General features: G+C 26.9%; 55 protein-coding genes and 1 pseudogene (1 of these 56 running past the window's edge). 22 read left to right on the plus strand and 34 right to left on the minus strand.

Annotation, left to right across the window (positions count from 1 at the left end; genetic code table 11):
* The 7 genes and pseudogenes from H5J23_RS14075 to H5J23_RS00430 all read left to right on the plus strand — a co-directional run.
* A pseudogene (locus H5J23_RS14075) lies at positions 1-292 on the plus strand (sugar ABC transporter permease); the annotation flags it as partial.
* A gap of 1 nt (position 293) precedes the next feature.
* Positions 294-1040, plus strand: coding sequence for an ABC transporter permease (locus tag H5J23_RS00405; protein ID WP_185890306.1), 747 nt, complete (start codon positions 294-296; stop codon positions 1038-1040).
* Entirely contained in the window at positions 1041-2024 is a 984-nt protein-coding gene (locus tag H5J23_RS00410; RefSeq protein ID WP_185890308.1) for an ABC transporter ATP-binding protein, read from the plus strand.
* Entirely contained in the window at positions 2025-2609 is a 585-nt protein-coding gene (locus H5J23_RS00415; RefSeq protein WP_185890310.1) for a CDP-alcohol phosphatidyltransferase family protein, read from the plus strand.
* A 528-nt stretch (positions 2610-3137) separates the two neighbouring features.
* Positions 3138-4280, plus strand: coding sequence for a thioredoxin-disulfide reductase (gene trxB, locus H5J23_RS00420; protein WP_185890312.1), 1143 nt, complete (start codon positions 3138-3140; stop codon positions 4278-4280).
* Positions 4281-4313: 33 nt separating this feature from the next.
* Positions 4314-6116: an aryl-sulfate sulfotransferase gene (locus H5J23_RS00425; RefSeq protein WP_185890314.1), complete on the plus strand. Its 1803-nt coding sequence runs from the start codon at positions 4314-4316 to the stop codon at positions 6114-6116.
* Between the two features lie 14 nt (positions 6117-6130).
* The gene (locus tag H5J23_RS00430; RefSeq protein WP_185890316.1) at positions 6131-7564 is read left to right on the plus strand and encodes an SLC13 family permease; all 1434 of its coding nucleotides are present in this window, start codon (positions 6131-6133) and stop codon (positions 7562-7564) included.
* Positions 7565-7988: 424 nt separating this feature from the next.
* On the opposite strand, the gene H5J23_RS00435 is transcribed toward H5J23_RS00430, so the two are convergent.
* From H5J23_RS00435 to H5J23_RS00445, 3 genes are all read right to left on the minus strand, one after another.
* Positions 7989-8180, minus strand: coding sequence for a hypothetical protein (locus H5J23_RS00435; protein ID WP_185890318.1), 192 nt, complete (start codon positions 8178-8180; stop codon positions 7989-7991).
* Between the two features lie 129 nt (positions 8181-8309).
* Positions 8310-9371 (minus strand): alanine racemase, encoded by a 1062-nt coding sequence (locus H5J23_RS00440; protein ID WP_185890320.1) that lies wholly within the window; start codon positions 9369-9371, stop codon positions 8310-8312.
* A 2-nt stretch (positions 9372-9373) separates the two neighbouring features.
* Entirely contained in the window at positions 9374-10111 is a 738-nt protein-coding gene (locus H5J23_RS00445) for a transporter substrate-binding domain-containing protein (protein ID WP_185890322.1), read from the minus strand.
* Positions 10112-10474: 363 nt separating this feature from the next.
* On the opposite strand from H5J23_RS00445, the gene H5J23_RS00450 reads away from it, so the two are divergent.
* Entirely contained in the window at positions 10475-11824 is a 1350-nt protein-coding gene (locus H5J23_RS00450; RefSeq protein ID WP_185890324.1) for an amidohydrolase family protein, read from the plus strand.
* Positions 11825-12019: 195 nt separating this feature from the next.
* Here the strand turns inward: H5J23_RS00450 and H5J23_RS00455 are convergent, their stop codons facing one another.
* From H5J23_RS00455 to H5J23_RS00485, 7 genes are all read right to left on the minus strand, one after another.
* Positions 12020-12232, minus strand: a complete 213-nt coding sequence (locus H5J23_RS00455; protein ID WP_185890326.1) for a hypothetical protein — start codon at positions 12230-12232, stop codon at positions 12020-12022.
* Positions 12233-12391: 159 nt separating this feature from the next.
* Positions 12392-14338: a diguanylate cyclase gene (locus H5J23_RS00460; protein WP_185890328.1), complete on the minus strand. Its 1947-nt coding sequence runs from the start codon at positions 14336-14338 to the stop codon at positions 12392-12394.
* A 185-nt stretch (positions 14339-14523) separates the two neighbouring features.
* The gene (locus H5J23_RS00465; protein WP_185890330.1) at positions 14524-16131 is read right to left on the minus strand and encodes an amidohydrolase family protein; all 1608 of its coding nucleotides are present in this window, start codon (positions 16129-16131) and stop codon (positions 14524-14526) included.
* Positions 16109-16867: a serine hydrolase gene (locus tag H5J23_RS00470; protein ID WP_185890332.1), complete on the minus strand. Its 759-nt coding sequence runs from the start codon at positions 16865-16867 to the stop codon at positions 16109-16111. Before H5J23_RS00470 ends, H5J23_RS00465 begins: the two co-directional genes overlap by 23 nt.
* Positions 16868-16877: 10 nt before the next feature.
* A complete protein-coding gene (locus H5J23_RS00475; protein ID WP_185890334.1) occupies positions 16878-18047 on the minus strand; it encodes a M20 family metallopeptidase in 1170 nt (389 codons plus the stop codon).
* Positions 18048-18060: 13 nt separating this feature from the next.
* Entirely contained in the window at positions 18061-19371 is a 1311-nt protein-coding gene (gene lysA / locus H5J23_RS00480; protein WP_185890335.1) for a diaminopimelate decarboxylase, read from the minus strand.
* A 108-nt stretch (positions 19372-19479) separates the two neighbouring features.
* Complete coding sequence (locus H5J23_RS00485; RefSeq protein WP_185890337.1) at positions 19480-19785, minus strand: DUF3870 domain-containing protein; 306 nt, start codon at positions 19783-19785, stop codon at positions 19480-19482.
* 280 nt (positions 19786-20065) lie between these two features.
* Between H5J23_RS00485 and murI the strand changes: the two genes are divergently transcribed.
* The 3 genes from murI to rsgA all read left to right on the plus strand — a co-directional run bounded on the left by murI (position 20066) and on the right by rsgA (position 23626).
* A complete protein-coding gene (murI, locus tag H5J23_RS00490; protein WP_185890339.1) occupies positions 20066-20842 on the plus strand; it encodes a glutamate racemase in 777 nt (258 codons plus the stop codon).
* Positions 20843-20857: 15 nt separating this feature from the next.
* Positions 20858-22333, plus strand: a complete 1476-nt coding sequence (locus tag H5J23_RS00495) for a YfcC family protein (protein ID WP_185890341.1) — start codon at positions 20858-20860, stop codon at positions 22331-22333.
* Between the two features lie 225 nt (positions 22334-22558).
* Positions 22559-23626: a ribosome small subunit-dependent GTPase A gene (gene rsgA / locus H5J23_RS00500; RefSeq protein ID WP_185890343.1), complete on the plus strand. Its 1068-nt coding sequence runs from the start codon at positions 22559-22561 to the stop codon at positions 23624-23626.
* Positions 23627-24171: 545 nt separating this feature from the next.
* Here the strand turns inward: rsgA and H5J23_RS00505 are convergent.
* From H5J23_RS00505 to H5J23_RS00520, 4 genes are all read right to left on the minus strand, one after another.
* Positions 24172-24840, minus strand: a complete 669-nt coding sequence (locus H5J23_RS00505) for a GNAT family N-acetyltransferase (protein ID WP_185890345.1) — start codon at positions 24838-24840, stop codon at positions 24172-24174.
* A gap of 691 nt (positions 24841-25531) precedes the next feature.
* Positions 25532-26515: an aldo/keto reductase gene (locus H5J23_RS00510; RefSeq protein WP_185890347.1), complete on the minus strand. Its 984-nt coding sequence runs from the start codon at positions 26513-26515 to the stop codon at positions 25532-25534.
* Positions 26516-26525: 10 nt separating this feature from the next.
* Complete coding sequence (locus H5J23_RS00515; protein WP_185890348.1) at positions 26526-27857, minus strand: 6-phospho-alpha-glucosidase; 1332 nt, start codon at positions 27855-27857, stop codon at positions 26526-26528.
* Positions 27858-27875: 18 nt separating this feature from the next.
* Positions 27876-29471: a PTS transporter subunit EIIC gene (locus tag H5J23_RS00520; RefSeq protein ID WP_185890350.1), complete on the minus strand. Its 1596-nt coding sequence runs from the start codon at positions 29469-29471 to the stop codon at positions 27876-27878.
* A gap of 153 nt (positions 29472-29624) precedes the next feature.
* Here H5J23_RS00520 and H5J23_RS00525 point away from each other — a divergent pair, with 153 nt between their 5' ends.
* A complete protein-coding gene (locus tag H5J23_RS00525) occupies positions 29625-30326 on the plus strand; it encodes a GntR family transcriptional regulator (protein ID WP_023052478.1) in 702 nt (233 codons plus the stop codon).
* 31 nt (positions 30327-30357) lie between these two features.
* Here the strand turns inward: H5J23_RS00525 and H5J23_RS00530 are convergent, their stop codons facing one another.
* On the minus strand, positions 30358-30876 hold the full coding sequence (locus H5J23_RS00530) for a nitroreductase family protein (protein ID WP_185890352.1): 519 nt from the start codon (positions 30874-30876) through the stop codon (positions 30358-30360).
* A gap of 18 nt (positions 30877-30894) precedes the next feature.
* Positions 30895-32004, minus strand: coding sequence for an NADH:flavin oxidoreductase (locus H5J23_RS00535; protein ID WP_185890354.1), 1110 nt, complete (start codon positions 32002-32004; stop codon positions 30895-30897).
* Between the two features lie 233 nt (positions 32005-32237).
* Between H5J23_RS00535 and H5J23_RS00540 the strand changes: the two genes are divergently transcribed.
* The gene (locus H5J23_RS00540; protein WP_185890356.1) at positions 32238-32576 is read left to right on the plus strand and encodes a helix-turn-helix domain-containing protein; all 339 of its coding nucleotides are present in this window, start codon (positions 32238-32240) and stop codon (positions 32574-32576) included.
* A gap of 74 nt (positions 32577-32650) precedes the next feature.
* Here H5J23_RS00540 and H5J23_RS00545 read toward each other — a convergent pair whose 3' ends face one another.
* From H5J23_RS00545 to H5J23_RS00590, 10 genes are read right to left on the minus strand one after another with little or no spacing between them, the layout of a single operon-like run.
* Positions 32651-33976: an efflux RND transporter periplasmic adaptor subunit gene (locus H5J23_RS00545; RefSeq protein ID WP_185890357.1), complete on the minus strand. Its 1326-nt coding sequence runs from the start codon at positions 33974-33976 to the stop codon at positions 32651-32653.
* A 17-nt stretch (positions 33977-33993) separates the two neighbouring features.
* Positions 33994-35223 (minus strand): TolC family protein, encoded by a 1230-nt coding sequence (locus H5J23_RS00550; RefSeq protein WP_185890359.1) that lies wholly within the window; start codon positions 35221-35223, stop codon positions 33994-33996.
* 2 nt (positions 35224-35225) lie between these two features.
* A complete protein-coding gene (locus H5J23_RS00555) occupies positions 35226-35960 on the minus strand; it encodes a CpsD/CapB family tyrosine-protein kinase (protein WP_185890361.1) in 735 nt (244 codons plus the stop codon).
* A gap of 6 nt (positions 35961-35966) precedes the next feature.
* On the minus strand, positions 35967-37052 hold the full coding sequence (locus H5J23_RS00560) for a mannose-1-phosphate guanylyltransferase (protein WP_185890363.1): 1086 nt from the start codon (positions 37050-37052) through the stop codon (positions 35967-35969).
* Between the two features lie 13 nt (positions 37053-37065).
* The gene (locus H5J23_RS00565; protein WP_185890365.1) at positions 37066-37935 is read right to left on the minus strand and encodes a glycosyltransferase family 2 protein; all 870 of its coding nucleotides are present in this window, start codon (positions 37933-37935) and stop codon (positions 37066-37068) included.
* On the minus strand, positions 37913-39130 hold the full coding sequence (locus H5J23_RS00570) for a hypothetical protein (RefSeq protein ID WP_185890367.1): 1218 nt from the start codon (positions 39128-39130) through the stop codon (positions 37913-37915). The genes H5J23_RS00565 and H5J23_RS00570 overlap by 23 nt, the downstream gene beginning before the upstream one ends.
* A 23-nt stretch (positions 39131-39153) precedes the next feature.
* Complete coding sequence (locus H5J23_RS00575; RefSeq protein ID WP_185890369.1) at positions 39154-40182, minus strand: glycosyltransferase family 1 protein; 1029 nt, start codon at positions 40180-40182, stop codon at positions 39154-39156.
* The gene (locus H5J23_RS00580; protein WP_185890371.1) at positions 40179-40976 is read right to left on the minus strand and encodes a glycosyltransferase family 2 protein; all 798 of its coding nucleotides are present in this window, start codon (positions 40974-40976) and stop codon (positions 40179-40181) included. The genes H5J23_RS00575 and H5J23_RS00580 overlap by 4 nt, the downstream gene beginning before the upstream one ends.
* A gap of 2 nt (positions 40977-40978) precedes the next feature.
* Positions 40979-42226, minus strand: coding sequence for a sugar transferase (locus tag H5J23_RS00585; protein ID WP_185890373.1), 1248 nt, complete (start codon positions 42224-42226; stop codon positions 40979-40981).
* Between the two features lie 16 nt (positions 42227-42242).
* Positions 42243-42932, minus strand: coding sequence for a YveK family protein (locus H5J23_RS00590; protein WP_185890375.1), 690 nt, complete (start codon positions 42930-42932; stop codon positions 42243-42245).
* Between the two features lie 185 nt (positions 42933-43117).
* On the opposite strand from H5J23_RS00590, the gene H5J23_RS00595 reads away from it, so the two are divergent.
* The 8 genes from H5J23_RS00595 to H5J23_RS00630 all read left to right on the plus strand — a co-directional run bounded on the left by H5J23_RS00595 (position 43118) and on the right by H5J23_RS00630 (position 51224).
* The gene (locus tag H5J23_RS00595; protein WP_185890377.1) at positions 43118-44185 is read left to right on the plus strand and encodes a glycosyltransferase family 4 protein; all 1068 of its coding nucleotides are present in this window, start codon (positions 43118-43120) and stop codon (positions 44183-44185) included.
* 15 nt (positions 44186-44200) lie between these two features.
* The gene (locus H5J23_RS00600; protein ID WP_185890379.1) at positions 44201-45853 is read left to right on the plus strand and encodes a glycosyl hydrolase family 28-related protein; all 1653 of its coding nucleotides are present in this window, start codon (positions 44201-44203) and stop codon (positions 45851-45853) included.
* A gap of 86 nt (positions 45854-45939) precedes the next feature.
* Positions 45940-47073 (plus strand): DegT/DnrJ/EryC1/StrS aminotransferase family protein, encoded by a 1134-nt coding sequence (locus H5J23_RS00605; protein WP_185890381.1) that lies wholly within the window; start codon positions 45940-45942, stop codon positions 47071-47073.
* Positions 47070-47780 carry a WbqC family protein gene (locus tag H5J23_RS00610; RefSeq protein ID WP_185890382.1) on the plus strand — a complete coding sequence of 237 codons (711 nt, stop codon included), beginning with the start codon at positions 47070-47072 and terminating at the stop codon, positions 47778-47780. The genes H5J23_RS00605 and H5J23_RS00610 overlap by 4 nt, the downstream gene beginning before the upstream one ends.
* A 21-nt stretch (positions 47781-47801) precedes the next feature.
* Complete coding sequence (locus tag H5J23_RS00615) at positions 47802-48521, plus strand: WbqC family protein (RefSeq protein ID WP_185890384.1); 720 nt, start codon at positions 47802-47804, stop codon at positions 48519-48521.
* A gap of 13 nt (positions 48522-48534) precedes the next feature.
* Positions 48535-49479 (plus strand): glycosyltransferase, encoded by a 945-nt coding sequence (locus tag H5J23_RS00620; RefSeq protein ID WP_185890385.1) that lies wholly within the window; start codon positions 48535-48537, stop codon positions 49477-49479.
* Complete coding sequence (locus tag H5J23_RS00625; RefSeq protein WP_185890386.1) at positions 49458-50909, plus strand: flippase; 1452 nt, start codon at positions 49458-49460, stop codon at positions 50907-50909. The genes H5J23_RS00620 and H5J23_RS00625 overlap by 22 nt, the downstream gene beginning before the upstream one ends.
* Positions 50910-51023: 114 nt before the next feature.
* Positions 51024-51224, plus strand: coding sequence for a hypothetical protein (locus H5J23_RS00630; protein ID WP_185890387.1), 201 nt, complete (start codon positions 51024-51026; stop codon positions 51222-51224).
* 48 nt (positions 51225-51272) lie between these two features.
* On the opposite strand, the gene H5J23_RS00635 is transcribed toward H5J23_RS00630, so the two are convergent.
* The 7 genes from H5J23_RS00635 to H5J23_RS00660 form a co-directional block, all read right to left on the minus strand.
* The gene (locus H5J23_RS00635) at positions 51273-51875 is read right to left on the minus strand and encodes a Fic family protein (RefSeq protein ID WP_221892769.1); all 603 of its coding nucleotides are present in this window, start codon (positions 51873-51875) and stop codon (positions 51273-51275) included.
* Between the two features lie 11 nt (positions 51876-51886).
* Positions 51887-52024: a hypothetical protein gene (locus tag H5J23_RS14080; RefSeq protein ID WP_221892770.1), complete on the minus strand. Its 138-nt coding sequence runs from the start codon at positions 52022-52024 to the stop codon at positions 51887-51889.
* A 37-nt stretch (positions 52025-52061) separates the two neighbouring features.
* The gene (locus H5J23_RS00640) at positions 52062-53039 is read right to left on the minus strand and encodes a S66 peptidase family protein (protein ID WP_185890388.1); all 978 of its coding nucleotides are present in this window, start codon (positions 53037-53039) and stop codon (positions 52062-52064) included.
* Between the two features lie 18 nt (positions 53040-53057).
* Positions 53058-53528 carry an N-acetyltransferase gene (locus H5J23_RS00645; protein WP_185890389.1) on the minus strand — a complete coding sequence of 157 codons (471 nt, stop codon included), beginning with the start codon at positions 53526-53528 and terminating at the stop codon, positions 53058-53060.
* Positions 53529-53590: 62 nt separating this feature from the next.
* A complete protein-coding gene (locus H5J23_RS00650) occupies positions 53591-54388 on the minus strand; it encodes a class I SAM-dependent methyltransferase (RefSeq protein ID WP_185890390.1) in 798 nt (265 codons plus the stop codon).
* Positions 54389-54572: 184 nt separating this feature from the next.
* Positions 54573-55238 carry a response regulator gene (locus H5J23_RS00655; RefSeq protein WP_185890391.1) on the minus strand — a complete coding sequence of 222 codons (666 nt, stop codon included), beginning with the start codon at positions 55236-55238 and terminating at the stop codon, positions 54573-54575.
* On the minus strand, positions 55231-56802 hold the full coding sequence (locus H5J23_RS00660) for a sensor histidine kinase (RefSeq protein ID WP_185890392.1): 1572 nt from the start codon (positions 56800-56802) through the stop codon (positions 55231-55233). Before H5J23_RS00660 ends, H5J23_RS00655 begins: the two co-directional genes overlap by 8 nt.
* Positions 56803-56975: 173 nt before the next feature.
* Between H5J23_RS00660 and H5J23_RS00665 the strand changes: the two genes are divergently transcribed.
* Positions 56976-57563, plus strand: a complete 588-nt coding sequence (locus H5J23_RS00665; RefSeq protein WP_185890393.1) for a nitroreductase family protein — start codon at positions 56976-56978, stop codon at positions 57561-57563.
* 44 nt (positions 57564-57607) lie between these two features.
* On the opposite strand, the gene H5J23_RS00670 is transcribed toward H5J23_RS00665, so the two are convergent.
* Positions 57608-57671, minus strand: the end of a protein-coding gene (locus H5J23_RS00670; protein WP_185890395.1) for an FAD-dependent oxidoreductase. The gene runs 1295 nt beyond the window's last position; 64 of the gene's 1359 nt are visible here — the last part of the coding sequence; its start codon lies off the right edge, out of view — the gene reads right to left on this strand; its stop codon occupies positions 57608-57610.

Raw genomic sequence — 57671 nt, forward strand, 5'->3', positions numbered from 1 at the left:
TGCTTTTTTTAAAAAAATAGTTTTTCCACTGGTTTTTCCAACTTTAAGTATTAGCTTTTTTATAGTTTTAACATATCTTTTTGCAGCCTTTGAAACACCATATATTTTAGGGGTTACTCATCCTAGGGTACTTTCTGTACTAGTGTTTGATACATATACAAAAGGCAATTTAGATTTGAGAGGAAAAATAATGGTTATGAACATTTTAATCTCAAGTATAAGTTTATTATTTGGTGGAATAATGTGTTTAGCTTTGAAATTTTTTACGAAATTCCAGGAAAGGGAGTGGTAAAATGAAAAAATTATTTTTATGGATTATATATTTTTTATTATCCTTAATATTTTTATTGCCTTTTATTGGAATATTTTTAAATAGTATGAATTTTAAGATGTGGGAATATGTGTTAAAATCAGGGAAAACTTATGATAGCTTAATGACTACACTTTTAGTTGTTATTATAACAATGTTTATAAATTTTATAATTGGAACTCCTATAGCTTCTTTTATGGCTAGGGAAAATTTTAGAGGAAAGATGTTTATAGAGTTTTTAATCATCCTTCCACTAATTATTCCAACAATGGTTAGTACAATGGGAATTCAATTTGCATTTATAAAATTGAATTTAATAGAAACAGCATTGGGAGTTGCCATTGTTCATAGCGTGACAACAATGCCTTATTATATTCAAAGTATGAGAGCAGGATATGTGACATTAAATAAAGATTACATAAACTTAGGAAAAGTTTTAGGAGCCAATGCCATGGAGCGTTTTTTAAAAATAACTTTGCCTATAATTTATCCATCATTTTTAGTTGGAATGTCTTTAGTTATTATCGTTTCATTAGCTCAATATCTAGTAACTTTTATAATTGGAGGAGGTCAAATTATGACACTTCCAATTTTAATGATGCCGTATTTAGTTGATGGAGGCATTACTAATGGAACGGTTTATAGTATTATATACGTTGCTTTCACATACTTTTTAGTTTTTTTAGTAGACCGAATAGTAAAAAATATTTATAGAAAGAGAGAGTACTAAATGATAGAAATAAAGAGAGTGTCTAAATCCTTCTCTGGATTCTCACTAAAAAATATAGATATCTCTATAGAAGATGGTGAATTTATTGGAATATTAGGACAATCTGGATCAGGGAAATCTACTCTTTTAAATTTGGTGGCGGGCTTAGATAAAGATTTTAGTGGTGAAATATTGATAAATGGAAAAAGTCCAAGCAGAATGATAAAAGATGGAGAGGTAGCTATGGTTTTTCAAAAAGATTTACTTCTCCCACATCTAAGTGTTTGGGAAAATATAGCTTTTGGATTAAAAATTAAAAAGGTCTCAAAAGATGAGATTGAAAAAAGAGTTAAAGATGCTATATTAGAAATGGATTTAGTGGGAAAAGAAAAAAGATTTCCCAGTGAGTTAAGTGGTGGAGAAAAACAAAGGGTTTCGATAGCCAGAGCCATAGTGACAAGACCTAAACTTTTATTGATGGATGAACCTTTTTCAGCTTTAGATTTTAATTTAAGAGATAGAATGCAAAAGATGGTTAAAAAACTTCATGAAAAATTAAAAGTAACAATTATATTTGTAACTCATGATAGAGAGGAAGCCTTTTATTTGTCTAATAAAATTGGAATTATGTTTAGAGGAGAACTTTTAGACTATGGAACTCCAAAAGATTTATATAATAATCCTAAAAATGTTTACACAGCAAAGTTATTAGCTGTGGAAAACATCTTTTCAAAAGAGATATTTGAAAAGGTTTTTAAGTGTGAAGTAGAGCAGTGTAAATTTATTGCTCTTAGAGGGAAAAGTATTAGAGTTATAGAAAATTCAAATTTAAAGGGAATAGTTCATGAGATAAACTTTAAAATGGGTGGATATTCAGTGGTTGTATCCTTGGAGAATGAAAAAATAACTTTAGTGGAAGAGAAAGAGTTTTTATATAAAGTAGGAGATGAAGTATCTCTTATTTACAATGACAATGAGAAAATTTTAATAGGAGAGCAAAAATAGATGTTAGATACACATTGTAGAAAATACATCCAACCGTTGATAGGTGTTGGAGCAGAAATAGCTATGAAATTTGGCTTAAGTGCAAATGCAGTTACAATAATAGCTATGTTGTTGGGAATTTTTAGTGGAGTTTTAGTAGCTTTTGGATTTAATATTCTAGCGGTTTTAGTTTTATGGTTTTCTGGATATTTAGATGCTGTAGATGGAACAATAGCTAGAAAAACAAAATCATCATCACCTTTTGGAACTGTAATGGATATTACTTTTGATAGAATGGTTGAAGGTGCAGTTATCTTAGGAATTGCGTATAAATATACAGAGTTTAGTTTTATATCTCTTATCTTAGCAGTAAGTATTATTATATCAATGACAATATTTTTAACGACAGGACCACTAGCTGAAAATAAAGGGGAAAAGACATTTTATTATCAAGCTGGATTAGCTGAAAGAACTGAAGGGTTTTTAATGTTGAGTCTAATGATACTTTTAAAAGAAAATGCAGGAGTTGTAATAAATATATTTACAGCGATGGTACTGTTTACAGCTTTCCAAAGATTTATAGAAGCTAAAAAAATATTGAAATAGGAATATCGATTTACTTAAGAAAAGTCTAAAAAATAGGCTTTTCTTTTTTTATTTTTAGATAAATTATTTTTAGAGTGAAAAAAGTAAAAGAATATAATAGGATTAAAAAATAAACAAATTATACAAGTATATTAGTATTAATACACTTGAGTGAGCTTTTAATTTAATGGTTTCTTTTAATAAATAATAAAAAATGGATAGAAATAGAGCGAAAAAAACTTTGAAATTAACCCTAATAAAAAATTGACAAAAGTATTGTTTTTAATTAAAATTCTGAATATAAACAAACCTTTTCAAATAAAATTCATATTAAAAGTTTTAAAAATAAACATTTTAAATTCAATTCAACAATAAAATTTCCAAATAAATATAGACTATGATCTACCTTGAACGGTGTTTAGTTATGATGTATAAACTTTTTTAAGTTTATAAAAATATATTTATTAATAATAGTATAAATATTTTTTATACTATATATTTATATTTTTATTTGAAAAGTATCATTATATTTAAATATCGGAGGAGAGCATGGAAAAAATCTACGACTTAATAATCGTTGGAGCAGGACCAGCAGGATTAGCAGCAGGGGTTTATGGAGCTAGGGCAAAAATGGAAACTCTAATTTTAGAAAAAGGATCTATAGGTGGAATGGCTGCAAAAACTACTGAGATAGTCAACTATCCTGGGATACCAAAAACATCTGGAGAAAAACTAGGCGAAGTTATGTCTAAACACGCAGAAAAATTAGGTGCTACAATTGTAAGAGATAGTATAAGAACAGTTGAATTAAATGGTGAGATAAAAATTTTAAAAAGTAGAAGAAAAGAATATAAAGCTAGAAGTGTAATTTTTGCAACAGGAACAAGACCTAGAGTTTTAGGAATTCCTGGGGAAATAGATTTTAAAGGTAGAGGTGTGGCCTATTGTGCTACTTGTGATGCTGAATTTTTCTCAAATCAAGAGGTTGTTGTTGTTGGAAGTGGAGATCAAGCTATTGAAGAGGGAATGTTTATATCCAAATATGCTTCAAAAGTAAAAGTTATAGTTCTTCATGATGAAGGAGTATTAGATTGTAATAGATTAAGTGCAGAGGAAGCTTTTAAAAATCCTAAAATAGAGTTTATTTGGAATTCAACTTTAGATGAGATTATAGGAGATGAGTCTGTAGAGAGAGTAAAAGTTAAGAATTTAAAAACAAGTGAAATAACAGATATCCCTTGCAAAGGTGTGTTTTTCTTTGTTGGAATGATTCCGAATACTGAATTTTTAAAAGAAACAGATTTAAAACTTGATAAGAGAGGCCACATTGAGTGTGATACTCTATTAAATTCATCAATTTCTGGTGTTTTTGTAGCTGGAGATGTAAGAGAAAAATATTTAAAGCAGGTTATAACAGCAGCAGCAGATGGAGCTGTAGCGGCAGTAGCAGCAGAAAAATATTTAGAAGAGATGAATGTTTATGTAAACAGAATCAAGGATAAAAATGTAGCTATTGGTTTTTGGAATTCATTAGATAGTGATGGATTAAAATATCTCTCTGAAAAAGAAAAAGAGTTAAGAGAGGATAACATAGAAGATTTTATCTATATTGATATTAGAAAAAATAGATATTTAGCAAAATTCTTTGATAAAGAAAATATAGATAGTCCAGAGCTAATAATCAACAAATAAAATAAAAACACATAAAAATAGGGAGGTTACAAAATGGGTCATCCAACGATTTATCCAACAGGAGCAACGATTTATAATCCAGAAAAAGCATGGAGTGGATATACACTTTTTCCTTTAAAAGGACAAGGGGTAATGCTAATAGATATGAATGGAGGAGAGATTAGACTTTGGGAAAATTTAAAAGGTTTTCCTGCAAAGATGTTTCCAGGAGGATATGTTTTAGGTAGTAAAAGAGAGAGAAGTTCAAAGTTTGGAATGCAAGATTATGAGGATGTTGTACAACTAGACTGGGATGGAAATGAAGTTTGGAGATTTGATAGATATGAATATATCGAAGATGAAGGGACGGAGCCAAGATGGATGGCAAGACAACATCATGATTATCAAAGAGAGGGAAATCCAGTTGGATACTATGCACCTGGTATGGAACCAAAGGTACATAGTGGAAAAACTTTAATACTTGGACACAAAACAGTGAGAAATTTAAAAATATCAGATAAATTATTATTAGACGATGTTATTTATGAAGTTGACGAGGATGGAAAAATAATTTGGGAATGGGTTTGTAATGAACATTTTGATGAGTTTGGATTTTCAGAAGAAGCTAAAAATGTTTTATTTAGAAATCCAAATTTAAGAAGTGTTGAGCCAGAAAAAGTTGGAGATTGGATGCATATAAACTCAATGTCAGCTTTAGGTCCTAACAAGTGGTACGATGCTGGTGACGAAAGATTCCATCCAGATAATATAATTTGGGATGGAAGAGAAACAAACATTATCGCTATAATAAGTAAAGAAACTGGAGAGGTTGTATGGAAAATTGGTCCATATTATAATACTCCAGAGTTTAAGCATTTAGGATGTATCATTGGACAACACCATGCACATATGATTCCAAGAGGATTACCTGGAGAAGGAAATGTTCTTGTATTTGATAATGGTGGATGGGCAGGATATGGTGCCCCAAATCCTGAATCTAAATATGGAGAGAAAAATGCAAGAAGAGATTACTCTAGAATATTAGAAATAGACCCAGTTACATTAGAAATTGTATGGCAATATACACCAAAAGAAGCTGGATTTGTAATGCCATTAGATGCTTCAAGATTCTATAGTCCGTTTATAAGTGGAGCTCAAAGATTAGCAAATGGAAATACTTTAATAACTGAGGGATCAAATGGAAGATTGATTGAAGTAACTCCAAGCTATGAAATTGTATGGGAATATATAAATCCATATTGGGATAAAGAGATTATGAATATGAATATGATTTTTAGAGCTTATAGAGTTCCTTATGAGTGGGTACCTCAACTAGAAAAACCAGAGGAAACTCCAATTAAAAAGGTAGATGTTTCTACATTTAGAGTTCCTGGATCAAAACCTTTAGGTGGAGCAACAAGAGTTGCTGTTGATGGAGTTTCACCATGGGAAAAATCAAATGCTTTAAATGCATGTGTAGCTGCTGGAGACGAAACAGAAGAAAAACCTAAATTATTTAAAATAAACTCTACGTTATTCGCACATTTAGATGAAAAAAATCTTAAAGATGAAATTTCTAAAGTTGAAAATATAGGAATGATATTTGTTGGAGCAGAAAGATGTAAAAACTGTATGGCTCTTCAACCTATATTAGAAGAGTTAGTTCCAATTTATAAAGAGGAAGCTAATATGGTCGCATTCCATTTAGATGCTGATAAAAATAAAGAGTTTATGAGCAAGCATAGTTTAAAGTCAATTCCAGTTTTATTATTAGTAAAAGATAATGAGATTGTTGACAGACTTTCAGGATTTAATCCAATTGATGAAGTTGAAGAGTTTATAGAGAGAAATCTATAGGAGGATTAAAGAAAATGAGAGAAATGGAGAGTGAAAGAGCCTTAAAAGGCTCTTTCTATACAATAAATAGCGATTTTTATAAATGGATTGGAACGTTTACAGCATTAATTATGATTTGGGTTACAGCTCAAAGTTATAGTTTAGATTATAAAACATCAATGTTTTTTGTGATTACTATATTCGCTGTTTTACTTTGGTGTTTTTCATTAATTCCAGACGCTATAACAGGTTTGTTACTTCCAACTTTATACGTTGTTTTTAAAGTGGCCTCACCGAATACGGCTTTTAAACCTTGGACTTCAACAATTCCTTGGCTAGTTTTAGCAGCTATGTTAATGTCAACAATGCTTAATGAAACTGGTGTGGCTAGAAGAATAGCTATTTGGAGTATTGCAAAATTTGGAAAAACATTTGTAACTATCCTTTTAGGGATAACCTTAGCAGGAATAATTATAACTCCATTTATTCCATCGGTTATTGCTAAAATAGTAATTTTTAATATTATAACAATGGGGCTGATTGAAACTTTAGGTTATAAACCTAAAAGTTTAGAAGCAACACTATTAACAATGGCTGGATTTTTCGTTATCTCAACTTTTAGACTTGGATTTGCAACAGGAGATTCAGGAATTATAATAGGATTAAATTATGCTCAACAAGTTACTGGTCAAACTTTAACTTGGATGCAATATTTAATTCATAATTTACCATATATATTTTTTTATACTTTTGGCTCTTTAGGAGTATTGGTTTTATTTGCAAAGAACACTAAACCTTTAACTTCAGAAAAAAGGACGTTGTTAGAAAAAAAATATTTAGATTTAGGTAAAATAAAAGATAAAGAGAAAAAAGCTTTTATAGTTATGGGAGTTGCACTTCTATTTATGTCTACAGAAAGTATTCATAAAATCAACTCAGCTTGGATTTTAGTAGTTCTTTCTTCATTATTTTTTATACCTAAACTAGGATTATTAAATAATGAGAGTTTAAAAAAAGTAAATTTATTATCACTTCTGTTTATTATAGGGGCCATGAGCATCGGAAGCGTTGCATCAGAGACTCAGGCTATAAATATAATAAAAGATTTTCTACAACCATTTTTCAAAGGATCAAACTTTTCTATAATAACAGTATCATATATTTCTGGTATTTTATTAAACTTTTTACTTACACCATTAGCAGCTATGTCTTCTTTCACAATACCTTTAATTCAACTAGGACTTGAAAATAATATAAATCCTTATGTAATGACATATATTTTTCAAGTTTCTTTAGATCAGTATCTATTACCATATGAATTTGCAGGATTATTATTAGTTTATACTTCAGGATATGTATCTTTAAGTACTTTAGTAAAGATTCTTATAGTGCGTATGTTTTTAGGATTAGTTATTTTATTAGGAATAGCTTATCCATGGTGGAATATTTTGGGAATAATGTCAAGTTAATATTAACCTATAATAAAAAATAATGAAATTAAATATTTGTTTTAGAAAAATACCATTCCCATTATTATTTTGGGTGGTATTTTTTTATTATATATATTTCTCGCATTTAGCTAAATTTAATATCGCTTTTAAAAGGTGAAATTTTAATATATTGATTATTTCTAGTAAAATCAATAAAACAAATCTCGTATTATGTGAAGAATACGAGATTTATAAAAATTAATTATAAATTGATCTCTATAAAAATCGACCTTTATTTTAAACTTATATTTGTACTATTTATATATTTTAATTGTTTTAAACATAAAATTATAAATTGCATTAAATAAAAATTAGTTGTGATAATTTTTTTAAAAAAAGAGAATAAATAATGCTTAATCACACATTTATTCTCTTTTACTTATTCTCTTTTACTTATTCTTTTTTAGTCAATATACTCTATATTTAATCCACTTATTCTTTCTCTAAAACCATAAAAATCAATACCTAATTCTCCATTTTTTATCTTTTTTAAAGGTTCCATCTCTTTATATTCTCTCTTTTTTGCAGATTCAAGAGCTTTTTCTACTTCTTCTTGTTTTACAGTAATTGCAGGACCACTTACACAACTGTCCATCTGAATAGGTTTTATTCTATCATTTAAAAGTCCCTTTGATTTTCTTTCAATATTTTTTTATTTTATATTCCAACTCTAAATCAGCCTCCTATGTATGAAGAAATTTTATTCCCCTGCTAACAGAGAATTTTATTTTAAAACTCTTTCAATTCTATCATTTATTAGAGGTAAAACTTCACATATATGCATCTCTGTATTATTTCTGATTAAATTAATATCTGGATATAAAATAACTTCATCACCTTCACTAATAGAATCATCACCAGCTATAAAAGTATTATCCATTGTCATAGATAATATTTTATAGGTCTTTTTATTTATTATACACATACTATTTTCATTACATTTTAAAAAGCCATCTCCATATCCTATTTTTATTTTTACAATATTTTTATAATCGTGATTACTTAAATCCTCTTTTGAAGTATATGCTAAGTATTTAGACTCTTCAATATCCCTTACTCCTGCTACTTTTCCTTTTAATTGAAAAACTTGTTTCAGTCCTTCATGGAAAAATCCCTCTTCTTGCAATCCATAAATAAATATACCACTTCTCATATGAGTCATAAAATCTTGAGCTCCATAAAATAAAATTCCAACACTATTTTGAATGTGTATCATTTGAAATTTTTCTTTTCCTAAAAATAATACAATTTCACTAAATTTATCTATTAGTTCCTTTCCTTCATTGAAATCAGTAGCATAAAGATGAGAATAAATTCCACTAAATTCTAGATTTTTATTAACTATATAAGATTTTAATTTTAAAATGTCTAACAGTTCTATTCCATTTCTTCCAAATCCAAAATCTATTTTTAGCTGAATTTGTTTTGAAGAAATACCATTATCTACTAAATTTTTAAGCTCTCTAAAGCTGTTAGCAGTTACAATTATAGAATCATGATTTTTTATATACGAAAAATAACTTTCATCTATAGTTTCAAAAACTAAAATTTTACATTTCTTCAGCTCCTTATTTTTTAAAAGTTTTAAAGCTTCATTTAATCGAGCAACACTAAACTCTTTATAACCATTTTTGTATAAAGCTGTAGCAATAAGCTCTATTCCGTGACCATAAGCATTTGCTTTAATAACAGGAAGAACACTTTTTTTATATTTTTCTTTAAGATAATTAATATTATTTATAAGATTTTTTTCTGAAATTTCTATATAAAATGACGTTATTTCCATAGTTATATACCATACTTTTCTTTTAAACTTTGAATAGTTCCATCATCTAACATCTTTTTTAACTCTGCATCAATTTTATTTTTTAGTTCTTCATCATTTTTATTAAAAGCCATTGCTTTACTTTCTCCAGAAGCAACTCCGATACTTTCTATCTCAGGATTATTCTCTATATATTTTTGAGCAACACTTTCATCTAATAACATAGCATCTATTTTATTGGCTTTTAATGCTAATAAGGCTGATGTGTGTCCAGTAAAAGGAATCACTTGTGCACCTGGAACTTGTCTTGCAATTCCCTCTTCAGTTGTACCTAATTCTACGCCAAATTTTTTATTTTGTAGTTCATTTGAATTTTTTAAGTTATTATTTTTTAAAACTATATAACAAATATTTGGAGCTATATATGGTGTTGAAAAGTTAATAAAGTTTTTTCTTTCTTCAGTTACAGTCATTCCAGCTATAATCATATCCACCTTTTTTGCTTGTAAAGCTGATATAAGTCCATCAAAATTCATATTAGACCATTTATAATTAAATCCTACTCTTTTAGAAAGCTCCTCAATAATGTCAGCATCAAACCCAACAACCTTATTATTTTCTAAATATTCATAAGGTGGATATTCAGCGTTTGTTCCAATCACGTAAATCTTTTCATTAGCTACTGTTGTTTTCTCATCTTTTGTACACCCCCAAAATACTACAAATAATAAAGCTATCATTGATATAATAATCTTTTTCATCTCTTCCCTCCATAAAAAATTTTATAAAAAAAATACCTGCCTTAAAAGACAGGTATTAACCACAAAAAATATAACTAAAAACTATTTAATCAATAAAAAATTAATTAAATTTTAATTATAAAATAAAGTAATTGAGCCTACTCTCTCTAAGGATTACAAATTTATTAAATTGTTTTGTATTCCTTAAATTCCTTAGCATTCTCTTCCTCCTTTTATAATTTTGTCAGATTATAACATCTAAAGTTTTAGAAGTCAATAAAATCTGTTATACAAATAATATATTCCAATAACATATTTTATATATTGTACAAAGATGTTTTTTTTATATATACTTGTTGAAATAAATTTAAAAGGAGAGCAACTATGAAAATAGCGATAAATAATGGACACTTAATTGATCCTAAAAATAATATATCTGAAAAATTAAATATCAGTATTGAAAATGGTAAAATAGTTGAGCTTTCTAAAAATATTTTAACTGGAGATAAAGTAATTGATGCAAACAATTTATATGTAACTCCTGGATTTATTGACATGCATATGCACGAAGATAAAATACTAGATGGAAAGATTAAAATAAATATTTTTGAAAAACTTTTAAAAATGGGTGTCACTTCTGCTATAGGAGGAAATTGTGGAATTGGTATTGAAAATATTAGTGAATATTTAAATTTAGTTGATCTTGGATTTCCTATAAACTACGGAACACTTTTACCTCATGAAATTTTAAGAAAACACATTAATATTCATGATAGATACGCGAATCTAGAGAATAAAAATATAGAAAAAATGTATCACTTTGGAAAAAATCTTATAAAAGAAAATGGTCTTTTAGGGATAAGCTTTGGTATTGAATATATTCCAGGAATAGATTTTAATGAATTAATAACATTATCTAGACTTGGAAAAAATAGAGTTGTTTCTGCTCACTTGAGAGAGGATGGAGAAAATGTCTTAAAGTCTTTGAAAGAACTTTTAGAAATTGGAAAATTTTCAGATACCCATTTACAAATTTCTCACATAGGAAGTATGGCTGGATATGGACAGATGAATAACTTTTTAAATGAAATTGAAAATAAAAAAGAACACGGTACTAAAATAATGTGTGATTGTTATCCATATAAGGCTTTTAGTACACTAATAGGTTCAGCTGTTTTTGATAACAATTATATTGAAAATCATAATTTTAGTTATGAACAACTGCAAATTGTCAGTGGTCCATTAAAAGGTAATTTATGCACAAAAGAGATTTTTGAACAATTAAGAAAAACTGCTCCTGAGACTCTTGTTGTTGGACATATGATGATTGAAAAAGATATTGATACCGCTATTTTAAATAAAAATACTGTTATTGTCAGTGATGGAATTTTAACTGAGTCAGGTGAAGGACACCCTAGAGCAGCTGGAACTTTTCCAAAGTTTTTAAAAGAGTATGTAAAAGAGAAAAAATTACTATCTATAGAAGAAGCTATTGAAAAAATAACATTTTCTCCAGCTAAAATACTTGAAATAAATAAAGGTTCTCTAGAAATTGGAGCTGACGCCGATATTACAATTTTTTCTTTAGACGAAATTGAAGATCAAGCAACTTTTGAAAATACAACGTTACCTCCAAAAGGGATAAAATATGTTATTATCAATGGTAAACTTTCTTTAATTGATAACGAAGTTGTAAATTTTAACTCGGGAAAATCTATACGAAAATTCCTATAACGAAATGTAAAAAGAGGAAAATTAATTTTCCTCTTTTTTAATATCATTAAAATTACCTTATCTTTTCCTACTAAATTAACTAATGATAATTTGGTAGAAGTAAATAAATTAGAATCATTTTTTAATATTAGATACATTCTTTCAATTATGAAATTATAACTTGCTCCATAGGCATTGCAAAGTCCTTCTAAAATACTATCCATCTAATTTAAAATATCTGTTGTTAGAATTTTCATCAAAAGTTCTAATTGTTCTTTTAATAGTTAATTTATCAGAAATTACATTTCGTGCTTCTCCAGCTTTAATACTACAACAAAATAAAATTGCTGGTTGCATCGCTGAAATATTTCTACTTATAATATTTTGAAAATTTATAATTCCTTGACATCCTATTATAACAAAATTCACTGTTTTTTCTGGAGTAAAAGCATGACTTCCAATCCTATTAATCTCTATATCAAATCTTGTTGGATGAGTTATTATACCATTTTTAAATAATATTTTTCCTAATATCTTCTCCTAAAATTCATTTAAAATCATCGCAGCTTCAAGCTGATTTAGTTATTTTTACCTCTCACAATAAAATGAATTCCCTGATATTTTTTTCGCTCTATACATTCCCGTATCAGCTTTTTTAAATCCTTCTAATATACCTGTTTCAAATGTTTTAAAGAAATACCCCACACTCATAGAGATGGAATACTTCTTTAGAGTATAGCTTCTTTCTAACGTATCTTTTAATTCATTAAGTTGACTATCAAAATTTTCACTAGAAACAAATATATAATACTCATCCCCTGAAATTCTAAAGGTATTTTTCTCCCCAAAGATATTTTTTAATAACAACCCACACTCTTTTATTATTTCATCACCTACACTGTGACCAAAAGTATCATTGGCATTTTTAAAATTATCTAAATCAACTACTATACAAACTCCAGATTTTGACTCAAACTCTTCACAGGCATTATTAAAATTATACCTATTTCCTAAAGTTGATAGAATATCAAAAAATGCTATTTTTTCAAGATCTTTTGCTTTTTTTCTTTTTTCAACAAAAAATACTCCTAATACAAAAACTAAAAATATTAAAAATAAAAGAACTCCTCGATAAAGTAGACCCCTCAAATATTCAGCTTCTTTGACCTTTAAAGCAGAAAATCTTTTATCACTTTCTATACTTTTCTCTTTTAATAAATCTTTATCAACTAAATATATATAAGCTTTATCGAATATATTCTTAAAAATTATATCCTCTTTATTAAATGCTAAATTTATGGGAAAAGAATAAAAAATTTCAGAATTATATCCTGATATTCCACTTAAATATGGATTTACATGAAGAATAGATTTTACATCTTCTCTCTTCAAAGCATCTATTAATTCTACCTTATTTTTATATCTAATTATATTTTCTTTGGGATAATACTCTTTGGATATATAGTCTTCTATCGATTCTTCTATAACACCTATTTTTGAATCTACATTTTCTTTGCAATCTGATTTATATATCTTATAAGTATGTATATCTGTTAATTTATTACTAAATATATATTTATTTTCTCTTCCAGGAAACTTAGCAACCCCTAGGCTTTTTATTTCTCCATTCTCAAACCTTGATACTATCTTATCCCACCCTTCATATGGCTCATTTATAATATTAAGTTTTAAATCTAAATCCTTTGCAATCTCATTCCAAACTAAAGGTAATACTCCACCATAAGATTTACTTTCTGGAATATAATGACTTACAGTTGAGTTTTCTTCATAAGCTATATTTATTTCTTTTAAATTTTCTAGATATTTTTTTTCTGCTGTTGTTAAACTATAAAAAAATTTCTCTTTTCTAAGAGTTTGTTCAACTTTCTCTTTATGATTATTAAATATACAAAAGTACTTCTTTTCTAATGCTTTATTTATTTTATTCAGTAAATCTGGATTTTCTCCATTATAACCAAAAACTGTAAAAGGTACTTTCCCAATCATAAAAGTATAATTTAAATCATGAGTAAATGATGAACTATCTATGATTATTTGATTACTATATTTTTTTAAATCATCTACTACTTCAACGTTGGCAATAATATTGTTATCCCTCAATTTCTTTTGTATAGATTTTTTTATACCAGTATTTCTAAGTATATATAGGGTTTTACCAGATAATGCTTCCATATTTCTAATATTTTCTTTATTAGAAGCTATGTGTAAAATTTGAGAATACACATTATCACTATAGCTAATTTTAATTCCTGGAAAATCATTTTTTCTAATGGGAAATATAAGATTTATATCTCCAGTTAAAAACTTTTTTGTTATATCATTTCTACTTCCTTTTACTACATTAAACTCTACACTCTCTTCTGCTAACATTTCTAAAATTAAATCATTGAAACTTTTTTTATTTACTTTTTTTTCCATAAACTCATCCGTGATTAATCCTATATTTAAATTATCACCTAATGCAGTAACTGATGTAAAAAATAAAAAAATAAATATTGCTGCTAATTTGTACAACTATTTCACTCCCTTAAATACATATGAAACCATTTTAGTATACTTTCTTACAATAACAATATCATATTTATTAATATTTTAATATTAGAAATTTTAATAAAAATTTTAAACAAATTTATCCATAATAATCTACTTAAAAATAAAAACACTCATTTTTTTAATGAGTGCTCTCTTTTAATTTTATTTCAATTCACTAAAATAGTTCCAGCCTTAGCGGTAAATACAGTTCCCTCTTCCAAAACAATCTTTCCATTTATAACAACATACTCTATCCCCACAGGGCACTGAAAAGAATTTTGAAAAGTGGAGCTATCTTTAATTTTATCCAAATCAAAAATGGTAATATCTGCAAAGTTTCCATTTTTAATCTCTCCACGCCCCTCTAATCTAAAGAGTTTAGCTGGTCTCTCAGTAATTCTATTTATAATTTTTTCTATTGAAAACTCATCTTTATTCATCCATATATATTTTGGAAACGTTCCAAAATTTCTTGGGTGAGGATTTCCCAATTCAAATTTATCCTCCATTGGTAAAGAGTTTCCATCACTAGCAATAACTCCCAAATCACTTTTGAAAAACTCCTTTACATCCTCTAAATCCATAGAGAAATAGATGGCTTGAGCCTTTCCTTTAGATTTTTCAAGTATATATAAAACAGTTTCTTCCTCACTTAAATTCAGATATTTTGAAATCTCAGAGATTGTTTTTCCATTGAAATAGGTATCTTTTAAATAACTATTAGATACTACAATGTTTTTACTTCCCCCTCTCTTTTCAATATTTTCCCTTATTAAAGACATCACTTTGTCGGAGAAATTAGGAATCTCTTTTATAAAAGTTTCTATATCTCCATCAAAAACATTTTGAGGTATAAGAACGAAAAGGTTGGTACAAGTAGCTTCATAGGGATATTGATCAAAAGATATTAATACTCCCGATTTCCAAGCTTTCTCTAACATCTCTATAATTTTTCTAGACTTTCCCCAATTTTTCCTATTCATAACTTTTAAATGGGAAACATTGACCTTTGCTTTAGTTTCTCTGCCATAATAGATAACCTCTTCTATGGATTTTTCAATCTCATTAACTTCATCTCTCATATGAAAGGATGCGACTTTATCATACTTTTTTACAACTTTTAAAAGCTCTAAAATCTCCCTTTGGCTCATAAAATTTCCTGGTTGATATATCAATCCAAAAGATATTCCAAGGGCGCCCTCATCAAACTGTTTTTCCAAAAGCATCTTCATCTTTTCAATTTCACTTTCATTGGCCTCACTTGACTTAAACCCCATTATAGCTATTCGAATACATCCAGCTCCAACAAGAAATCCTTGATTAGTTACAAGTTTTCCCTTTTCTAAAAATTTTTTTAAATCTAAAAAAGATTTAGTTTTATTTAAATCTATTGGATAATAGTTTATATCTGAATGAGTTTGAATGTACTTTTTAAGATTTCCCCTGTTCTCATCTGACCACGGAGAGATTCCTATTCCACAATTTCCATTAATTTCTGATGTCACTCCTTGATAAATTTTACTTGTACAACTTTCAGCTATAAATCCAGAAATATCTGAGTGACTATGAATATCTATAAATCCAGGAGTTACATAAAGATTCCTAGCATCAATAATTTTCTTTCCAACTAGTTTATCTTTAGAGATAGCCTCAATCTTATCTCCCATTATCCCAATATTTAAAATCTCTTTTTCTTTGAGATTCCCAAATACAACAGTTCCACTCTCTATAACTAAATCATATTTTTTTTCATCAACAGTTTTTAAAGTTTTCATAGATACACTCACCCAATCTATTATTTAAGAGAACGGCTTCTTTATTTTCTCCCTCTGCTAAAATAATCAAATCTACAAAGCTATTTTTGAAAAATATTCTTCCTGCATCATGCTCTATATTTGTTAAATCACCAGTTTTATGAGCCACCTCTACCTTTCTAAAAAAATATAGAGGAATTTTAGAGTTGCATAATTGATTTTTTAAAATAAAAAGTGCTGTCTCATCACAATATAGATTTTCTAAAACCTTTAGGGTATCTCTAGCACTTGTAAAATTGTCTAATCCTCTCTCTCTAGCTTCAGAGTCATACATTTTTCTTTGAAGTTGAGTTTCATAGTAACTTTTTTTCTCAATAAAACTTTGAATGTAATCTATTCCTAAAATATCTATCAACATGTTCGTAGCTGTATTATCACTTAAAGTTATCATAAGTGTCGCTAAATCTTTTATTGTCACACTTAAATTGTCATCTAAAACTTTTAAAACTCCGAAGCCTGGAACTTTATCCATTGAATCCACACTTTTTTTATCACTATAAGATAATTCACCTTGAGATATTTTTTCTAGGAGTGCCTCTAAAATAAAAAGCTTTATCAAACTGGCTGATTGAAAAATTTTACTTTCATTTTTAGAAAATATTTCTTCTCCATCAACCTTAACTATAATGCCTACTTTTCCTGAAAATTCATTAATTATATTTTGTAAATTAGATTTTAGTTGATCAAATCTTTCCATGATTCCCTCCTTAAATTGAGTTATATACATTTAATATTTGCATCATTACTCCATTAACAATTGCTTCCTCATCAATATCAAAGTTTCCATTATGAGCCTGAGTTTTTATATTTTTTTCGGTATTTCTAACTCCTAAAGTAAAAAATGCTCCCTCAGTGTTTTCAATGAAATACGCAAAGTCTTCCACTCCCATATTGGCTAACTTTTTTTCATAGATACTATTCTCTCCAAAAAGTTCAGTAGCACTTTTTTTAATAATATCTACAGATTTATCATGGTTTATTAAAGCTGTGTAACCAGGCTCTATATTAATTTCACCCTTTCCACCAAAAGCTAAAGGTAGAGTTGTTACAATCTCTTCAATTCTTTTTTTCATTCTAGCTCTAACATCTGGATCTAAAGTTCTCAAAGTTCCTCTAAGCTCAATCTCATTTGATATAATATTCCCAGCAGTTCCACCATTTATTGTTCCAATTGTTATTACACCAGATTCTCTAGCATCTAAATTTCTACTCACAATACTCTGAAGAGCAATAATCACATGGGATGCTATTAAAAGTGCATCCACACCTCTACTTGGATAAGCACCATGACAACTTTCTCCCTTTATCTTTATTTTTAAGGTATCTGAAGAAGCATTCATAGCTCCGTACTTTATTCCAATTTTTCCAACATCTATAGTTTCATCTACATGTAATCCATAAACAGCATTAACTCCATCAAGAGCTCCATCTTCAATCATAGGTTTTGCCCCTCCAACAGTTTCCTCAGCAGGTTGGAAAAATAATCTTATATTTACAGGTGGCTTCTCCTTTGTTTCATAAAAATATTTTGCCACTCCTAAAACTACAGTTGTATGTACATCATGTCCACAAGCATGGCAAATTCCACTATTTTTTGAAGCATAATCAACACTTTTTATATCCTGTATAGGAAGTGCATCTATATCCCCTCTTAATGCTATCGTTATATTTTTATTTTCCCCCTCAATCTCAGCTATAACTCCTGTGTCAAATGAAGTTCTATGAGGAATATTCATCTCATCTAAATATTCACAAATTTTATCGTGAGTTCTAAATTCTTGAGTTCCTAATTCTGGATGCTCATGAAAATCTCTTCTCACCTTTACTAACCAATTTTTTATATTTTCGCTGTGTTTTTTTAAAAGTTCTATATTCATAAATTGCATCTCCTTAAAATATATTTTCCAATAGTATATCATTTTTTGTTAAATCATCATAACTTTCTCTTTTAGAAACAAGATAACTTTTTCCATCTTTTATAAATACCACTGCTGGTTTTAAAACTTTATTGTAATTACTACTCATAGAGTATCCATACGCCCCTGTACAGCTAACAAGAATCAAATCATTTTCCCTACATTTTCCTAGCCTCACATTTTTAGCTATGATATCTCCCGATTCACAACATTTACCAGCAATAGTTACAATCTCTTTCTCTGTTTCATTAAGTTTATTTGCAACGATGCTCTCATATTTAGCTTGATAAAGAGCTGGTCTTATATTATCTGTCATCCCTCCATCAATAAAAATATATTTTTCTCCACCATATGTTTCTTTTTCTCCACCAACTGTATAAAGAGTACTTCCCGCTTGAGCCACGATAGATCGCCCAGGTTCAATAGTCACATTTTTTATATCCATCCCTTCTTTTACTAAACTATTTTCTAAACATCTGATAATCTTTTTCATTATTTTTTTTAGATTAACATCAGTATCCTCTTGGGTATATCTAACTCCAAACCCTCCTCCAATATTTATATCTGGAATGTATATATTAAGTTTTTCTGAAATTTTCTTTGTGAACTCAACCATAGTTTCAACACCTTCGCAAAAAGCTAACTCATCAAAAATCTGAGATCCAATGTGACTATGAAATCCTAAAAAATTTAACTCAGGTCTATCTACAATATCCTTAACTATTTTAACAATATCTTTATCAAAAATAGACTCCCCAAACTTAGATGAGTGCTTTGATGTTTTTATATATTCATGAGTATGAGCATCTATTCCAATATTTAATCTTAACATAACATTCATTTTTTTATTAAATTTTCTACACACAAGTGCAACTTTTTCAGCTTCAAATCTATTATCTAAAATAATACTCCCAATCCCGTTTTTTACACACATCTCAATCTCTTCTAAAGATTTATTATTACCGTGCATATGAACTCTTTTTGTAGGAAAACTCGAAGTTAAAATAGTGTATAGCTCTCCACCTGAAACAGCATCAATATCAAGTCCATTCTTTTCAATAATTTGAGCCATTCCTTTAGATAAATAAGCTTTTGAAGCATAAACTATAGTTGTTTTAAATTTTTCACTGACAAAAGATTCCTTTAAATCTTTTATATTTTTCTCCATAAACTCTAAATCGTAAATATAAAGAGGAGTACCATACTTTTCCTGCAACTCTTTTACAGAAACTCCACCTATTTCTAAAACTCCATCTACATTAGTCATTGTTCCTAAATATTTCACTGTATCCTCCTTGATTAATAAAACTATTAAAATACAAAAAAGGCCTAAAACTCTATATTAATTAGAATTTTAGACCTTATTTACGTTTTTTTTTGATAAATAAGTGTATTAATTCACTGATTGATTATATTTTTTTATAGCGTCTTTATAGGCTACGATTATAGATTTTTGAGAGGATCCTAAATAATTTTTTAATATGATAGAACTTATCTCTTCAAAATCTTTTATAAAGTCTTTTCCAACAAAAATTTTTTTAATAAAATCATTCGTTATCTTTAAAATTGCAGAAGCTTCAACATCTAAAATTTTTCCATTTTCATCAATGATAAAACCCACAAAAAAGCTGTTATAATTTTTAGTTATTGCATTGTCTATAGACGTTTTTGCAGTCCCAACAATATATTTTTCTTTCATTCAACTATCTCCCCTAGTATCAAATAATTCCTACGAATAATATATACTCCAAGAACTCTTAAAAGTCAAATAAAAAAATTAAAACAAAAATTTGACAGAAGTGAAAACTTGAGGTATAACATCTATTAATTGAATAAATGAAGAAATAAAAAAATACACTTATTTATGATTCTAAAAGTAAATGAGGTCTAAAATTATCTTTAAAATAGTTTTCAAAACTATGTAAGAATAATTTTAGACTTTTTTTTATACATTTTTTATATAGTATAAGGAGGAAAATATGAAAGTAGGAGTTTTTGATTCTGGTGTTGGTGGGTTAACAGTTTTAAAAGAGTTATTAAAAGAGCTAAGTTCTACTGAATTTATTTATTATGGTGATAGTTTTAACTCTCCATATGGAACTAAAACAATTGAGGATATTCAAAAGCTTTGTTATAAAATCAGTGAATTTTTAATAAATAAAGATGTCGACCTCATAGTTATAGCTTGCAATACAGCCACTGTGGCTTCTCTAGATTATTTAAAAGAAAAATTTCCTACTCTCCCAATTATAGGCGTTATAAATCCAGGAGCTACTATGGCACTTAGGGAAAGTAAAAATAAAAAAATTGGGGTACTTTCAACTCCATTGACAGCTAAAACAAATGCTTATAAAAATGCTATACAAAATTTAAACGAAAATTATGAGGTATACCAACAAGGATGTGAGCTCCTTTGTCCTATGATAGAGAAAGGTTGGAAGGACAACGAGGAGTCTCACAATATTTTAAAAAATTATATTGAAAACTTACCTAAGGATATTGATACTCTAATTTTAGGTTGTACTCACTACCCGTACTTAGAAGAAAAAATTAGAGATATAGCTAAGTGTACTATCGTTAATCCAGCTAAGGAAACTGCTAGATTAGTTGGGGAACAATTAAAAAAATTAAAAAGTATTGCAAATTTAAAAAATTATAATAAAATAAGTTACTATGTAACTGGAGATTTAGAAAATTTTATAACTGTTGGGGAACAGCTATTGGATCAAAAAATGGTTGATGTACACAAAATTTAAAAAGGGGAGTGCTATATGAGTAGTGAATCAAATTTAAATTTAAAAAATAGTGGCGGAGTGGGCACAAAAGGAAAGGAACTTAAAATAGAGAAATTTAAAATTCCTCATACCTATGTAATTATTGTTGGAATGATTATTTTATCATTTATAGGAACCTATATAATTCCTGCTGGTGTTTATGAAAGAGTTAAAGATGTCAATTCTGGTAGAATGATTATAGCTCCAGAAACTTTTACATATGTTGCCAATACACCTGTTAAGTTTTTCTCTTTTACTGAGCACAATCTATTTACTGTATTAATTAGAGGTCTTCAGGCAACCTCTGGAATTGTTTTTTTCACATTTTTGGTTTGTGGATTTTTTAATATGATTCAAAAAACAGGTGCCATTGATTCTGGAATAGCAAAAGTGGCTTACTTATTCAGAAATAAAGGTATGCTTTTAATCCCAGTTGTTATGTTTGTATTTTCAATTGGAGGAGTAGCAATTGGTATGAACACAGAAGCTATAGCTTTTGTTCCACTGGGAGTTCTTTTAGCAAGAGCTCTTGGATTTGATGCTATGGTTGGAATGGCTATGGTGGCTTTGGGAGCTGGAGTTGGTTTCATTGGTGGATTTATAAATCCATTTACAGTTGGAGTTGCTCACTCAATAGCTGGACTTCCAATTTACTCTGGAATGGGATTTAGAGTAGCAGTTTATATAGTTTTATACGTTGCTACAGTTTTATATATTATGAGATATGCTAGAAAAGTAAAGGAAAATCCTTTTAGCAGTGTGGTATTTGATTTAGAGGTTAAACAAAAAGCTATGTCTAATACATCAACAAATAATCAAGAGGTTCCAGATTTAACTCTTAGACAAAAAGGTGTTCTTTTAGTTATGTTAGTTGGATTTATAACTTTAACATATGGAGTTTTAAAACACGGATGGGGAACAGAACAATTAATTAGTATATTTATGTTCATGGGAATTGCTTCTAGTTTTGTTGCAGGAATCTCTCCAACTAATTCTGCAAATAACTTTTTAGATGGCGCTAGAGGAGTTGTATTTGGAGCTCTTGCTGTTGGATTAGCTCGTGGAATCCTAGTTGTATTAGAGGATGGACAAATTATAGATACAATTTTATTCTATCTCTCTAGTAAAATTTCATCTTTGCCAGGAGTTATCTCAGCTTTACTTATGTATTGCGTTCAGATTATAACAAATCTATTTATTCCATCAGGAAGCGGACAAGCTGCAACAACTATGCCCATCATGGCTCCTTTAGGGGATATGATAGGAGTTTCTAGACAAACTGTTGTTTTAGCTTTTCAATATGGCGATGGATTTACAAACTATATCAATCCAACTGCGGGAGGACTTATGAGTTACCTTGCAATTTCACAAATCTCATATGAAAAATGGGTGAAGTGGATGGCTCCTCTCATGGGAATCTGGCTAAGTATCGGAGCTGCTGCAATCGTTATTGCATATTTTATAGGGTATTAATTTAAAATATACCTTATTCCCACTGTTTTTCTTGTGCTTTCTATACATATTATTGTATAATAAATTAAAATAGATATAAACTAATTAAAAAAATATATATAAGGAGTGTGTTTTGTGAGAAAAAATAAAAGTGTATTAGAGAGTGTAATGAAGAAGGAGGGATTGAATAAATAATCTACTTCAATACCTCCTTTAAGTTAAACTTAAAAATAGGAGGCGTTTATTTTGAATATATTAGAAAATTATGGTTTAAAAAATATTTATGTTGAGGAAGCTAAAAACTATCCTAAGTTTAGATTAGCTAGAGTTATAGCGCAATATAAAGGTTTATATAAAATTATTACTGAATGTAATGAAAAATTAGCTGAAATATCTGGGAAGTTTAGATATGAAGCTACAGAATCGATTGAATTTCCTGCAGTTGGAGATTATGTAATGGTTTCATTTAATGAAAATGATTCTAAAGCTATTATACATAAAATTTTAACAAGAAAAACTACTTTTTCTCGAACGGCAGTTGGAACAAGTGATCAAGTTCAAATTATTGCAACTAACATTGATATTGTTTTTATTTGTATGTCTTTAAATGAAAATTATAATTTAAATAGACTAGAAAGATATCTTTCTATAACTTGGGACAGCGGTGCAGTTCCTGTTGTTGTTTTAACAAAATCTGATCTTTCTAAAGATTTACTCAAGTGTATACAAGAAGTTGAAGAAATATCAGCTTTTTCAGATATTATTGTTACAACATTTAAAGAAGATAACATTGATAAATTTAAAAAATATTTAAAAAAAGATATAACTACAGCTTTTATTGGCTCTTCAGGAGTTGGAAAATCAACTTTAATTAATGAAATTTTAGGAGAAAATCGACTAGAAACAAAGAGTATTGGTAAAGGAGATAAAGGTAAGCATACTACAACAGGACGTGAAATGTTTGTTTCACCTTTTGGTGGAGTCATAATTGATACCCCTGGAATGAGAGAGATTGGAATTCAAAGTGCTGATGTATCTAAGTATTTTTTAGAGATGGAAGATTTAGTAAATCAATGTAAATTTAATAACTGTTCTCATACTGATGAACCAGGTTGTGCTGTAAAAAAAGCATTAATAAATGGGCTTATAGATGAAAGAAGAATTGAAAACTACTTTAAGCTAAAAAGAGAAAGTTCATACGATGGACTAACTAGTAAAGAGTTAGAACAACAAAAATTAAATCAAATGTTTAAAGAAGTTGGTGGACTGAAGAAGGCTAGAAAATTTATAAAAGACAAACAAAAAATAAAATAATAGAAGATATTATTGAACAAATATAAAGATTTTATAAAAGAGTTAACCTTTATAATAGAGGTTGATGAATTAAAATATCTTAAAAAAAGAACCTCTCTTCACCAGAGGTTCTTTCCATTTTTTTAAATTTTTTCAAACTTTTTTTTAAGAAATAAACGTCTAATGATTATAATAATAGTTAGAAGATAGAAAAATATTTAAAGCAGTAAAAATAGCCATCACACAGTTTCAAAGATGTTTTAATTTTTAAAAGGAGGAGTTTTTAAAAAGTTTTAACAAATTATGAAGTTGTTTTGTCTAACTATTATATTGAGGAAATAGATTTAAATGTTAGTAGATTAATTTATTTTTAAGAAGTTTTTTAATTTTTAAATGAAATGATTGAAAGTTTTAAAGTTATTCAAAGGTGATTTAGTAGTGAGTAGAGGGATTTGTGATGGTTGCCCTCTACTTTTTTAATTCAGTTAGTTTGATAGTTCTATAAACTTTAGTTTATGAGAAAAAGGAGCGGTATCATTTAAAATGACACTGCTCCTAAAATTAGATTAATGATTATTTAATTTTATATTTTCAGGATCTTCAAGTTTATCAACCATCTCTAAAAACAGATCCTGTGATGGTTCATGTTTTTTCTCCTTTGCAAGGAATGAAGATTCAAATTTCAAAAATTCATTCTCATCCAATTGAAAACAGCTTACAGCTTCATGAAAATCTCCAGAAATCTCTTTTAAAGAGCCGGGATAAAGCTCCATAGCTAAAAGGGCTTTGGCAAAAACTCCATCAGCTCTTGCTATTCCAAAACTAGCTGCACTTTTAAAACCAACTCTATTGTAATATCCAGGATATCCGTATATAATTATCCCTTTATATCCCATATCAGCTGCTATTCTTTTAGTAAATTCAATCAAAGCTCTCCCTATACCCTGTTTCTGAAATTTAGGAGATACGCTTAAAGGTCCAAAAGTTAAGACTTCATGAGATTTACCTTCTTTATCTATAACTTCAGCTTTAGTATAAAAAATATGTCCAACTATCTCTCCATCTTTAGTAGCAACAAAGTTTAACTGAGGAATTGTCACTTCTGAATTTCTTAAATAGTGAACTATGGAATGCTCATTAGCTCCTGGAACATATAGATTCCAAAAAGCCTCTCTAGTCATCTCCTCAACTTTTCTATAATCATTTTTTTCTTCTAATCTTATTTCTAATTTCAATTTTATCCTCCGTCTAATTTTAATTCTGACTCTACGATTTTATCAAAACCTATATATAGAAAGGAAATCAATAGTCCTTCCTATTATAGGAAGAACACACTCTCATTATTAAACAAAAAATCACTCCTAATATTAAATTTTATTTATTTTGATATTATACAGTTATTTTATTATCGAGTCAATATAATAACATTCTAAAGAAACTATTCCTGTGAGAAAGTATTTTGATTTAATTTTTTAAAAAATTAAAACTTTTTTACAAAACCTGTTGTCTAAATATTATTAATAAGTGTTAAAAAATAATAAATAATTTAATCCCCCCAAAAGAGCCTCTATCCCCCCAGAGGCTCTTTCCCTTTTTTGTATTTTAAATTTTTTCAAACTTTTTTAAGAAATAAACGCCTAAAGATTACAATAATAGTTAGAAGATAAAAAAGAATTTAAAGCAGTAAAAATAACCATCACACAGTTTCAAGGATGTTTTAATTTTTAAATGAAATGATTGAAAGTTTTAAAGTTATTCAAAGGTGATTTAGTAGTGAGTAGAGGGATTTATGAGGGCTGTCCTCTACTTTTTTTATTAAAAAATATAAAAATTAAAGGATTAAGCTAAAATAACCTAATCCTTTTTAATACTATTATATTTATCTTTATCTATTCTATTTCTCAAATTTTAAAAAATAACAGAATTTTAGCAAATATTTTTTTTATTTAATACCATTTCTATTTTTTTAATTGTTTTTTCTTCTAATTCCCATGTCGTACTTCTTACATTCTCTTCTATTTGCTGAGGTGTTTGAGCCCCACAAATAACTGGACCAACTTCTTTTTGAGCTATTAACCAATTTATAGCAACTTGTGACAATGGTTTTCCTATTTCTTGAGCTATTTCTTTTAATTCTTCAACACAGTTAAAGTAATTTAAAAATCTTTCTCCATTTAACTTTGGATTTTTTGATCTATCGTCTGATGAATCAAAATTATTTTCTAATTTAAACTCTCCAGTTAGTAACCCTTGCATTAAAGGGCTATATGGTAAAAATGCCATACCTTCCTCTTTACATAGCGGTAATAATTCGTTTGCTGTTCTATATTCTAGTTGTTTATGATGATAAATTTCTGAATTTGGTTCTAACATATTATATAAACCTTGAAGTGTTGAAATTTCAGCTAACTCCATACATTTTTTTGTATCTTTTAAGGAAAAATTAGATAGACCAATATATCTTATTAACCCTTTTTCTTTCATCTCCATTAAAGTAGCCATTCCCTCTTCTAATTCCATTCCTTCAAATGGCCAATGTATTTGATATAAATCAATATAAGAAGTTTGAAGTCTTTCTAATGAGGCATTCAACTCTTTATATAAACTTTCTCTTGATATACTTTTAGTAACAACTTTATTTTCATCCCATATAAGACCACATTTTGTTGCAATAAAAAGAGAACTTCTATCATAATCTTTTAAGGCCTCTCCTAAGATTTTTTCTGAATGTCCCATTCCATAAATAGGAGCGACATCAAAAAAATTTATACCTAACTCTACAGCTTTCTTTATTGTTTCTATAGATTTTTGATCCTCTGTATTATTCCATGTACCACCTATCGCCCAACACCCAAATCCAACTGAAGATAGTTTTTCATTATTTAATGCTTTAAACTGTTTATATATCATAATTTTCTCCTTATTTTCTTAATTCTGGCCAAAAATCTTTATTAGCTTCGATTAAACTATCTAAAATATCTTTTGCTTTTAATGCTGATGAAACTGTTTTATTTAAAGTTAATGCTTTAAGTGCTTTATCATATGAATTTTCCATATAAGCATCTACTAAACATTTTTCAGAAGCTAATTGCTGCTCTATCATCCCTTTATTGAATGTAGGTATTTCTAAATTTTTATACGTACTTACCGGTCCATCTTTAGTTATTAAACATGGTATTTCTATCATAGCATCATTCGGAAGATTTTTAATAGCTCCATTATTTTCTACAATCACTAAATATTTTTTATTTAAATCATTCACCAAAGAGTTTGCAACATCTACAATAAATAATCCATGAGCTCCAACATGGAAAGCTTCTCTATCATAATTACCTGTTTTTTCATACTCATCTATAGCTTTGAATAGTGTTGCTTCTCTTCCATCCATTACTTCATTTGCTCTTGTATAATCTTTATTTAATTGATTTAAAACTAAATCTCCTAATAGATAATATTGCATATATGTATTTGGTACATAGTCATCAAATAGATTTAAAATGTACTTCATATTTTTATAAGTTTTTTGCCATGATGCATCCTTATGCTGTAAATCATAATTAGTTTCAGGAAATAGTCCATGCTCTTTTATAAAGCTTTTCATCTCATCTATTCTCTCAACACCATTTACTTTTAAACTTGTAAACCATCCAAAATGATTAAGTCCAAAATATTCAGGTTCAATCTCTTCATAATCACATTTAAATATATCTGTCATTTTTTGCATCATACCAACTGGCATGTCACATATATTAAGAACTTTTGATTTAGGTCTTAATCTTCTCATTGCCTCTGCTACTATTGAAGCTGGATTTGAATAGTTTATCATCCAGCACTCTTTTTTAGAATATTTTTCCATGTAATCAACTAATTCTACCATAGGTTTAATAGCTCTTAATGCGTATGCCATTCCCCCTGGACCACAAGTTTCTTGTCCAATTGTTCCTAATGATAAAGGAATTTTTTCGTCTAACTCTCTCATTGCGTATTTACCAGTTCTGATTTGTGCAAATATAAAATCTGCATCTTGAAAAGCTGATTCTGGATTTGTATGCTCTGTAAATAATAACCCTGGATCCATTTCATCAACTACACTTTTTGTTATAACAGAAATCTTTCTCTGTCTTTCTCCATCTATATCAAATACTCTTAATTCATCTAATTTAAATTCATTTTTTTTACTTAATAAAGCTTTTACAACTCCAGGCGTAAATGTGCTTCCCCCACCTGCTATAACTACAATATATTTTTTCATAATAATCCTCCCTCATCTTTACTCTTCATCTTTTATATTTAACTCTTTACAAACCTCTTTTTTTATCTTTTGAACAGATAATCCATATATAATCTGAACTCCCTCAGAATTTTTAACAATACCACTACATCCTGTTGTGTTTAATAAATTCTCATCTATTTTTTCTAAATCTTTAACTTGAACTCTAAGTCTTGAGTAACAATTTGTAATAGTTTTTATATTTTCAGAACTACCTAATCCCAAAATTATATTTTTTATTTTATCGCTTTTTTCACTCTCTTTATTTTTTTCTTTATAATCCTCTTTGCTATAAAGCTTTACTTCTCCACTCTCTCTTCCTGGAGTTTTTAAATTTAATTTTTCTATTAAAAACTTAAATATAACATAATATAAAGCAATCTGAGCAAACCCTAATAAAATAAATTTAAGTGTATCTCCTTTAACCCCTGCTGGAAGCATCATTGCTAAAAATTCAATTCCTCCAGATACAGCTATTACTCTTAAATCTAATAATGCAGCTACTGCCATTCCTATTCCAGCTAATATTGCATGAACAACAAATAAAATTGGAGCAGTGAATAAAAATGAAAATTCTAATGGTTCTGTCACTCCTGCAAAAACTGCTGCTCCTACTGCTGGAATTAAAATCCCTTTTGTTTTTTCTTTTAAATCACTATTTGCACATCTATACATAGCTAAAGCTGCTCCTACTAATCCAAACATTTTGCTCATAGCTTTTGTTAAATAAACTGCTCCAGGCCCTAATCTATTAATAGTTGAAGATGATAGTTCTGCCATAGCAATATTTCTTACACCTTCTAAATATTGGCCATCAACTACACCAGTTCCGCTTATAGCTGATAATTCTACAGGTACCCATAACAAATGATGTAATCCTGTCGGAATCAATATTCTTTCTAAAAACCCATAAATACCTACACCAAATACTCCTGTAGAAACAATTGTATTCGTCATTTTAGCTATAAAAATCTGTATCACTGGCCAAGTATAAGTAAAAAATATTGATAATGAAATTACAATTGGTATCCCTATCAATAAAGCTAAATTTGAACTACCATAAAGTCTCATTGCACCTTCAAATTCTTTATCTACAAATTTATTATGTAGATAAGATGTAACCAATCCTAAAATAATTCCTAAAAATACCCCCATATCTAAAACTTGAACACCTAAGACTAAACTCTGTCCAGTACCTCTTAAATCACCGGTTATAAGAAATCCTTTAATTTTCATAAAAGAATTCATAGAATAAAGAAAAATAAAAAATAAAATTATTCCACTTAATCCTGCATCTCCCTTTTTTCTTTTTGTCATTCCCGAAGCAATTCCAACAGCAAATATTGGAGATAGATTTATAAATATGCTTAGTAATGAATCTTTTGTCAAAACACCAAAATTATTTAACCATTGAATTTTTGAAAAAGGAATAGATGGATTTGTTAATAAAACTCCAAATGCTAATAACATTCCAACTATAGGTAGTGTAAATACTGGAACTAATATTCCTTTAGAAAATTCAGTTCCCAGTCGAGTTATAGTTTTTTTTAGTTTTTCAAAATTTAAACCGCAATCTTTTTTTAAAACTTTGTCCATAAGACCCCCAAAAACAATTTTTTAAAATTGGTATATACCAATTACAAGGTAATGATATTTCATTTTTTCATTTTTGTCAATAATTTTTTTATTGATTTTTTTTTTAATAAAAATTATAATTATTTCAATAGACAAAAAATATAGGAGATATTAATGAAGTTACCTAGATATATTGAAATTGCAAAAGAACTTGAAGAGAAAATTTTAAATAATACCTATAAAAAAAATGAACGTCTTCCTGCTGAGAGAATATTAGCCGAAGAATACAATGTTACTAGAGTTACAATTAGAAATGCTATTGAACATTTAGTCTTAAAGGGATTTTTAGAAAAAAAAGTTGGAAGTGGAAACTATGTTAAGAAAAATACTTTAAATTTAAATATTAGTGAACAATTAAGTTTTAGTGAAAAATCACATTTTTTAAAGCAAACACCACGAACAGATGTTATTGAATTTAAAGAGATTTCTGGAGATGCAAAATTAATGGAGATATTTAATTGTGATTCTAATGAAGTTTTTTTCTTTATAAAAAGAGTTAGATATTTGGACAATACTCCTGTAAACCTTGAAAATACTTATCTTCCTAAAAGTCTTTTTCCAAATTTAACTAAAGATATTATGAAGGGATCTAAGTATGATTTTGTAGAGAAAACCCTTTCTATAAAGGAGAGCTACAATAAAATAACTCCAATTCTACCAAACGAAGAGTTAAGTCAACTATTTAATTTAACTTCTTGTGAACCAATATTCTACAAAACATCTATTGGAATTTCTAAAAAAGATATACCATTTGAATATAGTGAACTATATTTTAATCCAAATATATATGAGTTTACTTTTACTTCAAAAAGATAAAAATAAAAGAAGAAAATTGATAATTAGATTATCAATTTTCTTCCCAATTATAGTTTTCACAATAAACTTTTGTCTCATCATATCTATCTATAAATTTATTTTCTTCATTAGAATATCCAAAAGCCACGACTCCAAAAGGAATTATATGTTCTGGTAGGTTAAAATATCTCTTCATTTTCTCTACTCTTTCCACTTCAGGATAAAAACCAAGCCAAACTCCTCCTAGCCCCTCTTCTACAATTTGAAGCAACATATTTTGAATAGCTGCACTTAAATCTTGTTGTAACCACATATTATCTTTTTCTACTAATTTTGTATTTCCTAAAACAACTATCGAAACTTTAGATTTACTTACAGGAACTGCATAAGGACTCATTTTTGAAATAGCATTTTTCTTTTCTTCACTTTCAACAACAATAAACTCCCAAGGTTTAAAATTATGTGCTGATGGTGCTTGCATCCCAGCTCTTAAAACCCTTTCTATTTTTTCACATTCAACATCTTTGTCTAAAAAACTTCTAATACTTCTTCTATAAAAAATTGAATTCATATGTTCTCCTTTATCCAACTATTTTTTTAAATTAAAAATACATCTCTTCCCTGGTGTAAAATAACATTTATTACACGATACACATTTTGGTTTTTTTAAGTCTCCTGACATCCAAATATTTACTAAATTAGGTTCGCAAGTCAATGGTCTAGACATTGAAAAATACTCAATTTTACTACTATTTAAAATCTCCTCCATCACATCTATATGTCTATTTCCACCTATTAAAATTACTGGAATATCAATCATTTCAGCTAATTTTTTAGCATAGTCTTTAAAATATGATTCGTTAGTTTTAGAAACTACAACTTTTGTTCTAGCAGCACCTAAATTATTTTCTGATACCTCTTTTATAGATTCATTTCCACCTGTAACCTCTATTGCATCAATTCCTAACTCTGCAAGTTTTTTAGCAACGTACATGCTGTCCTCTTCTGTAAGTCCACCCTCTTTAACATAATCAGCAGAGTTTAATTTAATCCAAATTGGAAAATCTTTTCCTACAGACTCTCTCATAGCTGTAAAAATTTCAAATATAATTCTTCCTCTATTTTCAATACAACCACCATATTCATCAGTTCTTTTGTTATAATATGGTGATAAAAATTGACTAAGAAGATACCCATGACCGCCATGTATCTCTACACCATCAAATCCTGATTTTTTAACTCTTAATGCTGCATCAGCATATGCTTTAACTAAATACTCTATCTCTTCTTTTGTAATCTCTTTAGCCCAAGTTCCAGTATTTTCATTTTGTATAGTTGAAGGTCCCCAAATAGTTCTTTCTCCAACATTAAACGTTGTCATGAACCCACCGTAAACTATTTGCATTATTATATTAGCTCCATATTCATGAATTTTATTTGTAAATTTTTGATATTCAGGAATAAAACTATCATCATATATCCCCATCATTCCAGGATTCGGTTGCTCATCTTTAGTAACAAAAGCATATCCTGTAATAAGAGTTGAAGCTCCACCTTGAGCTAACTCCTCATAAATAGCTGAAAGTTCTGGAGTAAGGTGGCCTTTTTCATCTGCTAAATCTTCCCATAACGCTCCTCTTATTATTCTATTTTTCATTTCTAAATTACCTAATTTTGTTTTATCAAAAATATTTTTCATATTTATCTCCTTTAAACTTTTATATTATAACGAGATTATATTTCATTATAATTTCTTTAACAAGTACGCACTTTTTTGTAAGACTACTTACTTTTTTGTAAGAATTTAAACAGAATAAGGTTTTCTTTATAAAAAGTATTTTAATAATATTAAAAAAATTTGTTATTTGACATTAATGATTTAAATGTTAAAATATAAATACTAAAAATTTTTTGAAATTAAAGGGAGATAAAATGTTAAATTATAAAGATAAAAACTACTTTTGCCAACTAGATTTGGGATTAGAATTTATTCGTGGAAAATGGAAAGCATTAATTATCTGTCATTTGAAAGAGGAGCCTGTTAGATTTTTAGAACTTCAGAGAAGAATTCATGGAATTACTCAAAAAATATTAAACGAACAACTTAAAGCGTTAGAAGAGGAAAAAATTGTAGAGAGAATAGTTTACCCAGAAGTTCCACCTAGAGTTGAATATAAACTTACCGAAAAGGGATTAGCTCTTTTACCAGCCTTAGAAATGATTGAAAAGTGGGCTGAAAAATATTTAGAATCTTGCTCTATTGAATACTAAAGATATTTAAAAGGTTTGATTATCTTGAAAAAATCAAACCTTTTTATGCTATAAAAATATCTATATCAATTCTTTTACTCTGAAATAACACGCTGACCGTCTATTGTATTAAACGGATTAATAATAATTTTAGTTCCTTTTGGTAAATTTAAAACTTCAGCACTATTTTTAGTTTTAAATCCTATGTCAATTTGAGTTTTTTTTGCAATCCCATTCTCTAAAATAAAAACAAATGATTTATTTTCCTCTTTAAAAATGGAAAAAGAATCTATGGATAAAGCATTAGATTTTAAATCACTAAAAATTTCAACATCAACAAAATATCCAGGATTAAAATAGATTGAATCTGGCATTTCTATTTCAGTTTCAATAATTAAATTTTTCTTTTCATCAGCAGAGGGTTTAGCTATTGATGAAACTTTAGAAACTTTTCCAAGAATTTTAGAAGCATTTTCAGCCTCATTATTAGGTGGCGTAACCAGAGCTTTATCACCTACTTGAATATTTTGAAAGTTTTCTATTGGAATATCTAAATTAACAATATTTTTAGCTTGTGTTGCTATGGTTAAAAGCCTTTCACCACCAGCTAAAGAAACTCCATCTTGCGAATTAACAGTATATATAACACCATCATATTGAGAAACAAATGGCTTAGAAATTTGTTCAAATCTTTTATTTAAAAGATTATTTTCTAAATTTAATTTTTCTAATTTAGATAAGAGTATCGTTTTTTCCAAAGATAATTCTTTATTTAAACTATCATAATTTTCTTTAAGAAATTTTAGTTTATCTTCACTTAATAAAATAGAACTTTTTAAATTAATTAAATCTAAATTAATTCTTTCAAACTGTGATGTTATAGAACTTAAATCAGTAGAGGTTACTCCTCCCTCTTTAAAAAGAGTTCTATATGCTGTTAAACGACTTTTAGCAGCTTTAACTTCAGATTCTAAAATAGGAAACGTTCTTTTTTTATTTATAACTTCTTCTTCCATATTCTTAATTTCTAAAATTTTATTATTTAGTTCAATTTTCAAAGGGCCACTTTCAAGATTAGAAAGCTTTAATCGAGTATCTTCAATATCAATCTCATTACCTCTTAATATTCGTTCATTTTCTAAAAGTGAAATATTGCTAAAAACAACAAGTTGATCTCCTTTTTTAACTTCATCTCCAACTTTTACTAAAAACTTTTCTACAATAGTTGGCCCTTCAGCAACTATAGGAAAAATTTCTTTAGGTGAGACAACTCCTGTATATTTATTAGAGATAGAAATATTAGAATAATCCAAAACTTTTACTTTAATAGTTTTATCTGGATTTTTTTTTAAGACAAAAGAAATTGAAATTAAAGCACCTAAAATAATAAAAAAAAGAATAGTTATTTTTTTTATTTTCATAAATACACCCCCAAAAATTATTTGAAAAGATTATCATACTCAATTTTTGAAAGAACTAAATCTCTTTGAGTTTTATATAAATTTTCTTGTGAACTAATTAGTTGGTTTAAAGAATTCAAATAATCGAAAGTAGTAATTAAATCACTTTCAAATCTAAGATTATCTATTTTTAAATTTTCTTTTAAAATAGCAACTCTTTTTTCTTGGGACAAACTCTGTTCTATCAAGGATTCAATCTCTCTTTGTTTTGTTCTCATCCTCAACTCAATTTCTTTAATATTCTCTATATAATTTATTTCAGCTTTTTTCATTTCAAGTTTTTTCTGTTCAACTTTATCTATTGTACTTCCCCAATTAAAAGAATATGAAAACCCTAATTCAACTCGGCCATCATGATTAGCATAGTATCCATTATCCGAATCTTCATAAAAATCCTTAATAGCTTTTATATATACAGTTGGATAAAACTCACTTTTAGCGATTTTAACATCATATTCTGAATTTTTTAATATTAATTGTTCTCTTTTTCCAAGGGTAGTTTTTTCAGGTTGAGTAGTTTTGGGAGATAATTGAAACCCTAAAAAATCCTCTCTAATAGAAAACTCTTTTAAAGTAAAAGTTGAATTAAGAGGATAGTTCAAAATTTTAAATAAACTTTCTTTTGAATTTAATGCAGCTGCTTGATATTGAGCTTTTAAACTTTTTAAATCTTCAATATCACTTAAAATTTTTAAATATTCTGATTTTGGAGAAAGTTGATTTTCTTCAAACATACGTTTCAGTCGGTAGTATTGCTTATTTAATGTATCAATCGCTGAATCAAAAATTTTAACTTGATTTTCATAATTTAAAGTTAAAAAATAATCATTTACTCCTCTTTCTTGTTCTCTAAGAGTTGTAAGAAATATATCTTGTTCAGATATTTGGACATTATTTGTTGTTTTTTTTAAAGTGTTGTAGTCTTTTAATCCATTGAAGATATCAACTTTGGCCTCTAAAGTATTAAGTTTAAGTCCTTGATTACGAATAGATTCAATTCTATTTTCATTAGATACAACAACTGGAGGAAGATATAAATTTTTAAAAGTTTGAATTTCTTCACTCTTTTGAATTTGGTGATCCAACTCTTTAACTTTAACTGTAGGATTATGAGTTAATATTCGTTTAAAAATAGTATTTATATTAATCTCTTGAGCAAGAATGCAGGTGCTTAAAAAAATAGAAAAAAATAGAAAAAAATAGCTCATACCTACTCACCTCCTCCAAAAAATTTTTTTATAAAGTTTAAAGAAAATTTTGATTTTTTAGAATTTTTTGATGAATCGCCATAATAAGAATAATTTCTACCATAGCTACCTATATTTTTTTCGGCTTTATTAACGACAAATCCATAAATATTGGCTTTTGCATTTCTTAAAAGTTCTTTGCCAAATTTTAAATCTTCAGCATTAACTTCGTCATAAGCTACAACATAGATAACTCCATCTGACACTTTAGATAAAATAGCTGCATCTGATGCAACAGTAAGAGGTGGAGTATCGATTATTATTGTATTATAATCATTTTTTATTTTATTTAGTAGTGTTAGAAATTTATCATTTAAAAAAAGTTCAGTTGGGTTAGATGCAACTACTTTACTTGGAATAAAATCTAAATTTTTTGAGATATTTTTAATAATTATTTTTTCAATATCTAAATCATTAAATAACAAAGATTCAAGTCCAAAATTAAACTTCAAATTAAAAGCTTCATCAAGTCGAGGATTTCTTAAATCACAATCAATCAAAAGAACTTTTTTATCAGTTATAGCAATACTATGTGCATAGTTTACAGCTAAAACACTCTTTCCTTCTTTGGGAACTGAGCTTGTAACAAGAATAATTCGTCCAAAATCTTTATTATTTAAAAAAAATAGATTTGTTCTAATGACTCTAAGAGATTCACTGAGTTGAATATTATTATCGAAAAATAAATCTTGAGACATAGTTCTCTACCTTCCTTCCTTGTGCTTAGCAACAACTTTTTTTAAATCTTGAGATCTACTTTTATCACAAATTAATATATGCTCATTATTTTTTATAATAATCAAATCATTAACACCTAAGAGAGAAATAACGCTTCCTTCAGCAATAATAATATTATTATAAGAATCTTGTGAAATAACCTTGGTATTTTTTATAATATTTTGATTTTCATCCAAAGGTAAAATTTCTTCTAAAGCTTTAAAACTTCCTACATCACTCCACCCAATATCTACTGGAATAACTCTTAAATTTTTAGAATATTCTAAAACACCAAAATCTATAGATATTTTTTCAAATTTTGAAAAATAAGGATGGACTGAATCTGCTAACTCCATTCCATTAATTCCAGTCTTCAATATTGGAGTTATTTCTTGTAGTATTTCACAATAATCCTCCATTAAAATTTCTAAATTTTTAAAAATTGTTTTTAAACTAAAAATAAAAATTCCAGAATTCCAAAAAAAGTTTCCAGAATCAATATATGATTCAGCTGTTTGTAAATTTGGTTTTTCTCTAAATTTTTTAACTTTATATACTTGATTCATTTCAATTGATGAATTATTTACACCAACTTCAATATATCCATAACCAGTTTCAGGTCTGCTAGGTTTTATTCCTAAAGTTACAATTACTTCGCTATTTTTAGCAACTTCTAATCCTAAAATAACAGCCTTTTTAAAGTCTGATAAATTCTTAATAATATGATCAGAAGCCAATACTACAATCTGAATATTATCTGTAATTAATTTAAACCGTTCCCTAATAATTAAAGAGGCATAACTGATAGCCGCTGCAGTATCTTTAGAAAGTGGTTCCACAATAATATTTTCTTTTTTTACTTCTGGTAACTCTTTAGAAATCATTTCAGCTTGAGAAATATTCGTTGAAATAAATATATTTTCAAGTGGTATAGTTCCAACTACTCTTTCTAAAGTCTCTTTAATCATACTCTTTTCAGAAAATAAAGATAATAATTGTTTAGGTTTTTGTGGTGTGGAAAGTGGCCAAAATCGTTCTCCACTTCCACCAGCCATAATAATAGCAGCAATCATAGTCCCCTCCTTTTTATAAACCTTTATAGGTATTGACAAATTCCTTATCACAAATAAGATGTTTAAAAAATTTAAAAGTATTTCTTGTATACATAAATATTTTAAAATTAATATAACTCAATGAGCACAGATACTTTTTTGCAAGAATAGAACGATTTCTATTAAATTGTTCATAACTTTTTCGCGAGGTCAAAATATCAGAACTTTTACCAACTTTATGTAAAATTTTGGCTGTAGGTAAATAAATAATTTTTCTTCCTGAATTTATAACCTTCCAAGAAAAATCCACATCTTCAAAATACATAAAATATTCTTCAGGAAGTAATCCTATCGAATCAATTAAACTTTTATGAAAAAACATAAGACAACCTGTAGCAAAGTCAATTTCTCTTTGAATATTATATGCTTCACAGTTCAAAGCATTTTCTCCTATATGTATTCCACCAGCCCTTTTTCGTTGAAGTTTTCCACCTGCAAACCAAATAATATTAGGTGAATTAAAATAACAAATTTGTCCAGTTAAAATTCCTATGTTTTTATCAAAATTATTTATATAAAACTCTTTAAAAACTTTTAAAAGATTAAAATCTGAAATAGTATCATTATTTATAAGAAGAAAAAAATCTGGATTATAATTTTTTAAAGCATATTCAATACCGTAATTATTTCCATATGCAAATCCTCCATTTCTTTCAGAAAGAATAATATCTACCATAGAATCTTCAGTATAAATATCCCTTAAAATTGAAAAAGAATTATCAGGAGAACAATTATCTACAACAATTATTTTAAATTTATCTTTAAAATTTTGAGATTTTAAAGAATTAATAGCTTCAACTGTATCTTGAGTTCCTTTGTAATTAATCATTATAACTGTAATCATACTCTACCCCTTTATTTTTTATAGATGTTTTAAAAAATAAAATTATAATAAAAGCAGTTCCAAATTTAGTATATAGACCACCTCTTAAAAAAAAACTCAGAATTCCAGCAAGAGCACATCTATTTATTATCCCTTTATTTGAATCATCAAAATTTAAATATACTATAATAAAAATAATAAAAAGTGCTAAAATAACTACTCCCATTTCTGAAACTATCCTTGTTGCAAGAGAATAAGCGTCCATAGCATTAAGTCCATAAAAATAATACACACCTGTTTCTAAATTTTTAAAATTCCTTAAATAACTATATGGATGAGTTCCTAGTCCTGTTCCAAAGAAAAGATTATCATTATTAAGAGCAACATAAAGATTACTTAAAATTGCAAATGAACTTGCATTTATGTTTTCAAATATACCTGTTTTTAAACTTTTAAAAGATTGTATTGTATCTATATATTTATTCCACCATATACTTTGAGTTAAAAATAATCCTAAAGGTATAGCAATAGAAACTTTTAAAATGTTTTTTAATGCTGGTTTTTTAAATCTAGTTATAAAAAAATAAACAGGAACCACAATAAAAGCAGCACTAGCTTGAGTCATAAAAAATGCTAAAAGAATAATCAAATAATTAATTTTTATTTTTTTATTTCTTATAATATTTTCAATAGAATAAATGCAAGCTGGTAACATTGTCTGAGCCAGCCAGCCAGGTTCATAAGCTACACTCCTAATTCTAGCCAAATCGCTCCCAAAAGTTGGTAAAACTCTAGAATTACATCCAATAGGATACGGAAATATATCAATTTTAAAAAATAAATAAATAATGAATTGAAATATACCTAAAATTGAGATAAAACATGTGATTTTTAAATATATATCAAACAATTTTTCATATCCATAATTTTCAAAAAATTTATCAAATCCTAAAAACATAACAAGTAAAAGAATTATTTGTTCTAAACATCTAATCAAAGGATATCCATTTCCAATTACTTTAAAAATAGATATTAAACCTAAAGTCATAATTAAAAATAAAAGCTTATAATTTATTTTAAAAAATAATATTTTTTCATTTAAAAAATAATATCCTAAGTAAATTAACATTAGGAGTTCTTCTAACTTTATAGGGAGATTTGTATAGTAAATTGTATATATAAAAACATATGGGACAACGTAAAATAATTTAAACAAATCTCAACCACCTCACTTAATATTTAAAGTTTATTAAAAATTTTATTAATCATAAGATTATTTACATTATTCCAGCTGTACATTTCTAAAATTAAATTTATTTCATTTTTTTCAAAAGCTATAGAATCACTATTTTCAATTAAAAATATCAATTCTTGTAAGTCATAAGGATCAAAATGTTTTACAACAGAATTAGAAAACTCTTTTAGTGAACCTCCAGTAGAACAATAAACTTTTGCACCTTTATGAAGTGCTTCTAGAACTGGTAGACCAAATCCTTCATAAAGAGATGGAAATATAAAAGCTTCACAATTTGAATAGAGCCAATTTAACTCTTCATCGCTAACAAAACCTAAATTTTGAACCCTCTCTCGATCAACCTGTAAGAAGTTATTATTTCCTGCAATAACAAGAGTTTTTTCTGTTTTACTTTTACTAAAAGCTTCTAAAAGAAAATTTAGATTTTTAGTAGGCCTTGAATTCCCAACGTATAGAAAGAACGATTTTGGCTTCAAACTTTTAATAGGAATCTCTTTTCCTGGAATAATATTTACTCCTTCTGGAATATGAATAGAATCTTTATTATAAAAACGAAGAATATCATCTCTAGTTGATTGAGATACGGTAATAACTAAATCTGAATTTTTTAGTGTTCTTTTTAGAATAAAATCCACTGCAACCTTAGTTAAAAAATTTCTAACAGGATTTAAATGTATTTTACAATTTATTGCTTTATATCCAACATCATGAATTGTTGTTATGTAAAATTTGTTTTTATCCTTAAAAAAACTATTACAATGATACAATGAGTGATATATATCAAAATCAAGTTTTTTTAAGAAATTATTAAATAAAAAAAAATGGTGCGGAGTAAAAGGCTTTAAATCAGTATAAATTAAATTAAATGTTTTACTATCTAAATTCTCATTTACAATAACCATGATATTATCATAGCCAAAATAATCTTGATAAATTTTAATAATCTCTCTAGAATATCTAGATATTCCAGTAGGTTTATTTGATATTAATCGTCCATCTAATAAAATTTTCATATTGAATTCCTCCTATATTTATCAAATATCCATCCCCATTTATTAAAATATTTTATAGCTGATATTACATGAAATATTAACATTTTTTTATTTTTAAAAGACCCTTTAGCATGAGAGTGAATTATCTCTACATAAGGATAAAAAACAGATGTAGAAACCATATTTATACGCCTACTTAAATCATAATCTTCAAGATACATAAAAAATCTCTCATCAAATCCATTTATACTTTTTAAAATATTTGTTCTTATTAACATAAAACATCCAGAAAGTATTGGAATTTCTTTAATAGAATTATAGTTAAAATCTCTCATTTCATAAAGATAATCACTTTTAGATATCAAGGTTTTTATAGGACAGAATTTTCGTAAAATTAAATTTATAGGAGTCGGAAGTCTTTTGCAAAGATATTGAAGCTCTCCATCAGGATACTTAACTTTAGGCATAACATGTCCAATTTTCTCATTACTTTCAAGAAATTTAAATAGTTCTTCTAACACACCTTTTTTAAATTCAATATCTGGATTTAAAATTAAATGATATTTAGAATCTATATTTTGATAGAGCATAACTTGATTGTGTCCCCAACCATATCCACCATTTCTTCCATTAAAAATATAAGTTATTTTATCTTTTGGAAAAATATTAAGTTCATCTTTTAGAGTATTTGTTGGTGAATTATCAGATATAAAAAGATGAATTTTTAAATCTGTATTTAAAAAACATCGGATAGCTTTAAATAAATCTTTTTGATTTGTATTATACGTTACAATACTACAACTTATATCAATCATATTCACACACCTCTTCCAAAAATAACAATTTTGATAGTTTTAAAAATTATTATTAAATCAAGTAAAAAACTGAAATATTCAATATAATAGATATCATATTCCAGTTTTCTTTTTGCATCATCAAGATTAGCTCCATAAGAATACATTACCTGAGCTAGTCCTGTAATTCCTGGCTTCATAGCATATCTAAGAGAATATAGATTTAAAAGTTCTTCATATTCTTTTCCTAGCTCATTCCACTCTGGTCTTGGCCCAATAAAGCTCATGTCTCCTTTAATTACATTTAAAAGCTGAGGTAATTCATCTATTCTGAGTTTTCTTATAATTCTTCCTACTTTTGTAATTCTTTTATCATCTTTTGAAGAGTATTTAGAAAAACTTTTAGGATCATGTATTTTCATAGATCTAAACTTGATTATTGTAAATTCTTTTCCTAAAAGACCTATTCTTTTTTGTTTAAAAAAAGCTGAAGATAGAAAGAACTCTTTTGGAGTTTCGAGTTTAATACATATATATGTTAATAAAAATATTGGAAACAATAAAATCAATAGTAAAATAGAGATGATAATATCTACAAATCTTTTCATTCGCTTCGAAAAATTAGAATGTAAAAGTTTAAACTCTTTAGACTTTAAAAACCACTCCTTCGATATAATATCAATATTAATTTTTCCTTGATATTGTTCAAAAAAATCGAAATATTCTATCGTGTTAATACCCAAAAGTTTTAGTTCAAAAAGTTTATCTAAAACTTCTTTATTTAAAAAAGGCCTATAAATGATTTCTAAAACTTCATTAGATTTTTTCAAATCATCAAGATTCTTAAAAATACAAGATTTAATTTCTAAACTCTCATTAAAAACAGCTTCAATATTACCATCAAAGTCTATAAATACTAGAGTCTTTTGATTATTTTTAAGCATATTGCTAAGAAGAATCTTAATCATAATAAAACTAGAAGTGGAGATTAGAAACCAAAGAAAAACTTCTTTATCAGCATACATATATTTAATTATAGAAAACATCAGTATATTAATTCCTAATAGATACAAGATATCTGATTTTAAATGAGATGAATCAAAATCTAAAATACTAAAAATATAATATAAGCTCAATGAAAAAAAAATAATAATATATATAAAAATTTCTTCAAAAATATTTAAGTATTTTATCGATAAAAAATGAATTATTACTAAAATTAAAATAGAAATAAAAATTTCTTTTAAATGTTTAAAATATCTTTTCTTCATAGAAAAATTCTCCTTTTTAAGATGATTTATCTTCAGGTTGAAATTTTGGAATTACTCCCAGTATTGGTGACTCTAATATAGCCATAATTTCGGAATAATCTTTTAGCTTTAAAGAATAATTTTCAATTAAAAAAGCAAAAAAAATACCAAAAAGAGAAGAAGCAAGTATAGTTACACAAAATTTAATAAAGATTTTCTTAGAAATAGGTTCTGTTGGAGGAATAGCCTCTTCAATTATACGAATATTTCTTAAATTCAAAGTAGTATTAACTTTCAATAAAAACTCATTAGCTATTTCATTTGAAATTGTAGCAACCATAACCGGATGACTATCAATATAGGTAAATTTTAATATTCCTGTATTACCTATCGGTTCAAATTTAACTTTTTTTTCTAAAGAATTTACAGTTTCATTTAAGTCAAATTTATTAATAACTTTTTGTAAAAGAGTTTTACTTTTTGAAATTTCGGAATAAATTGTCGCTAATTTTTCACTTGCAGCAAGGTCATTATTATTAACAGAAGAGCTTATTGTAGTTGGATTATTCATAATAATAAAAGTAACTTCACCTTTATATTGCGTTGGAGTATTAAAAATAAAATACAATCCTACTATAAATATTGGAATTGCAGTAAATAGTAATATTTTGATTCTTTTTTTTAAAATAAAAATTATATCAATTAATCTTAAGTTATTAATCTCCATTATTAAGCTCCTTCAAATCATTATTTGTACATTTTTTTTCAAAAAATAAAAGTTTAATCCTATTAAAAAATAAACTGTTTATTTCGATTTTTTTGAAATAAATTATAAGAACAACTGAAAAGGTTAACTCTATTCCTTTTGAATAAACTACAATAATAAAAAAGTATTTAAAATAGAGGTGTAAAATGAGACAAGTTGTATTTATTCTACCTAGTGGAAGTGCAAGACCTATCGGAGGACATAAAGTTGTTTTTGAATATGCTAATAAATTAATTGAAGACGGATTTAAAGTAAGTATAGTTATGCCTGCAGTCTTAAAATGGAAAGAAATAAGCTTCCAAAAAAAAATATTTGGAATATTAAGATATGTATATTTTAACTTTAAAAAAAATCGATATCTACCATATTCATGGTTTAATTTAAATAAAAAAATCAATATTTTTTGGTGCTTAAATCTATCTGAGAAAAACATTCCTAAATCAGATTATATATTCGCTACAGCTTGTGAAACAGCAGAGTATGTGGCTGAATATAATAAAGATAAAGGAGAGAAATTTTATTTAATACAGTCTCATGAAAATTGGGCTATGGAGGAAAAAAGATTATATGCAACTTATAAAAAGCCGATGAAAAAAATTGTAATATCTAAATTTTTAAAAAATTTAATAGATCAATATGATAAAAATAATACTTATATTGAAAACGGTTTGGATAACACCAAATTTTTTAAAATTGAAAATATAAAAAAAGAAAAAAATACTTTAATGATGTTGTATCACTCTGATGAAAAAGTTAAACAAAGCAAAAAGGCTTTACATATTTTAGAAAAACTAAAGATTAAGTATATTGATTTAAAATTAATTCTTTTTGGTTTGCCAGAAAGACCAAAAGATTTACCAGAATGGATTGAATACCATAAAATGCCTAAACAAGATTTATTAGTTCAACTTTATAATAGAGCTCGAATTTTTATATCACCTAGTCTTATAGAGGGATGGGCACTACCTCCTGCAGAAGCTATGTTATCTGGAACGTGCGTGTGCGTAACTAATATCCCTGGGCACGAATATGTAGAACACTTGAAAACAGGGTATAAAGTACATAAAAATCTAGAAAATTTATATGAAGGACTAGACTTTTTATTAAATAATGAAAATATTATCGAAAACTTAGAAAAAAATGGCCAAAATTATATTTCTAATTTTAATTGGGAAAATTCATACCAAAAATTAAAAACATATATTTTAAATTGAGAAGAGAGGAAAAATATGAGATTTTTAAAAATTTTTATATATTTTTTTATTCTTAGTATAAGTATTTTAGGAAAAGTTGATATAAAAAGCTTTGGAGCTAAAGGTGATGGAATTACTGATGATACCGAAGCTTTTAATAAAGCTATGGCATATTTACCTAAAAAATCAACTATATATATTCCAAGTGGAGTTTATAAAGGCAATTTTATCTTCCAACATCATCAAATCACAGGAGATGGAGACACTATTTTTATAGCTAATAATCATGAAAAACCAATCATTACATTGAAAGATCCAGGTGGTTGGGACTATCAGATATTTCAAAACGCTATAATAGATGGACAAGGAAAAACTAAAACTTTAGTTCAATTTGGAGAAACTATGAATGATGTTTATGCTGGAAGATGGAGTTTTAAAAATGTCTCCTTAATAAATGCAAGTGAAGTAGCAGTAAAGAAGATTGGTGGAAACATAGGAACTCACTGGGAAGAATGTGATTTTAGTAATAACCCTATTCACTTTTATGCAAGAAATACCTCCAATCCAGGAAAAATAATGCATGTTGGATGTGATACATTCAACAAATCATACTTTAGTGAATCAACTAAAACGGTTTGGATATATATAGAAGATGAGAATAAAGGGAAAAATGAAGGTGGACAAATAATAATAAGAGATTGTATTGCAGAAAATAATACAGGTGCCGTATTTATAGCAAAAAATTTTGGAAAAGGTATGGTTCCAATTGTTATTGAAAATCTTTGGTTAGAAGGGAATTCAAAATCACCTTTATTAGCTATTGACATATACAACGAAAAATATATGGGCCGTGAATTTCATATTGAAGATGTAGGAAGGATAAAAATAGAAGGAACATATATTCATAATTCATATTTTAAAAAATCTAATGTTTCTATAATAAACTGTGAAATTTCAGATTCTTATCAAAATCAAGCATATACTCTTTATAACAAAGGAGTTCAGATAGAAAATATAGACTCAAATATAACTATAGCAAACTCATTTACTAGAAGCGGATGGGGACAAATAGATAATAATCAGCCTCCTTTAACTGTCAAAAATCATATGTTTGAACCAGTTTATATTTCAGGAGGAAGCTTAGGATACTACAGTTCACAACCTAATAATATTTATTATTATCCTCAAAATGCTAATATAATTATAAATAATAATATGGAATCACTAGAGAAAAAAATAGATTTTGGAGAAAATTCAATGAACTTAACTTTAGTAGATGATGGAGTAATGAAAAAAAAGTCTATTGAATTTGAAGTTATACAAGATGGTGGAATTTGCTATGTAAATTTAATGGACTCTTTAAAAGAGAAAGTGGGAAAATACGCAGTTATAACATTTAATATAAAACCAATGAATTTCCATCCAGAAGCAAAATTAAAATTGACAGCTGGATCAGGAGATATGGGAATATTAAATTTGAAAAAAATTGGAAAATGGAATTTTTATAGACTTTCATTTTACGTAGGAGATATCTATAAAGATTACGGAAATTTAGGATTTTGGTTTGATAATGCTCCTAAAGGATTTAAATTTAGATTATGTGATTTACAAATATTATTCTTTGATACTTTGGCAGAAGCCAATGCCTTTATTGATAATGGATATTTTGCTAGTAATACGGAATCTTAAAAATAGAAGATAAAACTTTTCATGATAGATTAACTAAAAAATTTATATTATCTTAAAATCTTATAACAGTTTAGAGGAGTGATTTTATGAATAAGCTTGAGACACCAATTTTTGTCACAAAATCTTTTTTACCACCTTTTGAAGAATATACACATAAAATTAAAGAAATTTGGGATAATAATATTCTTACAAATCTCGGTCCTATCCACGAGGAATTTAAAGAGAAACTAAACTCTTATCTAAAAACTAACTATACAACTCTTTGTACAAATGGACATCTTGGATTAGAAATGAGTATCAAAGCCTTGAACTTAAAAGGAGAGGTTATTACAACACCTTTTACTTTTGCATCTACTACTCATGCTCTTGTCAATTGTGGCATTAAACCTATATTTTGTGATATTGAAACTGAATCGTACAATATTGATCCTAATAAAATTGAAAATTTAATAAATGAAAATACTACTGCTATTATGCCTGTTCATGTATTTGGAACGCCTTGTGACGTTGAAGCTATCGAAAAAATCGCCAAAAAATATAATTTAAAAGTTTTATATGATGCTGCCCACTGTTTTGGTGTTGAAATAAATGGAAAAGGAATAGGGAACTTTGGAGATATTTCAATGATTAGTCTTCATGCAACTAAAGTTTTTAATTCTATTGAGGGTGGAGCACTAACATATAATGATTCAAAGCTTAAAGAAGCTTTAAAACTTTATAAAAATTTTGGTATTACAGGTCCAGAATCTGTCATAGCTGTTGGTGGAAATTCAAAAATGAATGAATTTCAAGCTGCTATGGGTATAGTCAATCTTCGATATATGGACAAACAAATTGAAGATAGAAAAAAAATAACTTATTTATATAGAGAACTTTTAAAAGACGTAGATGGAATAAAAACTTCTAAAGATATTAAGAATGTAAAACATAATTATGCTTATTTTCCTATTTTAATTGACGAAAAAAAATTTGGAAAGACACGGAATGAACTTTATGAAAAATTAAAAGATTTTAATATATTTACAAGAAAATATTTTTATCCTCTTACTAGTAATTTTGATTGCTATCAAGATGAATATAAAAATCTAGATTTAAAAAATGCTAATTATATTGCAGATAGAATTTTGACTTTACCTATTTATGGTTCTCTCAATCTTTCCACAGTAGAATATATTGTTAATGCAATTAAAATTATAAAAAAGGAGGCAATTATTGAATGAAATTAGGAGGAATGCAACCTTATTTTTTCCCTTATATTGGGTATTTTTCTTTAATAAAACATACTGATTTATGGATTGTAGTTGATAATGTTCAATTTATTTCAAGAGGATGGATAAATAGAAATAGAATTTTAAAGAATAAAGTTGGTGAAATAATCTATATAAATGTTCCTTTAAAAAAATTTCCACACAAAACTCCAATAAAAAATGTTTTAATAGACAATGAAAAGAATTGGAAGGATAAAATTTTAAATCAACTAGTTATTTACTCTAAAGCCCCATATTATAAAGAAATCACCTCTCTTTTAAATAAAATTTTTGATTTTGAAACTCTTAGTATATCTGAATTCAATATTCATTCTCTTAAATTAATTTGCAACTATCTTGGAATTGATTTTAACTATGTTATATTTTCAAATATTAAAAATTTTGATACTAGTAAAATTAAAGAACCAGATGACTGGGCTTTAGAAGCGTGTAAGTTTTTTAAGGCTTCTGAATATGTCAATCCTCCTGGTGGAAAATCTTTTTATAATAGAGAAAAATACTTAAAAAATGATATTAAACTAACTTTTCTTAACTCTAATTTTAAAGAATACAAAACTTTTTCACCAAATTTTATTTCTGGTCTTTCTATTATAGATGTGATGTTTTGGAATTCGAAAGAAGAGATTTTGAATATTTTAGATAATTATACCTTAGACTAAGTACAAAAGGAGATTTTTATAATGAAAATAGGAATGATGCAACCTTATTTTTTCCCTTATATTGGATATTTCTCTTTAATAAAATATTGTGAAAAATGGATTATTTTTGATAGCGTTAAATATATTAATAAAGGATGGGTTAATCGAAATAGAATCCTTAAACAAAATGGTTTAGAAACCAATTATATTACAGTTCCAATAGAAAGAATTTCTAGTAAAACCTTAATCAAAGATATAAAAATTAATAAAAATATTGATTGGAAAAATAAAATTTTAGGAGAATTAACTATCTATAAAAAAGCTCCTTTTTTTAAAGAAGTTATGTCTATAGTCAACGATGTTCTATCATATAATACCGAAAGCCTTTGTGAGTTAAATATATACTCTTTGAAAGTAATTTGTAAATATCTTAATATAAATTTCAATTTTCAAATTTTTTCACAACTTAAAGATTTTCCTGTAGAATCTGTTCAGGCTCCTGATGAATGGGCTTTATATACAGCTAAATATTTTAATGCAACTGAATATGTCAATCCTCCTGGTGGAAAATCTTTCTTTAATCCTATTAAATATCAAAGCTTAGGTATTAAACTTACATTTCTAGCACCAATTTTAAATGAGTATAAAACTTTTTCTCCTACTTTTATTCCAGGGCTCTCTATTATAGATGTAATGTTTTGGAATTCAAAAGAAGATATTAATAAGATGCTTGATAATTTTATCTTAGATGAATTTCCATAGGAGGGTAATTTGTATGAAAAAAAATATTGTACTTAGTGTTATTATGTTAACTTATAATCACGAAGAGTATATAGACTTATCTCTAAGTAGTGCTTTAAACCAAAAAACAGATTTTGACTATGAAATTATCATTGGTGATGACTGCTCTCAAGATAATACAGTCGAAAAAATTACTAAATATCAAATGAAAAATCCTGATAAAATTAAATTAATTGCTCAAAAGAGAAATCTTGGAGTAGTTAAAAATTTACTTGAAACACTCAAGTTTTCTAAAGGTAAATATATTGCTATTTTAGATGGTGATGATTATTGGAACTCCTCTTCAAAGCTTCAAAAATCTGTAGATTTTCTAGAAAAAAATGAAGACTATATAGCGACTTATAATAATGTTCTCTGTGTCGATCAATACAACAATCCTCGTAAAGATTTTTTTCAAAAAAATTTAGGAGATTTGAAACAAATTCAAGATCAACTAGACTACAATCCAATTGTAACTTGTAGTTTAGTTTTTAAAAATATTTGGGGTGAATCTTTTATTGATGTATACTCTTGTTATCTTAAAAATATAAAATATATCTGTGATCTTTCTTTAAAAATTTTATTAATAGAAAACGGAAAAATAAAACATTTTAAAGAATATCTTTCTACATATCGATTAGTAAATAGCGGAACTTCAGCTTTTTCAGCACAAAAGCAATTAATTCAAATTGAAGATGAAATTCAAGCTTATTTAAATATTTTAGATAATATTTCATCTAATAATTTTTATCTTGTAAAAAAAAGATTACAACAAACTATGTATCAAGGTATCAAAAAAATTTTTATCTCTAAAGATATTATTTCTCTTAGTAAGCTTTTAAAAATTAACTATAAAACAGGGCATTTTAAAACTATTCCCTTTTTTAAACACTGCTTAAGAAAGGCTGTGACAAAAATATGGAACGAAAAATCTCAATAAAGTCAAATATTATCTATAATACATTATTTCAAGTTTTCAATATTTCATTTCCTTTTATAACAGGATCTTATGTTTCAAGAACTGTAGGAGCTCACAATTTAGGAGATATTAATTTTGTACAATCAGTTATTGCTATTGTTATGGTTATATCTAATATTGGAGTCCTTTTTTATGGAATGAGAGAAGTTGCTAAAATAAGAGAAAATTTAGAATTACTTTCAAAGCTTGTATCTGAAATTGTTATCCTTAGACTCATTATAACTATAATTGTTATTCTAATTTTTTTACCAATGATTTATTTAATTCCAAAATTTAACCAAAATATAACTCTTTTTTATATAATAGGTTTTTCTATTGTAATAAATATTTTTGAAGTGGATTGGTTCTTTGGAGGAGTTGAAGATTATAAAATAATATCTATGCGAAATATAATCACTAAGGCTTTAACTTTTTTATTCATTATTTTATTCGTTAAAGAAGAGAAAGATTATTATATATATGCTACTCTACTTATTTTAGGTCAAGGGATATCAACCTTAATGAGTTTTTCATATTTTTGTAAACTTATTAATTTTAAAATAATAGGAATATCTCCATTTAAACATCTTAAAGTTTTAAAAATATTTTTTTTATCAACATTAATTGTAAGTATTTATAACTCAGTAAATACAATTATCTTAGGTTTTTTTCAATCCTCTGATGAAGTAGCATTTTTTATAAGATCTAAGCAATTTCAGCTTATGGGATTAGCTTTAACTGGGGCGATATCAACAGTTTTAATTCCACGTATATCATACTACTATCACAATGATTCTGAAAAATATTTAAGTCTCTTAAATAATTCTTTAAACTATAACTATATTATTTCTATCCCTATTGTTATAGGTCTTCTTATTTTATCAAAGCCTCTTAATCTTTTATTTGGAGGTGAACAATTTCTTCCTGCAGCATACTCTCTTTATATTCTTGCACCACTTATTTTTTTTATGGGTCTTAGCAATTGGATTTATGCTCAAATTCTTCTTCCTTCGGGACAAGAAAAGTTTGGTCTTAAAATACAAACTTTATCTGCATTTATCAATATTATTTTAAATTTTTTATTAATTCCAAAATTTGGATATATCGGTGCTGCAATTTCTTTATTTTTTACAGAAATAATAGCTCCACTTTTTTCAATATATATTTTAAAGAAAAATTTTAAAATAAAACTTATTACAAATTCACTTATTAAATATATTATAGCTAGTTCAGTTATGGGAGCTATTCTTTTTCCTATGCATCTTTACTTTTCTAGTTTTACTTTAATTTTATTTTCATCAATTACTGGTGCTATTATTTATTTTAGTGTCTTACTTATCCTTAAGGAAAAGATTATAATTCAAATTTTTCAAGAATTTGTAATTTACTCGTTAAAAAAAACTAAAAAATAATTACTCTATTCAAACTGTAGATGAATACTTGTCTACAGCTTTTTTAGTTAAATTTATATTTTTATTTGACTTCATGTTAATATGCACTATCTTTTATTGGAGGAAAGTGGAAAGATGTTTGCTTTATTTGATAACGACATTTTAAAAACTATACTAGTTGGAACTGGAGAAACTCCTTCAACTATTAACCTCTATAAAAATTGTGGTTTTACAGAATCTCATCGAATTAAAAACTTTTTTATCGATAACTATGACCATTTAATCTTTGAGGATGGAAAGCAGCTTATTGATATGATTTACTTCTCAAAAAGTTAAATAAATAAACTTTGCTTGGTTCTCTTATGAGAACCAAGTTTTTTATATCTAAAAATTATTATTGCAAAGAGATATGTAACGATCTAACATGTCATTTGTTTCTTTCACAACTAAAGAGACAAAATCAAAATTTTCTCCTGTCGTATGTGCTTTATCTAGAGCTGAATAATACTCTAATCTGTTTGCATTTTTTATAACTATTGGAGGATAGCCATTGTTCATTAATTCCAGATTTAAAAGTAATCTAGATGTTCTTCCATTTCCATCAACAAATGGATGTATCCCTACAAATATAATATGAACCATTGCAGTCCTTTCTACTGGATGCAACTCTTGTGCTTTTGTAGAATACCACTCTATAAATTCATTCATTTTTTCTTTTAATAAAAATGGTGCTGGTGGAAGATGTTGAGCTCCTGAAATCATCACTTGCTGATCTCTATAATTTCCTGCATACTTATCATTAATACCTTTTAAAACTAAATGGTAAATATTTTTTATTTGCCACTCACTAAAAGGTTCTTTATTTCTTATAATATCTTCTAAATACAAGATTGCCTCTTTATGATTTACAACCTCTAAATGTTCTCTTAAACTTTTTCCACCAACTGTTATCCCCTCTAAAACCACTTTTGTTTCAAGTAAAGTCAATGTATTTCCCTCTATAGCGTTAGAGTTATTGTCCATTCTAATAAAACACTTTCTCTTAAACTTTTTACTGTCTCTTCTGACAATGGTCTCAATTCATCTAATTTTAATTTTTTTTGATTAATTTCATCAAAAATATTTTTTTCAATCATTTTTATCACCTATTTCAATTTATTTATATTTTAATAGCTACTTTTCTATTTTAATCTTAATCTCGCCATTTTTTGCTACTAAATTCATTATACCATTTTGGGGGATACATATACTAGGAATTGTATGTCCGCAATCAAAATTATAAATTATAGGATAATCTCTTTTACCAACAATCTCATCTATAAGCTCCTCATATTTCAAGCCTGAATTTTTATTGTTGTATATTTCTGGTTTACTAAAAATTAAACCTTTTAAATTATCAAAAATTTTATAAAGTTTTAAAGCATTTAGACTTCTCTCTTCTAAAGTTATAGTAGCATCTTCATCCTCTAAAACCAGAATACAATTTTTTAAATTGGGAATAAAGTCACTGCCAAAAAGTGTAACAAACGTTTCTATATTTGCAACGATAACTCTTCCTCTTCCTTCCCCTTCATTTAAAATCTTCCAACCATCATTTTTTTCATATAACCTCTCATTTTTCCACTCTTCAGTTAAAGCATTTAAAAGTTGATTGGACCATTTTTCAGGAGGTATCAAATCGTAACTTTTTTCAATTAAAGCCTGTAAAAAACTACTTTCCCCAAATATATTTTTAGAATGATATTCACCAAAAGTTGGGATTAGTGATGCTCCATATATAATAGAAAAATTTGTTTTCTCTAAAAATGCCATTTGAAGAGCTGTTATATCACTATATCCACAGAGAATTTTTTTAATATTTTTTATTTTATCAAAATCTAAGTATGGAAGTAAACTAGCACTATTATAACCTCCAATAACAGGCATTAAAATATCAATATCTTCATCTAAAATTAAATTCATTAATTCATTAGCTCTCTCTTTTCCAGAGGCAGTTCGATATCCTTGAAAGTTTTTATTTTGAATTAAATTTCCCTCTTTTACATTAAATCCCAGTTCTAATAACCTAGATTTAGCATATTTATATTTTGATGCAAATAAAATATGAGCAGGACTTGATGGAGCAAAAATTCCTATTGTCATTTTTTTCATTAATCTCCCCCTTTACATTTATGCAGAATAATAAACCATCTTGAAGAAAATATCTTTTCCAGTTAAAGTATCTTTTATATAAATATTTTCAATTTTAAATCCATTTTTTTGATAACACTTAATAGCTCTTCTATTAAATGAACGAACCTCTAATACAATTTTTGTTATATCTGGATATTTAATTTTACTTTGATTTTTAATCGCATTCATCAATTCATTTCCTAAACCTTTACCACACAAAGATGGATTTAAAGCTAAACTCACCAAAATAAATTCTCCCGTATTATGAAGCCTAAAATTACCGATTAAAATATTTAAAGTATTGTACAAACCAAAATATTCGATTGCTCTTACATTATCAATTGTAATAGCCCAGTTTTGTTTACACATCGTCTCCCAAGAAGGATAGTTATAAACTGAATATTCTCCTAAATATTTCCAAAGACTAATCTCTTTAGCTTCAATTTCTGAAATGTTTTTTATAATCATACTCCTCCTATTTCTCTCATAAAAAGTCTATACAAATTAAAAGTTAAGATCATTAGTATTTCTTAATCAATTTTTTTAACAATATAAAGCCCGTGGTTACTATATCCCAATAACGATTCATCATCACATGAAGCTAAATGATAGTTTTTAAATATATCAAACTCTTTTTCTGAAAAACTATTAACTTTTTCACTAAATAATCTTCCTATCCCATCTGTAGCAAGATTAGATATCTTTCTAAATCCAATTTTATTTACAAGCTTCTCTATCTCTTTTGGAGTAAAGTAATTTGATTCAACCCAAAAGTTACCTTCATCCTCTGATTTCATTATCCCGCTAGTGAGCGTTTTTTCTATAAAACTTTCTTTTAAATAGTTATTATTTAGCATAGTATTTGCGAGTATATAATGCTTATTTATATAAGCTATTGCTAAAACTCCATCTTTTTTTAAAATTCGTCTTGATTCCATTATACAACTTCTCTGATCTTCTACTGACGTTAAATGATACATCGGTCCTAAGCATAAAACAACATCAAAACTCTCATCAGAAAATTCTGATAAATCTATAGCACTTCCTAAATAAGTTTTTATTTTTTCACTATTTTTCTCTTTTATCTTTTGTTCTATTATTTCTACATGTTTTGGAACAATATCTAAAGCCACTACCTCATGTCCTTTGTCATTATAATAAAAACTATAATTTCCTGTTCCAGCTCCTAATTCTATAATTTTATCCCCTGACTTAATAATTGAGTTAAGCTTTTCAATAGTTGTTATAAACTCTAGTTTATTCACATTTGATTTAAAAAGTCTTTTATCCTCATCATACTCTTCATAATACTTTAAAATGCTATTCATATACTCTCCCCTTTATATAAATATTTTTTCTTGTGGTATTATAAAAATAGAGATAAGTTAATCACTACTTATCTCTACTTTTATTCTTTTTTCAATTAGCATATCACATTCTTTTAAAATTTTATACTCTTTATATTAAAATAAATTCTTATAAATAAAAAGAGAAACCTTAGTTTTCTTTTTATTAATTATGATATTTATAAAAATTTTCAGGTCTTCCAACTTCACCATAAGATGTGTTAACAGTTAGTTTATTTATAGAAACCAAATATTTTAGATATTTATTTAGAGTTACAGTACTTATATTAAGCTCTTCAGAAAGTTTATTAGCATTCCACCATTTTTTTCTGTTTTCACTTAAAAACAACTCAATTTTTTCTAAAGTTTTTTCATTTATTCCTTTTGGAAATTCTGTTTGAGTGGAGTCAAAAGAGAAATATTCATCACACTCTTCTTGATCCATAGTAGTTTTTATAAGTAGCTCATTTTTCTTTAAAAACTTACCAATAGCTGTATCTAATCTAGCTTGATTATACGGTTTAATTAAAAAATCTATAGCTCCAAAAGCAACAGCTTCTTTGATTTTATTAGATTCGTTTAAAGCTGTAATAAAAATAATATCTGTTAAGATTCCTTTAGATCTAATTTTTTTTAAAATCTCAATCCCATTACTTTCCTCTAAGTAAACATCACATAAAATCAAATCTACAAAATTTTTTTCAAGAATTTCAAAAACTTCCTCTTCGTTCTTTGCTATGTTAATAACTTCTAAGTTACTATATTTCTCTAAAAAAATACTGTTTATAGATGCAACCATAGGATCATCTTCAACAATTAATACTTTATACATCTTTATTCTCCTTATTCAATATGATTGTAAAATATTTTCCATAATCAACCTCTTCTAAAAGAAACTGTCCATTATAAAGTTCAATTTTAGATTTTACAAGAGCTAATCCAATACCTCGATTTGTTCCTTTAGAAGAAACATATCTTTCAAACATTTTATTTTTTATATTAGGATCAACTTTTAAACCATTATCAAAAACTGTAATTTGAATAGAATCATTGTCTTCTAATAAAAGAAGCTCAATTTTTTTATCATCAATTTTAGTTTTCTCCAAAGCTTCAATTGCATTTTCTAAAAGATTAGATACAATAGTTATAATATCAAGTGAGGTAATGAACCCGTGCTCTTTAAATAAAATAGAATCTTGATCAATTGTAAAATTGATACCTTTTTCTTTTATAACACTAAACTTTCCAATTAAAATTCCTAATATATAATAATCAGAAATATTAGCAATTTCAGTTAATATCTTCATACTACTATTCTCTAAATTTTTCATATATTCTTGAACTAAGTCATATTTTTTTAATTGGATTAATCCAGAAATCACTTGAAGTTGATTTTTAAATTCATGGTTATTTTCTCTAAATCCAGTAATTACATTATTTATACTTGTGAGCTCTTTTGCTAAATTTATAATTTCTAGATGTTTATAGAAGGTTATAATAACTCCTAAGTGATTTTCATCCTCTAAAAGATGAATTATACTAACAAAAACTTTTTCATGACCTATTTTTATCTCTTTGAAATAAACATTTTTTTTCTCATAGAAAATGTCATAAAATCTTTTTATAAAAAGTTGAATATCAAACTCATGAAGAATTTCAAAAACTTTTTTATTGATATTTATTATCTCTAAAGATGAATTTAAAACAACCACTCCTTCATGAATATTGTCAATAATAGCAGCTTGTTGTTGTACAAGACTTTTCGTATTTACATAAAGATTTGTAATCTCTTCAGGCTCTAAGTTAAGCATCTCTTTTTTTATTTTTTTTGCAAAAACTCTAGAACTTATAAAAATAAAACTAGAGCTTACAAAAGCAAGAAGTAAAATCTTTAATAAAATAAGAAAAATAGTATGTCTAAAAATATTAAAGAGCTTTCCAACCATGACAAAACCTATGATTTCTTTATTTCTAATTATAGGTTCAAATCTTCTATATGTTAAACCTTGAGATCCTTTAGTTATTATAAAGTATCCCTTTTTATTTTTAAAAACCTCTTCACTATCTTTAGTTCCAAATATTTCTCCAATTTTACTTGTATCAAGATGACTAAAACGACGTTTATTTTTATCAGCTATAACTACAATATCAACATCTTGATTATTATCAACAAATATCTCTGCATATTTTTGTAGATTAAAATTTCCATTAATTATAGAATCTTTTACAAATTTAGTATTGGAAATTTCAAGAGCTACTTCACTTAAACTTCTTTTTACTTTGCTAGTTTCATTATTAATCTCTGTATAAGTTATTATTCCTATAAGTAATATTAGCAAAGGAGAGGTTATTAAAATAGATAATTTAATAACTCTTTGTTCAAAACGGCTTTTCATTTATACCTCCGCAAAATAATTGTACTATTTTTTATCCTATATTTTAACTCATATATATAAATCTTTCTAGTAAATTTTGTTTCTAAAAAAGGAAGTGATAGATAAACATTGAAAAAATTACAAAATGATTTTATTTAAGAGAATATTTAATGAAAATTTTATGGAGGATTAAGATGGAAATATTAGATTTAATTAAAAAAGCTCGTTCTCACAGAAGCTTCAAAAATATTAGTGTTCCAATGAATGATTTAATGAGAGTTATTGAAGGAGCCCACTTTTCATCAGCTGGTGCTAACAAACAATTTCTAAGATATGTTTTAGTAAATGATAAAGATATATGTTCTCGGCTTTTTAAAGATGTTGTTTGGGCTAGTCAAATAGAATGGAAACCTACTGAAGATGAAGCTCCAGGAGGATATATAGTTATATTTACAGATAACCCTCCTAAGTTACCACTAAATTTTATATATGCGGATTGTGGTATAGCTCTTCAAAATATGAAATTAATAGCAACGTCATTAGGATATGGAGTTAACTTCATGGAGCCTGTAAAAAAAGATGATATTTTAGAAACACTAAATATTTCAAAGGAGTATATTCCACTTTTTGTAATGCCAATAGGAGTCCCTACAGATGAGGTTGTTTTAACAGTAGTTGAAAATGAAAATATGAAGTATTGGAGAGAAAATTTAGAAAATCATAGTTACAAGCATTTTGTGCCTAAATTATCTCTTGATCAACTTATAATTAAGAAAATTTAAAAAATAAAAAGGAAGAAACCTAAAAAATTTCTTCCTTACATTTGTTAAAAATCAAATAAATCATTTAAAAATTCACTCATAGTTGGGTGAGTAAATATAAAATCTCTT

The organism is Cetobacterium sp. 2G large, assembly GCF_014250655.1.
GTDB lineage: Bacteria > Fusobacteriota > Fusobacteriia > Fusobacteriales > Fusobacteriaceae > Cetobacterium_A > Cetobacterium_A somerae.

Bases quoted from the DNA above. Each gene is read 5' to 3' on its own strand.
- H5J23_RS00590 (WP_185890375.1), bottom strand. From the start codon at position 42,932: ATGGAGATTAATAACTTAAGATTAATTGATATAATTTTTATTTTAAAA.
- H5J23_RS00630 (WP_185890387.1), top strand. From the start codon at position 51,024: ATGTTTGCTTTATTTGATAACGACATTTTAAAAACTATACTAGTTGGA.
- H5J23_RS00530 (WP_185890352.1), bottom strand. From the start codon at position 30,876: ATGAATTCAATTTTTTATAGAAGAAGTATTAGAAGTTTTTTAGACAAA.
- H5J23_RS00515 (WP_185890348.1), bottom strand. From the start codon at position 27,857: ATGAAAAAATATATTGTAGTTATAGCAGGTGGGGGAAGCACATTTACG.
- trxB (WP_185890312.1), top strand. From the start codon at position 3,138: ATGGAAAAAATCTACGACTTAATAATCGTTGGAGCAGGACCAGCAGGA.
- H5J23_RS14080 (WP_221892770.1), bottom strand. From the start codon at position 52,024: ATGATTGAAAAAAATATTTTTGATGAAATTAATCAAAAAAAATTAAAA.
- H5J23_RS00645 (WP_185890389.1), bottom strand. From the start codon at position 53,528: ATGATTATAAAAAACATTTCAGAAATTGAAGCTAAAGAGATTAGTCTT.
- H5J23_RS00535 (WP_185890354.1), bottom strand. From the start codon at position 32,004: ATGAAAAATATTTTTGATAAAACAAAATTAGGTAATTTAGAAATGAAA.
- H5J23_RS00560 (WP_185890363.1), bottom strand. From the start codon at position 37,052: ATGATTGCTGCTATTATTATGGCTGGTGGAAGTGGAGAACGATTTTGG.
- H5J23_RS00625 (WP_185890386.1), top strand. From the start codon at position 49,458: ATGGAACGAAAAATCTCAATAAAGTCAAATATTATCTATAATACATTA.
- H5J23_RS00475 (WP_185890334.1), bottom strand. From the start codon at position 18,047: ATGAATATAGAACTTTTAAAAAAACACAGCGAAAATATAAAAAATTGG.
- H5J23_RS00470 (WP_185890332.1), bottom strand. From the start codon at position 16,867: ATGGAAAGATTTGATCAACTAAAATCTAATTTACAAAATATAATTAAT.
- H5J23_RS00650 (WP_185890390.1), bottom strand. From the start codon at position 54,388: ATGAATAGCATTTTAAAGTATTATGAAGAGTATGATGAGGATAAAAGA.
- H5J23_RS00525 (WP_023052478.1), top strand. From the start codon at position 29,625: ATGAAGTTACCTAGATATATTGAAATTGCAAAAGAACTTGAAGAGAAA.
- H5J23_RS00610 (WP_185890382.1), top strand. From the start codon at position 47,070: ATGAAATTAGGAGGAATGCAACCTTATTTTTTCCCTTATATTGGGTAT.
- H5J23_RS00595 (WP_185890377.1), top strand. From the start codon at position 43,118: ATGAGACAAGTTGTATTTATTCTACCTAGTGGAAGTGCAAGACCTATC.
- H5J23_RS00550 (WP_185890359.1), bottom strand. From the start codon at position 35,223: ATGAGCTATTTTTTTCTATTTTTTTCTATTTTTTTAAGCACCTGCATT.
- H5J23_RS00575 (WP_185890369.1), bottom strand. From the start codon at position 40,182: ATGAAAATTTTATTAGATGGACGATTAATATCAAATAAACCTACTGGA.
- H5J23_RS00640 (WP_185890388.1), bottom strand. From the start codon at position 53,039: ATGAAAAAAATGACAATAGGAATTTTTGCTCCATCAAGTCCTGCTCAT.
- H5J23_RS00405 (WP_185890306.1), top strand. From the start codon at position 294: ATGAAAAAATTATTTTTATGGATTATATATTTTTTATTATCCTTAATA.
- H5J23_RS00450 (WP_185890324.1), top strand. From the start codon at position 10,475: ATGAAAATAGCGATAAATAATGGACACTTAATTGATCCTAAAAATAAT.
- H5J23_RS00445 (WP_185890322.1), bottom strand. From the start codon at position 10,111: ATGAAAAAGATTATTATATCAATGATAGCTTTATTATTTGTAGTATTT.
- H5J23_RS00425 (WP_185890314.1), top strand. From the start codon at position 4,314: ATGGGTCATCCAACGATTTATCCAACAGGAGCAACGATTTATAATCCA.
- H5J23_RS00440 (WP_185890320.1), bottom strand. From the start codon at position 9,371: ATGGAAATAACGTCATTTTATATAGAAATTTCAGAAAAAAATCTTATA.
- H5J23_RS00665 (WP_185890393.1), top strand. From the start codon at position 56,976: ATGGAAATATTAGATTTAATTAAAAAAGCTCGTTCTCACAGAAGCTTC.
- H5J23_RS00660 (WP_185890392.1), bottom strand. From the start codon at position 56,802: ATGAAAAGCCGTTTTGAACAAAGAGTTATTAAATTATCTATTTTAATA.
- H5J23_RS00510 (WP_185890347.1), bottom strand. From the start codon at position 26,515: ATGATATATAAACAGTTTAAAGCATTAAATAATGAAAAACTATCTTCA.
- murI (WP_185890339.1), top strand. From the start codon at position 20,066: ATGAAAGTAGGAGTTTTTGATTCTGGTGTTGGTGGGTTAACAGTTTTA.
- H5J23_RS00415 (WP_185890310.1), top strand. From the start codon at position 2,025: ATGTTAGATACACATTGTAGAAAATACATCCAACCGTTGATAGGTGTT.
- H5J23_RS00430 (WP_185890316.1), top strand. From the start codon at position 6,131: ATGAGAGAAATGGAGAGTGAAAGAGCCTTAAAAGGCTCTTTCTATACA.
- H5J23_RS00615 (WP_185890384.1), top strand. From the start codon at position 47,802: ATGAAAATAGGAATGATGCAACCTTATTTTTTCCCTTATATTGGATAT.
- H5J23_RS00410 (WP_185890308.1), top strand. From the start codon at position 1,041: ATGATAGAAATAAAGAGAGTGTCTAAATCCTTCTCTGGATTCTCACTA.
- H5J23_RS00495 (WP_185890341.1), top strand. From the start codon at position 20,858: ATGAGTAGTGAATCAAATTTAAATTTAAAAAATAGTGGCGGAGTGGGC.
- H5J23_RS00545 (WP_185890357.1), bottom strand. From the start codon at position 33,976: ATGAAAATAAAAAAAATAACTATTCTTTTTTTTATTATTTTAGGTGCT.
- H5J23_RS00655 (WP_185890391.1), bottom strand. From the start codon at position 55,238: ATGTATAAAGTATTAATTGTTGAAGATGATCCTATGGTTGCATCTATA.
- H5J23_RS00555 (WP_185890361.1), bottom strand. From the start codon at position 35,960: ATGTCTCAAGATTTATTTTTCGATAATAATATTCAACTCAGTGAATCT.
- H5J23_RS00565 (WP_185890365.1), bottom strand. From the start codon at position 37,935: ATGATTACAGTTATAATGATTAATTACAAAGGAACTCAAGATACAGTT.
- H5J23_RS00605 (WP_185890381.1), top strand. From the start codon at position 45,940: ATGAATAAGCTTGAGACACCAATTTTTGTCACAAAATCTTTTTTACCA.
- H5J23_RS00580 (WP_185890371.1), bottom strand. From the start codon at position 40,976: ATGATTGATATAAGTTGTAGTATTGTAACGTATAATACAAATCAAAAA.
- H5J23_RS00465 (WP_185890330.1), bottom strand. From the start codon at position 16,131: ATGAAAACTTTAAAAACTGTTGATGAAAAAAAATATGATTTAGTTATA.
- H5J23_RS00435 (WP_185890318.1), bottom strand. From the start codon at position 8,180: ATGGACAGTTGTGTAAGTGGTCCTGCAATTACTGTAAAACAAGAAGAA.
- H5J23_RS00540 (WP_185890356.1), top strand. From the start codon at position 32,238: ATGTTAAATTATAAAGATAAAAACTACTTTTGCCAACTAGATTTGGGA.
- H5J23_RS00620 (WP_185890385.1), top strand. From the start codon at position 48,535: ATGAAAAAAAATATTGTACTTAGTGTTATTATGTTAACTTATAATCAC.
- H5J23_RS00585 (WP_185890373.1), bottom strand. From the start codon at position 42,226: ATGAAGAAAAGATATTTTAAACATTTAAAAGAAATTTTTATTTCTATT.
- H5J23_RS00485 (WP_185890337.1), bottom strand. From the start codon at position 19,785: ATGAAAGAAAAATATATTGTTGGGACTGCAAAAACGTCTATAGACAAT.
- H5J23_RS00520 (WP_185890350.1), bottom strand. From the start codon at position 29,471: ATGGACAAAGTTTTAAAAAAAGATTGCGGTTTAAATTTTGAAAAACTA.
- H5J23_RS00600 (WP_185890379.1), top strand. From the start codon at position 44,201: ATGAGATTTTTAAAAATTTTTATATATTTTTTTATTCTTAGTATAAGT.